The 57,671-nt window shown below is 40.9% G+C and carries 55 protein-coding genes (2 of these 55 running past the window's edge); 26 read left to right on the forward strand and 29 right to left on the reverse strand.

Annotation, left to right across the window (positions count from 1 at the left end; all coding sequences use genetic code 11):
* Together FN809_RS07420 and FN809_RS07425 are read right to left on the reverse strand one after the other, a co-directional pair.
* Nucleotides 1-608: the 5' portion of an ATP-dependent 6-phosphofructokinase gene (locus FN809_RS07420; protein ID WP_142532871.1), read on the reverse strand. The gene continues 415 nt to the left of window position 1, outside the view; only the first 608 of its 1,023 coding nucleotides appear in the window; its start codon is at nucleotides 606-608; its stop codon lies off the left edge, out of view.
* Between the two features lie 208 nt (nucleotides 609-816).
* Entirely contained in the window at nucleotides 817-1,650 is an 834-nt protein-coding gene (locus tag FN809_RS07425) for a universal stress protein (RefSeq protein ID WP_142532872.1), read from the reverse strand.
* 142 nt (nucleotides 1,651-1,792) lie between these two features.
* Between FN809_RS07425 and FN809_RS07430 the strand changes: the two genes are divergently transcribed.
* Nucleotides 1,793-3,103: a cryptochrome/photolyase family protein gene (locus FN809_RS07430; RefSeq protein ID WP_142532873.1), complete on the forward strand. Its 1,311-nt coding sequence runs from the start codon at nucleotides 1,793-1,795 to the stop codon at nucleotides 3,101-3,103.
* Between the two features lie 301 nt (nucleotides 3,104-3,404).
* Here the strand turns inward: FN809_RS07430 and queA are convergent, their stop codons facing one another.
* The 8 genes from queA to FN809_RS07470 form a co-directional block, all read right to left on the reverse strand.
* A complete protein-coding gene (gene queA / locus FN809_RS07435) occupies nucleotides 3,405-4,454 on the reverse strand; it encodes a tRNA preQ1(34) S-adenosylmethionine ribosyltransferase-isomerase QueA (RefSeq protein WP_142532874.1) in 1,050 nt (349 codons plus the stop codon).
* A gap of 94 nt (nucleotides 4,455-4,548) precedes the next feature.
* Nucleotides 4,549-5,253, reverse strand: coding sequence for a tRNA pseudouridine(55) synthase TruB (truB, locus tag FN809_RS07440; protein ID WP_142532875.1), 705 nt, complete (start codon nucleotides 5,251-5,253; stop codon nucleotides 4,549-4,551).
* Between the two features lie 82 nt (nucleotides 5,254-5,335).
* On the reverse strand, nucleotides 5,336-6,124 hold the full coding sequence (locus FN809_RS07445) for an undecaprenyl-diphosphate phosphatase (protein ID WP_142532876.1): 789 nt from the start codon (nucleotides 6,122-6,124) through the stop codon (nucleotides 5,336-5,338).
* Between the two features lie 107 nt (nucleotides 6,125-6,231).
* A complete protein-coding gene (locus tag FN809_RS07450; RefSeq protein ID WP_142532877.1) occupies nucleotides 6,232-6,480 on the reverse strand; it encodes a DUF3098 domain-containing protein in 249 nt (82 codons plus the stop codon).
* Nucleotides 6,481-6,492: 12 nt separating this feature from the next.
* Entirely contained in the window at nucleotides 6,493-7,371 is an 879-nt protein-coding gene (locus tag FN809_RS07455; RefSeq protein ID WP_142532878.1) for a cell division protein FtsX, read from the reverse strand.
* Nucleotides 7,372-7,432: 61 nt separating this feature from the next.
* The gene (locus FN809_RS07460) at nucleotides 7,433-8,299 is read right to left on the reverse strand and encodes a patatin-like phospholipase family protein (RefSeq protein ID WP_142532879.1); all 867 of its coding nucleotides are present in this window, start codon (nucleotides 8,297-8,299) and stop codon (nucleotides 7,433-7,435) included.
* A gap of 19 nt (nucleotides 8,300-8,318) precedes the next feature.
* Nucleotides 8,319-8,978 (reverse strand): PAQR family membrane homeostasis protein TrhA, encoded by a 660-nt coding sequence (gene trhA / locus FN809_RS07465; protein WP_142532880.1) that lies wholly within the window; start codon nucleotides 8,976-8,978, stop codon nucleotides 8,319-8,321.
* Nucleotides 8,979-9,032: 54 nt separating this feature from the next.
* Complete coding sequence (locus tag FN809_RS07470; protein WP_142532881.1) at nucleotides 9,033-9,923, reverse strand: class I SAM-dependent methyltransferase; 891 nt, start codon at nucleotides 9,921-9,923, stop codon at nucleotides 9,033-9,035.
* A 265-nt stretch (nucleotides 9,924-10,188) separates the two neighbouring features.
* On the opposite strand from FN809_RS07470, the gene FN809_RS07475 reads away from it, so the two are divergent.
* Both FN809_RS07475 and FN809_RS07480 read left to right on the forward strand, forming a co-directional pair.
* On the forward strand, nucleotides 10,189-10,512 hold the full coding sequence (locus tag FN809_RS07475; protein WP_246095519.1) for an ArsR/SmtB family transcription factor: 324 nt from the start codon (nucleotides 10,189-10,191) through the stop codon (nucleotides 10,510-10,512).
* Nucleotides 10,513-10,597: 85 nt separating this feature from the next.
* On the forward strand, nucleotides 10,598-11,050 hold the full coding sequence (locus tag FN809_RS07480; protein WP_142532882.1) for a 6-pyruvoyl trahydropterin synthase family protein: 453 nt from the start codon (nucleotides 10,598-10,600) through the stop codon (nucleotides 11,048-11,050).
* A 192-nt stretch (nucleotides 11,051-11,242) separates the two neighbouring features.
* Here FN809_RS07480 and FN809_RS07485 read toward each other — a convergent pair whose 3' ends face one another.
* The gene (locus tag FN809_RS07485; protein ID WP_142532883.1) at nucleotides 11,243-12,802 is read right to left on the reverse strand and encodes an endonuclease; all 1,560 of its coding nucleotides are present in this window, start codon (nucleotides 12,800-12,802) and stop codon (nucleotides 11,243-11,245) included.
* A gap of 173 nt (nucleotides 12,803-12,975) precedes the next feature.
* On the opposite strand from FN809_RS07485, the gene FN809_RS07490 reads away from it, so the two are divergent.
* The 6 genes from FN809_RS07490 (at nucleotide 12,976) to FN809_RS07515 (ending at nucleotide 21,154) form a co-directional block, all read left to right on the forward strand.
* Nucleotides 12,976-13,296: a nucleotide pyrophosphohydrolase gene (locus tag FN809_RS07490; RefSeq protein ID WP_142532884.1), complete on the forward strand. Its 321-nt coding sequence runs from the start codon at nucleotides 12,976-12,978 to the stop codon at nucleotides 13,294-13,296.
* A 2-nt stretch (nucleotides 13,297-13,298) separates the two neighbouring features.
* On the forward strand, nucleotides 13,299-14,198 hold the full coding sequence (gene deoC, locus FN809_RS07495) for a deoxyribose-phosphate aldolase (RefSeq protein ID WP_246095521.1): 900 nt from the start codon (nucleotides 13,299-13,301) through the stop codon (nucleotides 14,196-14,198).
* Between the two features lie 425 nt (nucleotides 14,199-14,623).
* Complete coding sequence (locus FN809_RS07500) at nucleotides 14,624-15,241, forward strand: TetR/AcrR family transcriptional regulator (RefSeq protein ID WP_142532885.1); 618 nt, start codon at nucleotides 14,624-14,626, stop codon at nucleotides 15,239-15,241.
* 21 nt (nucleotides 15,242-15,262) lie between these two features.
* Nucleotides 15,263-16,573, forward strand: a complete 1,311-nt coding sequence (locus FN809_RS07505) for a TolC family protein (RefSeq protein ID WP_142532886.1) — start codon at nucleotides 15,263-15,265, stop codon at nucleotides 16,571-16,573.
* Between the two features lie 16 nt (nucleotides 16,574-16,589).
* Nucleotides 16,590-17,726 (forward strand): efflux RND transporter periplasmic adaptor subunit, encoded by a 1,137-nt coding sequence (locus tag FN809_RS07510; protein ID WP_142532887.1) that lies wholly within the window; start codon nucleotides 16,590-16,592, stop codon nucleotides 17,724-17,726.
* A gap of 11 nt (nucleotides 17,727-17,737) precedes the next feature.
* Nucleotides 17,738-21,154: an efflux RND transporter permease subunit gene (locus FN809_RS07515; protein WP_142532888.1), complete on the forward strand. Its 3,417-nt coding sequence runs from the start codon at nucleotides 17,738-17,740 to the stop codon at nucleotides 21,152-21,154.
* A 338-nt stretch (nucleotides 21,155-21,492) separates the two neighbouring features.
* Here FN809_RS07515 and FN809_RS07520 read toward each other — a convergent pair whose 3' ends face one another.
* The 3 genes from FN809_RS07520 to FN809_RS07530 form a co-directional block, all read right to left on the reverse strand.
* Complete coding sequence (locus FN809_RS07520; RefSeq protein ID WP_142532889.1) at nucleotides 21,493-21,891, reverse strand: hypothetical protein; 399 nt, start codon at nucleotides 21,889-21,891, stop codon at nucleotides 21,493-21,495.
* A 74-nt stretch (nucleotides 21,892-21,965) separates the two neighbouring features.
* Nucleotides 21,966-23,603, reverse strand: a complete 1,638-nt coding sequence (locus FN809_RS07525) for an AMP-binding protein (RefSeq protein WP_142532890.1) — start codon at nucleotides 23,601-23,603, stop codon at nucleotides 21,966-21,968.
* A 643-nt stretch (nucleotides 23,604-24,246) separates the two neighbouring features.
* On the reverse strand, nucleotides 24,247-24,669 hold the full coding sequence (locus tag FN809_RS07530) for an OsmC family protein (protein WP_142532891.1): 423 nt from the start codon (nucleotides 24,667-24,669) through the stop codon (nucleotides 24,247-24,249).
* Nucleotides 24,670-24,891: 222 nt separating this feature from the next.
* Between FN809_RS07530 and FN809_RS07535 the strand changes: the two genes are divergently transcribed.
* Entirely contained in the window at nucleotides 24,892-25,599 is a 708-nt protein-coding gene (locus FN809_RS07535; protein WP_142532892.1) for a Crp/Fnr family transcriptional regulator, read from the forward strand.
* A 195-nt stretch (nucleotides 25,600-25,794) separates the two neighbouring features.
* Here FN809_RS07535 and larC read toward each other — a convergent pair whose 3' ends face one another.
* Both larC and rluF read right to left on the reverse strand, forming a co-directional pair.
* A complete protein-coding gene (gene larC, locus FN809_RS07540) occupies nucleotides 25,795-26,610 on the reverse strand; it encodes a nickel insertion protein (RefSeq protein WP_142532893.1) in 816 nt (271 codons plus the stop codon).
* A gap of 123 nt (nucleotides 26,611-26,733) precedes the next feature.
* Nucleotides 26,734-27,465 carry a 23S rRNA pseudouridine(2604) synthase RluF gene (gene rluF, locus FN809_RS07545; protein ID WP_142532894.1) on the reverse strand — a complete coding sequence of 244 codons (732 nt, stop codon included), beginning with the start codon at nucleotides 27,463-27,465 and terminating at the stop codon, nucleotides 26,734-26,736.
* Between the two features lie 56 nt (nucleotides 27,466-27,521).
* Here rluF and FN809_RS07550 point away from each other — a divergent pair, with 56 nt between their 5' ends.
* Nucleotides 27,522-27,854, forward strand: coding sequence for a TraR/DksA family transcriptional regulator (locus FN809_RS07550; protein WP_142532895.1), 333 nt, complete (start codon nucleotides 27,522-27,524; stop codon nucleotides 27,852-27,854).
* Nucleotides 27,855-28,280: 426 nt separating this feature from the next.
* Here the strand turns inward: FN809_RS07550 and FN809_RS07555 are convergent, their stop codons facing one another.
* A complete protein-coding gene (locus FN809_RS07555; protein ID WP_221929383.1) occupies nucleotides 28,281-29,003 on the reverse strand; it encodes a DsbA family oxidoreductase in 723 nt (240 codons plus the stop codon).
* 285 nt (nucleotides 29,004-29,288) lie between these two features.
* Here FN809_RS07555 and FN809_RS07560 point away from each other — a divergent pair, with 285 nt between their 5' ends.
* Nucleotides 29,289-30,596 (forward strand): acetyl-CoA hydrolase/transferase family protein, encoded by a 1,308-nt coding sequence (locus FN809_RS07560; protein ID WP_142532896.1) that lies wholly within the window; start codon nucleotides 29,289-29,291, stop codon nucleotides 30,594-30,596.
* Between the two features lie 81 nt (nucleotides 30,597-30,677).
* Here the strand turns inward: FN809_RS07560 and FN809_RS07565 are convergent, their stop codons facing one another.
* The gene (locus FN809_RS07565) at nucleotides 30,678-30,929 is read right to left on the reverse strand and encodes a hypothetical protein (protein ID WP_142532897.1); all 252 of its coding nucleotides are present in this window, start codon (nucleotides 30,927-30,929) and stop codon (nucleotides 30,678-30,680) included.
* A gap of 159 nt (nucleotides 30,930-31,088) precedes the next feature.
* Nucleotides 31,089-31,586: a gamma-glutamylcyclotransferase family protein gene (locus FN809_RS07570; protein ID WP_142532898.1), complete on the reverse strand. Its 498-nt coding sequence runs from the start codon at nucleotides 31,584-31,586 to the stop codon at nucleotides 31,089-31,091.
* 547 nt (nucleotides 31,587-32,133) lie between these two features.
* On the opposite strand from FN809_RS07570, the gene FN809_RS07575 reads away from it, so the two are divergent.
* Nucleotides 32,134-33,594 carry a sodium:solute symporter gene (locus FN809_RS07575; RefSeq protein WP_142532899.1) on the forward strand — a complete coding sequence of 487 codons (1,461 nt, stop codon included), beginning with the start codon at nucleotides 32,134-32,136 and terminating at the stop codon, nucleotides 33,592-33,594.
* Between the two features lies 1 nt (nucleotide 33,595).
* On the opposite strand, the gene FN809_RS07580 is transcribed toward FN809_RS07575, so the two are convergent.
* Nucleotides 33,596-34,393, reverse strand: a complete 798-nt coding sequence (locus tag FN809_RS07580; protein WP_142532900.1) for an ion transporter — start codon at nucleotides 34,391-34,393, stop codon at nucleotides 33,596-33,598.
* Between the two features lie 89 nt (nucleotides 34,394-34,482).
* Here FN809_RS07580 and lpcA point away from each other — a divergent pair, with 89 nt between their 5' ends.
* The 3 genes from lpcA (at nucleotide 34,483) to FN809_RS07595 (ending at nucleotide 37,286) form a co-directional block, all read left to right on the forward strand.
* Entirely contained in the window at nucleotides 34,483-35,061 is a 579-nt protein-coding gene (lpcA, locus tag FN809_RS07585) for a D-sedoheptulose 7-phosphate isomerase (RefSeq protein WP_142532901.1), read from the forward strand.
* 162 nt (nucleotides 35,062-35,223) lie between these two features.
* Nucleotides 35,224-35,835: a hypothetical protein gene (locus tag FN809_RS07590; RefSeq protein ID WP_142532902.1), complete on the forward strand. Its 612-nt coding sequence runs from the start codon at nucleotides 35,224-35,226 to the stop codon at nucleotides 35,833-35,835.
* Nucleotides 35,836-35,843: 8 nt separating this feature from the next.
* Nucleotides 35,844-37,286 (forward strand): DUF5723 family protein, encoded by a 1,443-nt coding sequence (locus tag FN809_RS07595; RefSeq protein WP_142532903.1) that lies wholly within the window; start codon nucleotides 35,844-35,846, stop codon nucleotides 37,284-37,286.
* 104 nt (nucleotides 37,287-37,390) lie between these two features.
* Here the strand turns inward: FN809_RS07595 and FN809_RS07600 are convergent, their stop codons facing one another.
* Nucleotides 37,391-38,716, reverse strand: coding sequence for a cyclic 2,3-diphosphoglycerate synthase (locus FN809_RS07600; RefSeq protein WP_142532904.1), 1,326 nt, complete (start codon nucleotides 38,714-38,716; stop codon nucleotides 37,391-37,393).
* Between the two features lie 443 nt (nucleotides 38,717-39,159).
* Here FN809_RS07600 and FN809_RS07605 point away from each other — a divergent pair, with 443 nt between their 5' ends.
* Nucleotides 39,160-39,741, forward strand: a complete 582-nt coding sequence (locus FN809_RS07605; protein WP_142532905.1) for an acyl carrier protein phosphodiesterase — start codon at nucleotides 39,160-39,162, stop codon at nucleotides 39,739-39,741.
* Nucleotides 39,742-39,865: 124 nt separating this feature from the next.
* Here FN809_RS07605 and prmC read toward each other — a convergent pair whose 3' ends face one another.
* Nucleotides 39,866-40,723 (reverse strand): peptide chain release factor N(5)-glutamine methyltransferase, encoded by an 858-nt coding sequence (prmC, locus tag FN809_RS07610; protein ID WP_246095523.1) that lies wholly within the window; start codon nucleotides 40,721-40,723, stop codon nucleotides 39,866-39,868.
* A gap of 96 nt (nucleotides 40,724-40,819) precedes the next feature.
* Here prmC and ribD point away from each other — a divergent pair, with 96 nt between their 5' ends.
* Entirely contained in the window at nucleotides 40,820-41,911 is a 1,092-nt protein-coding gene (gene ribD, locus FN809_RS07615; RefSeq protein ID WP_246095525.1) for a bifunctional diaminohydroxyphosphoribosylaminopyrimidine deaminase/5-amino-6-(5-phosphoribosylamino)uracil reductase RibD, read from the forward strand.
* 46 nt (nucleotides 41,912-41,957) lie between these two features.
* Nucleotides 41,958-43,421, forward strand: a complete 1,464-nt coding sequence (cls, locus tag FN809_RS07620; protein WP_142532906.1) for a cardiolipin synthase — start codon at nucleotides 41,958-41,960, stop codon at nucleotides 43,419-43,421.
* A 105-nt stretch (nucleotides 43,422-43,526) separates the two neighbouring features.
* On the opposite strand, the gene FN809_RS07625 is transcribed toward cls, so the two are convergent.
* From FN809_RS07625 to FN809_RS07635, 3 genes are all read right to left on the reverse strand, one after another.
* Nucleotides 43,527-44,660, reverse strand: coding sequence for an aminotransferase class I/II-fold pyridoxal phosphate-dependent enzyme (locus FN809_RS07625; protein WP_142532907.1), 1,134 nt, complete (start codon nucleotides 44,658-44,660; stop codon nucleotides 43,527-43,529).
* 171 nt (nucleotides 44,661-44,831) lie between these two features.
* On the reverse strand, nucleotides 44,832-45,560 hold the full coding sequence (recO, locus tag FN809_RS07630; protein ID WP_142532908.1) for a DNA repair protein RecO: 729 nt from the start codon (nucleotides 45,558-45,560) through the stop codon (nucleotides 44,832-44,834).
* 8 nt (nucleotides 45,561-45,568) lie between these two features.
* Nucleotides 45,569-46,234 carry a CBS domain-containing protein gene (locus tag FN809_RS07635; RefSeq protein WP_142532909.1) on the reverse strand — a complete coding sequence of 222 codons (666 nt, stop codon included), beginning with the start codon at nucleotides 46,232-46,234 and terminating at the stop codon, nucleotides 45,569-45,571.
* Nucleotides 46,235-46,419: 185 nt separating this feature from the next.
* Between FN809_RS07635 and FN809_RS07640 the strand changes: the two genes are divergently transcribed.
* On the forward strand, nucleotides 46,420-47,136 hold the full coding sequence (locus FN809_RS07640; protein WP_142532910.1) for a pyridoxine 5'-phosphate synthase: 717 nt from the start codon (nucleotides 46,420-46,422) through the stop codon (nucleotides 47,134-47,136).
* 1 nt (nucleotide 47,137) lies between these two features.
* On the forward strand, nucleotides 47,138-47,944 hold the full coding sequence (locus FN809_RS07645) for an alpha/beta fold hydrolase (protein ID WP_142532911.1): 807 nt from the start codon (nucleotides 47,138-47,140) through the stop codon (nucleotides 47,942-47,944).
* Nucleotides 47,945-48,130: 186 nt separating this feature from the next.
* Here the strand turns inward: FN809_RS07645 and FN809_RS07650 are convergent, their stop codons facing one another.
* Nucleotides 48,131-48,886 (reverse strand): arylamine N-acetyltransferase family protein, encoded by a 756-nt coding sequence (locus FN809_RS07650; protein WP_142532912.1) that lies wholly within the window; start codon nucleotides 48,884-48,886, stop codon nucleotides 48,131-48,133.
* 373 nt (nucleotides 48,887-49,259) lie between these two features.
* On the opposite strand from FN809_RS07650, the gene FN809_RS07655 reads away from it, so the two are divergent.
* A complete protein-coding gene (locus FN809_RS07655; RefSeq protein ID WP_185957491.1) occupies nucleotides 49,260-51,698 on the forward strand; it encodes a TonB-dependent receptor domain-containing protein in 2,439 nt (812 codons plus the stop codon).
* A 1,163-nt stretch (nucleotides 51,699-52,861) separates the two neighbouring features.
* Here the strand turns inward: FN809_RS07655 and FN809_RS07660 are convergent.
* From FN809_RS07660 to FN809_RS07670, 3 genes are all read right to left on the reverse strand, one after another.
* Entirely contained in the window at nucleotides 52,862-53,161 is a 300-nt protein-coding gene (locus FN809_RS07660) for a hypothetical protein (RefSeq protein ID WP_142532914.1), read from the reverse strand.
* Nucleotides 53,162-53,385: 224 nt separating this feature from the next.
* Nucleotides 53,386-53,568 (reverse strand): hypothetical protein, encoded by a 183-nt coding sequence (locus FN809_RS07665; protein WP_142532915.1) that lies wholly within the window; start codon nucleotides 53,566-53,568, stop codon nucleotides 53,386-53,388.
* A gap of 409 nt (nucleotides 53,569-53,977) precedes the next feature.
* Complete coding sequence (locus tag FN809_RS07670) at nucleotides 53,978-54,367, reverse strand: phospholipase (RefSeq protein ID WP_142532916.1); 390 nt, start codon at nucleotides 54,365-54,367, stop codon at nucleotides 53,978-53,980.
* An 83-nt stretch (nucleotides 54,368-54,450) separates the two neighbouring features.
* On the opposite strand from FN809_RS07670, the gene FN809_RS07675 reads away from it, so the two are divergent.
* The 4 genes from FN809_RS07675 to FN809_RS07690 form a co-directional block, all read left to right on the forward strand.
* Entirely contained in the window at nucleotides 54,451-55,158 is a 708-nt protein-coding gene (locus FN809_RS07675) for an SOS response-associated peptidase (protein ID WP_142532917.1), read from the forward strand.
* 132 nt (nucleotides 55,159-55,290) lie between these two features.
* Nucleotides 55,291-56,067, forward strand: coding sequence for an AMP nucleosidase (locus tag FN809_RS07680; RefSeq protein WP_142532918.1), 777 nt, complete (start codon nucleotides 55,291-55,293; stop codon nucleotides 56,065-56,067).
* 29 nt (nucleotides 56,068-56,096) lie between these two features.
* A complete protein-coding gene (holA, locus tag FN809_RS07685; protein WP_142532919.1) occupies nucleotides 56,097-57,101 on the forward strand; it encodes a DNA polymerase III subunit delta in 1,005 nt (334 codons plus the stop codon).
* A gap of 161 nt (nucleotides 57,102-57,262) precedes the next feature.
* Nucleotides 57,263-57,671, forward strand: partial view of a rhomboid family intramembrane serine protease gene (locus tag FN809_RS07690; RefSeq protein WP_142532920.1) — the 5' portion only. The gene runs 206 nt beyond the window's last position; 409 of the gene's 615 nt are visible here — the first part of the coding sequence; it begins with the start codon at nucleotides 57,263-57,265; the stop codon falls past the right edge of the window.

Below are 57,671 nucleotides of genomic sequence, written 5' to 3' on the forward strand. Positions count from 1 at the left end.
TCAAACTTAATTTCGGGCAGCAAAATAATGTCTCCACCGCCGGCAACACCTGAGTGCAAGGCAATCCATCCGGCGTTATGTCCCATTACTTCTATCACCATCACACGTTTGTGAGAGTTGGCGGTGGTATGCAGCCTGTCGATGGCATCGGTGGCAATATGTACGGCCGAATCAAAACCAAAGGTAACATCGGTTCCCCAAACATCATTATCGATGGTCTTTGGCAGTCCTACCACATTTAGGCCTTCTCTGGCCAATAGGTTGGCCGTACGTTGTGTTCCGTTGCCTCCAATACAAACCAAGGCATCCAGACCCAGGTTATGATAATTTTCTTTTATCACTTGTGGTTTGTCGTCCACCGTATCACCTTCCTGATGTTTAAAGGGCTTCATACGGGAAGTACCTAAAATAGTACCGCCCAGGGTAAGGATACCGGACAATTTACTCTCGGGCAGTGCCTGTGTGTTCATATCAATTAAACCATCGAAACCATTGGATATTCCTATTACTTCCATTCCATATTCTACAATGGCTGTTTTACCAACCCCTCTAATTGCGGCATTAATTCCGGGGCAGTCGCCACCGGCCGATACTATTCCTATTTTCATCGATATAAAGTTTTAGTGTTCAGGTATATTTATTTTTAATTAAATATCCTTCGGCCGTTTTTATTGGCCACTATGATAGTTGTTGTAAGTAACAACCCTTAAATTTAAGTTAAAAATCTTTTAGCACGAACTATATGCGAATAAAAAACGTAAAAAAAGCACTGGATTGATGTGTAATTGTACATGACGTGCTATTCCACGATTAAAACTACTGATGAAAAAACAGGGTTGGAATTTCGGCGTTGAACAATATTTTTTTTGTACGACTGGGCTGTAGTATTTGTGAAATAATGTTCCTTTTTCGTCGTGTAATAGCCATTAAATCAATATTATGCGCATCAATATACTCTTGCGTACTTACAATTAAATCATCATCACAAATGTAATCGCAAATCATATTTTGGTTACGATAGGTCGAATGCATATACTCCGTGTACTCCTTCATTAATTTAGGATCTATTTTGTCTTTTCCGTGAGGGCAGTGTTGCACGTTATGGATTTTGGTGTCGAAAGCACCTACCAATCGAACCAATTTGTGCAAGGAAGTATATTCGCAATTTTCAAAGTCGTTTATAAATAGTATGTTGGTAAGTTTATCGATATTTAATTTATAATCGTTGGGCACGGCCATTACCGGAAAGCTTACTTTTTTAATTACATCAAAAGTCACGCTTCCTAACAATTCCTTTATGGTTTCCCCTTTGCTTTTGGTCCCCATCACAATTAAATCAGGACGGTATTCTTCGCTGAATTTAACGATAACATCTTCCGGATAACCGTCTATAACGCGCATATTCACGCTAATGTTATCTTTTTCAGGTAGGCTGTCAAGAATGTGTTTTTTTAATTTTTGTAGCTCCGCTAAGGCATCCTCGCGCGAATTGATTTTGTTTACTCTTGCTTCGCTATTCTCACCTACCACCTTGGTGTAGCAATAAAGCAAGGTAATTTCGCCTTTAACCCGATTGACCAATGCCCGGCAATAGTTAACGGCATTAATGGTGTATGGTGCAAAATTTATCGGTATCAAAAATTTAATCATAACTTTTTTTAATAAAATTGTTACTACACCTTTATGAAAAAGCTTTTAAGGCATTTTGTTATTATATGTGCATCCCGTATTTTGTACTGCATTAAAGATATTAAAATTTGAGGATATTTAAACCTTTGATTTCTAAAGATACATGAAAATACAAAACAACATCAATATCGTTTGGCTTCGACGCGATTTAAGGCTCAACGACAATACAGCTTTAATAAAAGCCGGCAGTAACAATTTACCCGTTCTGCTACTGTTTATTTTTGATGAGGATATTCTTGATAAACTGGAGCCCAACGACAGTCGGGTTACTTTTATCTATGATAGGCTGCATGAGCTGAATAAGAGCCTGAAGAAACACAACAGCTCTATACGTATAATCAAAGGCAAAGTGCTACATGTATGGGAATCAATTTTTAAGGAGTATCAAATAAACGCAGTGTATGCCAATGAAGATTATGAACCGTATGCAATAAAACGCGACACGGAGATTATGCTTTTGTGCCGAAACCATGATGTAAACTTTAACTTGTATAAAGATCATGTAATATTTGCCAGAGACGAAGTGCTTAAAAAGGATGGTAAACCATATACTGTTTATACACCGTATAAAAATCAGTGGTTAAAGCAGTTTAAAGAGTTAAGTGAAGAGATAGATGAGGTGCAGGGTGAAAAGCAATCCGTGTATTATGCGCCCTTAAATTATGAATTTCCCTCGTTACAATCATTAGGTTTTGAGCGGGGCAAAATGAAAACCCGAAATTTCAGCATAGAGCATTTAGAAGATTATGCAAGTGAGCGCGATTTACCTTTTAAGGACGCGGGGAGTTATTTGGGGCCGCACCTTCGGTTTGGGACGGTAAGTATCAGGGAAATAGTGGCTAAGGTAAAGCAAGCCAGCCATACTTTTTTGTTGGAGTTGATATGGCGCGAGTTTTTTATGCAGATAATGTATCATTTTCCGCAGTCGACCGGACGTAATTTTAAAAGTAAATACGATTGGATAAAGTGGCGCAATAACGAGGATGACTTTGCGCGTTGGTGTAATGGAACTACAGGCTATCCAATGGTGGATGCCGGCATGCGGGAACTCAACCAAACCGGCTATATGCACAATAGGGTGCGTATGGTTACCGCATCTTTCCTGTGCAAACATTTGCTTATCGACTGGCAATGGGGCGAGGCCTATTTTGCCGAAAAGCTACTGGATTTTGAGTTGTCGTCCAATGTGGGTAATTGGCAATGGGCTGCCGGCACGGGCTGCGATGCAGCACCGTATTTTAGGGTATTCAATCCCATACTCCAGCAAAAAAAATTCGACCCGGATTATAATTATATCCGAAAGTGGATTCCGGAATTGGGCACGGTGGCCTATCCTCAAGCTATGGTAGAGCATTCCATGGCGCGCAAAAGGGCATTGGAAGCCTACAAAAAGGGGATTGAAAGCTATGGCTGAATGGAATGGCTCTTTAAGTCGCTTTTTTTAGGGAACGGTTCTGATTGGCAGCTTGCTTATACAGAACCGTTCCAGTGCTCCAATGCTTTAGGATATTACCTAGTGTCAAGTCATGTGTAGGATGTCGGTTAAGCCGTCGCTTTATCTTGCCTTGTGCAAATCAATAAAAAAGTAAGCATAGCCTCAGCTACGTGAGCCTTTTTTTTGAGAAGCTCAAGGTAGAAAGAGCAAGGCTTGGGCCGTCAGGTTACGCCTGACTTGACACTAATGATTTAACTGCCTAATGGCCTAAATACCTAAACTAAATTATCAGCATCGCATCGCCATAGGTGCCGAAACGATATTTTTCTTTGATAGCCACCTCGTAAGCATTCATCAGATGATCGTAACCGGCAAAAGCGGCGGTCATCATCATTAAGGTAGATAGGGGCAGGTGTAAGTTAGAAACCATGCTATTGGCTACTTTAAAGTCGTACGGTGGAAAGATAAATTTGTTGGTCCATCCTTCAAAAGGCTTTACGTGGCCATAAGTAGAAACGGAACTTTCAATGGTTCTCATTACGGTGGTTCCTACGGCACATATTCGCTGGCGATTTTCTTTACCTTTGTTAATAATGTTGCAAGCTTCTTTGGTAATAAAAATCTGCTCCGAGTCCATTTTATGCTTGGTCAGGTCTTCTACATCTACCGATCGGAAATTACCCAAACCCACATGCAGGGTTACTTCGGCAAAGTCAACACCTAATATTTCCAACCGTTTCATCAGCTCGCGACTAAAGTGCATACCGGCTGTGGGTGCGGCAACGGCACCTTCGTGCTTGGCAAATATGGTTTGGTAACGTTCTTTATCCTCAGGCACTACCTCTCGATTTATATTTTTTGGCAGTGGTGTTTCACCCAAGCCAAAAAGTGTTTTCTTAAATTCGTCGTAGGGTCCGTCGTATAAAAAGCGCAGGGTTCGTCCTCTCGATGTGGTGTTGTCTATTACCTCGGCTACCATTTCGTCGTTCTCACCAAAATAAAGCTTGTTGCCAATTCTTATTTTCCGGGCAGGATCAACCAGTACATCCCAAAGTTTTTGTTCTTTGTTCAGTTCGCGTAACAAAAATACTTCTATTTCGGCACCGGTTTTTTCCTTGTTGCCATGCAGGCGTGCCGGGAATACTTTGGTGTTGTTAAATATCATTACGTCCTGGTCGTTGAAATAACCCACCAAATCTTTAAAGACTTTATGGTCAATCTTACCCGTATTCCTATCTAAAACCATCATTCTGGCTTCGTCGCGGTTAGGGGATGGGTGTAAGGCAATTAATTCTTCAGGGAGGTTGTACTTAAACTTTGATAGCTTCATACTGTATATGATTTATGTATTTATTACTATGTTTCTTACGGTGATGTACGCACAAGAGCCACCTTATACGTACGAATTGGGCAAAGGTTACAAATTATTTTAATTTATTTTCAAAAGTTTCGATATCTGTACAATTATCTATGATGAATTGACCAATACGTGTTCTTTTTAAAGCACTTAGGTGCGCTCCACTTTGCAATGCCTCGCCTATATCACGAGCCAATCCACGTATATAGGTTCCTTTACTGCAAACAATCCGAAGCTCCAATTGGTTGTCGTGGAAACGAAGAAGTTCTATCTCCCGAATTATTAACTTCTTTGCTTTTAAGCCGGGGTCTTTACCTTCACGTGCAAACTCGTAAGCGCGTTTGCCTTTTATTTTAACGGCAGAATAGGAGGGGGGTATCTGCTCCAGCTCACCGATAAAATTTTTCAAAGTTTTTTCCACCAGTTCGCGTGTAATGTGTTCGGTGGGATATTGCGCATCTATCTCAGTTTCCAAATCAAAGGATGGGGTGGTAGCCCCCAAGTGTAAGGTGGCCACATATTCCTTTTCTTCTGCCTGATAACTATCGATGGTTTTGGTTGCTTTTCCGGTGCATACAATTAGCAACCCGGTTGCCAACGGATCCAGCGTACCGGCATGACCTACCTTAATTTTTTTAACACCAAGGTTATTGCATATCAGTTTACGCACTTTGTTTACCAGGTCAAAAGAGGTCCATTGATAGGGCTTATCGAACAATAAAACTTCGCCTGTTTTAAAATCGTATGCTGTATTTTTACTTTCAATATCCATGGTATGTATTTATAAAACAATGCAATTGCCCGAAATATATTTTCGGCAATTATTTGTTAATATTAGTTGTAGATGAATGCCTTTATGCAAAAATGATTGTTATCAATCCTGCTGCGGCACAGTATATGGCAAAGTAAATGAGCTTTCCTTTTTTTACCAGTTGAATCATTGCCTTACATGCCAGCAGACCCGATACAAATGCGGCTACAAAACCAATAAGCAAGGGCAGTGCTCCGATGGAGCCGGAAGCAGAAAAATCATCTTTGAAAAGGCTTAAAACGTTTTCACCTAAAATAGGTACGAGCACCATTAAAAACGAAAAGCGTGCTACAGCTTCTTTTTTTACGCCTAATAATAAACCAACTGCAATGGTGGAACCGGAGCGCGAAATACCCGGCATTACAGCAATGGTCTGCGCTATCCCGATGATAAATGCATCTTTAAAAGTTACCTCTTTATTTTTTGATTTGGCATAATAAGTAAAGCCCAATAAGGTTGCGGTAATGAGCAGCATAAACCCAACAAGTAGCATTATTTTGGGGGTATTAAAAAGTTCTTCAACGTAATCTTTAAAAAATAAGCCCACAAGAGCTATGGGTAGCATGCTGACGGCTATTTTAAAAAGATACTGCGTTTCATCGTTCCATTTAAAGGCAAACAAGCCCGCAATTAAACGGGCTATATCTTTGCGGAAAACGATCAGGGTACTTAGTACGGTTGCTCCGTGCACCACAACGGTAAAGGTAAGGTTATCGGAGGCTTCTACACCCAACAGATGTTTGCCTATTTCGAGATGTCCACTGCTACTTACGGGCAAAAACTCCGTAAGGCCTTGAACAAGACCCAAAATCAATGCTTCAATCCAACTCATGTTGTAAAAAGGATGAAAATATTAAACAAAGGTGCCAATTGCGTATTGACAAATCATTACGGATGGCGATATAAATAGTCGATTGGTGAGATTTGACTGGTGTGGTTTTATTTTTTGCCTGGTTTTTTCATGATAGCATAAATTTCGAAAACGAAACCAGCCAAAACCAGCATGGGAGCCAAAGTGATACGCTGAAAACCGTATATCTCCTCGTTAAATACATTGGGATCTTCACTTCTTCCCCCAATCATTAAAATAAAGCCCAAAATAATAATGCCAAAACCAATTGCCATCAACAGGTAGTTTTGCTTGTCCAGGGCAAACTCAAATTTTTTATCGTGTTTATTACTCCACATAGTAGTTGTAAGTTAAAAATATAATTGGTCTGTTTTTAGTCGAAGGTATTTATTTACGGCAAAAAATGTAGAGATAAGAGACAATAATACACCTACCCCAATAACCAGTATAAATAAAATACCAATGAGCTCAATGTTATCGAAGCCGATAAAGCCACCCAGTTCTTTATGTAATATGTAAATACTTCCGCCCAGCATTATATTGGCTACCACTCCTCCAACAAATCCATGTAAAATACTTGTTGTTATAAAAGGCTGTCGTATAAACCCTTTGGTGGCGCCAACTAACTTCATAGTGTTTATTAAAAAGCGCTTGGCATACACCGACAAACGGATGGTGTTGTTGATGAGTGCAATGGCTATGAGCAGTAGCAGAGCGCTAAATATGAGCAGTACCAAGCTTATTTTATTTATATTTTCGTTGACCTTTTGCACCAGATTTTTTTGATAAAAAACTTCCTTTACCTGTGTAAATGAACTAAATATGGCTTCCACGTTTTTAATGCTGTCGGGGTTGGCGTACTCGGCAAACAGTTTAACCTCAATAGACGAAAGCAGGGGGTTGTAACCCAAAAAATCGACAAAGTCCTCACCTAATTGTGCTTGCAGCTCCCTGGCCGCTCTTTCCTTGTCGATGTACTCAGTTGATTTTACGTAGCGCGAAGCATCCAGATATTTTTGCAGTCTCCGCACTTCTACCTCCCTAACATTATCTTTAATGACAATGTTAAAACCAATGTTTTCTTTTACGTAATTGGAGAGGCGTTGTGCATTGAGCATTAAATACCCTACCGAACCCAATAAAAACAGTACCAGCGCAATGCTGATTACGGTTGTAAAATAGGAGTTACGGAGCTGTCGCTGTGTATGTTGTTTATCTCTTCTTTTCATCGCAAAACAAGGGGTAAAGATATAAAAAAGAACAATGGATAGTAAGGTTTTATGATATGTTTTAGATTTTAAGATGATTATCGTCTATAAATTTCATTAAATCCTCCATTGTCTCCATACAATGTCGATGACCGCTGTCAAAAGTTTCTTTTAATTTTTGTTTGTTTTTTTCGGTTCGGCTGATGGGAAGCTGGTGTGCCGGACGAAATACGTAGGCGCTGCCTTGTGCCTCCAACTGCTCCACTAAAGCTAACTGCTTATTGTACAGCAAGTGGCGCTTAAGTAGGGCTTTGGTCAGTAGGGGGAATCTTCTGTACCTGGCTTTCGCAAGATTTTTAAACGGGATGCTTGCTTTACGATATCCTTTGGGCTGGGTAAGAATGATCACCAGTTTTTTACATCCATCGGCCAAAGCTTTTTTAACGGGTATGGGATCTGCTATGCCTCCATCCAACAATAATCTATTGTGCAGTTTCACCATTTTTGAGGCAAAGGGCAAGCTGGTAGAGGCTTCCAGTGCCTTAAAGGCATCATCCGTGTTGCTGTTGTCTACATAATAGGGTTCTCCTGTAAGGCAATCGGTACATACATAAACCAACTTCTGGGACGAAGATACAAAGGTTTTAAAATCGAAAGGGATAAGGGTGTTGGGTACCTCGTTAAAGATAAAGTTCATCCCGAACAGCTCCCCTTTGGTAAGTAAACGAGCATAGCTCAGATAGCGTGAATCGTTGATAAGCGTATAGGGCACCTGGAGGTTGCGTTTGGTTTGTTCGGCCAAATAGTTGGTGGCATTGCTGGCTCCCATGGATACGGCTACTGTATATGGAAATACGATCCGGTGCGCCAACATACAATCCAGGATACCTGCTGTATATAATCCACGAAAACCACCACCCTCTAAAACCAAACCTATGTTATTATTCATGGTATTAAAACGAATTTATTTAAACGAGGACATATTTATAAATGGATATAAAATGGCTTGCACTGCCCATTAATACGAATACGTGAAAAATAGCATGATTAAAAGGTATATTTTTAAGGGCATACAAAACTGCTCCCAGGGTATAGGCTAAACCGCCGACCATCAGCCATATAAAGCCAGCAAAATCCAGATTGTTATATAAGGGCTTAATGGCAAATACTACCACCCAGCCCATAGCTACATACATTATGGTAGAAAGGAGACGGTATTTACCCGTAAAAAAAAATTTTAGTATAATTCCGATAAGGGCAATCGTCCAAATAACAGCCATTACAATCCATCCCGTTTCTCCATTTAGTGTTATTAAGGCATACGGTGTATAGGTTCCGGCTATAAGAAAATAAATAGCTGCATGGTCGAATATATTTAGTCTATGTCGGAGTTGGGCTTGGGTTGCCTTATGGAACAAGGTGGAGGCGATGTAGAGCGTAATAAGGCTGAACCCGTATATGGTTACTGAGAAAACAAGACTTACATTATTACTGGGCCAAATTTTTATCAGCATTAAAATAAAGGCCGGCACAGCACAAATAACTCCTATAGCATGTGTAATAATGTTCAGCTTTTCTTCGCGCTTACTATAGGTATTAAGTGGATAGGACTTGGTGGTATCGGACATGAGGAGCTTTTTTAATTGCTACAAAGATAAGCATAACATATTAGTTCCATCATCTTATTCATTCAAATACGGATTAATGGCCATCTCAACAAACTTATATCCCTGTGCTTTCATTTTAATCTTTTCCTCCTCCGTTGGTGATGATTTAAAAATAACACATGTTTTTAATTGATAGGGAATTAAGCCTAATCTACATAAGTTATTCTTTAATTTTATTTTTCGCTTAACCTTGTTAAAAACTTTGCGGTTCGAGCTTGGCTGTGATAAATCTACGGTAGTGGAGTAGTAATCGTTGATGCCCTTAAAAGCAATGCAGGGCAGGTTGATGCCCATGGCTACCTTCTCAATTTCCCGTTCCGAAATTTTATATACGTAGTTGCCCACCTCTTCAAACGAAAAACGGTTTTTCCATATCCGGTTTATCCATTGCGGCGAAAACCGATCTAAAATATTTTTTACAAATATTATTAAAGGCATTTGTATGCCTATATCCTCCGGTTCTATTAATACTACTGCTTTTTGTGCCACCCGTATCATTTCGTAAAGTGCAATGTACGGACGTGGGAAGTGATGAAAAGCTTCCTTGCAAAATACATAGTCAAATGAATTGTTGGTGTAAGTTAATTGCTCGGCATTCTGCTTGCTGTAATTGTTGATATAACCAAGCTCAAATGCTTGTTTTAAAATGATATCTGAAATGTCACTGGCCATAACATCCACCCCTTGGCTCTGTAGCCAGTTGGCATCGGTGCCAACCCCATCACCCACGGTTAGCCATTTGTTTTTTTTATCACCTAAAAAGGGCATTAAGGTGAGGAACATGCGTTCATGCCGCCAATAGTCAATGCTTCCTTTATTTTGGAGGCGGTGGAATACCTTGCTGTTATCCTTGTAATGTTGCTCGTGCGCAGTATAGCTTTGCGAGGTGAATTCGGTCTTTGTCATCCACGGAGAATATTAAACACCAAATATATGTATTCGATGTAAAAGCACCAAAAAGACTTGCTTTTAGGGATTGGCGCAAATCTTTATTTATGTTTTTTTTAATAGATGAATAATTCAGGTTAATAAGCGAAAAAATTTAATAAAGAACATAAAAACGAATCTAAATATATAAATATAATCAATATGTTGAGGTTGTTCCCGAACATAGTTATATATTTGCATTTGTTATTATTTTGCTGCCAACGGTTTATATATAAGGTCAGCTATGAAAGAACATGTTATGGAAATGAAAATTCAGGATTTAGATGCGGCTCAGTTGGAGCGTGCCGCCAGCATGCTTAAGGCGATTGCCCACCCTATGCGCATAGCTATATTAAGCTACCTTGAGGACGGTAAAAAACTTACCGTGACCGAGATACATCGCTTGTTGGATATTGAACAGTCCACCACCTCGCACCATTTAGGTATTTTAAAGGACAAAGGGGTATTGGTTTCGCAACGCGATGGGAAAAACACCTATTACTCCCTTAAGCATGATAGCTTACAGACTATTGTTAACTGTGTAAGCAAATGTTCTGTTAACTTATAGTTGGATATAAATGCATTATTTACTTAAACTTTTCTGTGCTTAGTGGGTTTAAAGTGTTTTTGCAATGTATGTTTAGATTTTAAAAATGGGTAAAAAGATAAGACTCACCAAGGAATTTCGATTTGAAATGGCGCACGCGCTATGGAATTATGATGGCCTATGCAAACATTTTCATGGGCACTCCTATATTTTGCGGGTGACCGTTATAGGCGAGCCTAACGCGAACCGGGAAAGCCCCAAGTGTGGCATGGTAATGGATTTTGGTGTGTTAAAGGAAATAGTGAATCAAGAGGTGGTGGACAGATTGGATCATGCACTGGTTCTGAATAAAAATGCCGAACACAAAGACTTACTGGCCTTGCCCCAAATGGGCGAAAGGCTTATTCTTACCGATTATCAGCCCACGTGCGAAAATATGTTGATAGAAATGGCGGAACGTATCAGTGGCAGATTACCCCAAAACGTTAAACTGCATAACCTGCGCTTGCACGAAACAGCCAACTCCTATGCCGAATGGTTTGCAGAGGATAATGGGTGAACCGGATACAACACTGCTTGCTTTGTTAAATGAATCATTTTTGCTTAATTACAATCTGCATCCATCGCGTGCGTTGTATCCACTAACGCAGGACTTAATATTATACACCTTGTGCATAATTGTATGCCGTGGTTTCAATACTTTCAATTAGCTAGGTGCTTTTTGTTATTTACTCCCAATCCGGCGACTTACCTAATTCACAACCAGCTTTTTAACTACGCAGCTGCCATCTTTACCCTTTATTTGCACAAGGTATACCCCCTTGGCTACACCACTTAAATTAATGGCGCTATTGTTCTGATAGGAGCTGACTGTTTTTTGCAACAAGCCGGAAAGGTTAAATATGCGAACTTGCTCAATAGCCATTGCGCCATCGTATAATACGGAAAACCTACTTTTTGCCGGGTTGGGATATAGACAAACATCATGCAGGGCATTGTTTGTAAGTGATGAGCTGATTGCTTTGCCCATTATCTTTATGTCGTCCACTTGCCAGGTGTTGCTTCCGTTGGCTGTATTCACAAACTTAAAACCTACATACACCGATTCGTTGGCCCAGGGCATTAAATCAATAGCTCCCGAAGGAACTCTATCATAATTGTCTGTTGAAAGAGTGGCCTGAGAAGTAACATCGGTCCATGTAAAACCGTTGGGGTTGGATGTGCCATCATAATCGGATGAAATATGGATTGTAAAACTGGTGTTACCACCAAAAATATTCATACTACTAATAAAGGATAAGAATAAATCTTCATATCCATTTAAATTAACGGCTGTTTGGTTTATGAGCCAATCTTCGTTGGCTACATTACCCGAACCTGTAAAACCACTCATCTTGGCAAACCAATTATTGCTATAACTATCGGCATACCAGGTATAGGCTTCATCAACAACACTGAACTGGGTCATTTTTCCCAATGTTCTTGTCTCAAAATCTTCCTTGAACAATTCGGTATAATCGTTGCCTCCATGGTTACCGCTGCCGTCCCAAATCAGGGCCACAAATTCCGGATGGTTGATAAATGGGTTGCGGTTGCCCTGACTGACGAATACCCTTTCGTTGCGATCCAACTCCCATTGATCTACCGGGTCGTCAATGTGCCATTGCAATAAGGTTGATAGTTTACCGTGCCTGCCTGTGGAGGAGGAGTATTCATCCAATATAAGATCTATTTCACCGCCTCCTTCGTATCGCACATCCATGTAAAACATCATGCGGGCAACGTCGCCTTTAACGGCATCGCGGGGCTCCCAGCTGTCGCTATCGTAAAAACAGCCCGTAGCACCACTCCCACCACCATAACGAGTGCCGTCCCTGTACGGATTACCTCCATCGTCGAAGTATAAATTCCCTCGTGCGCTGTTCACAGATACGTCTGTGGGGCGCAGATGATGTATGTCGGTTCCGGGACCTGGTTCAGTGCCAAAACCGCCCATCGATTTGGCCCAGGTATGTTCACGGTTCCATTCCGTTACAGCAGGACCAAAGTTATTTTTGGGATAAGACCAACCCGAATACAACAGAAGCACATTCTCGGAATTGTTGGGGTCTTCATCGCTAACCTTTAGGCTATCCCTGGCCTGGCTATAAGTTAATTGGGTATTGTTGCTTATAATGGCATGGAGCACCTGGCGCAGTTCAGTCCCCGTTTTGCCCTGTGCAGGGGCATAGTATTGTTCAATATCTGTTTGACTGCTAAGGTTTAGGCCCGGCATTAAAAACAAAAAAATTAGGAGGTAGATATTTTTCATAACTGATGTGTTTAGTTGGCGTACGTTTCTTAAATAGTTGCACTAATAATACCGAGGTATCAATAAGCAGCAGTATTACAATATTAACAAATTTTAAATTTTCCCCCCGAATAATTGATTGATATTTCAGGTTAAGCAATAAAACAAATGTATTTTAGCCCAATAAATATATTATGGAGATAAAAGAAGCGCAGCAAAAGGTAGATGAATGGATTAAAACCTATGGGGTTCGGTATTTTAACGAGCTCACCAACATGGCTATCCTGAGTGAAGAGGTGGGCGAACTGGCGCGTGTGATGGCACGTAAATATGGGGAGCAATCGTTTAAGCCCGGCGAAAACGACAATCTGGCCGATGAAATGGCCGATGTGCTTTGGGTATTGATTTGCCTGGCCAACCAAACAGGGGTGGACCTGAATCAGGCACTGATAGAAAACATGGCCAAAAAAACCGGAAGAGACAAAGACAGACATATCAACAATAAAAAATTATAAGGATGATGGAATCAGGAAACCTATTAGACGGGTACAAAATGAATTTTAAAACGGATGAACTCAGTTCTGAGGTTGAACGAATTACCGCGACCTGCCAGCATCTGGAACAAGATGTCGAAGTGCTCAAAACCATATTTAGCTGCATTGATCTCACCACCCTAAAAGAGAGTGATTCGACTGAATCTGTGACCGCCTTTGTACAAAAAGTAAACGATTTTAAGACCCAATACCCCGATATGCCCTCTGTTGGTGCCGTATGTGTTTTTCCGGTGTTTGCGCCTATTATAAATCAATACCTGAAAGTAAACGAGGTGCAAAAAGCGGTGGTTGCCGGAGGTTTTCCTTCTTCACAAACATTTTTGGATATAAAGGTATTAGAAGTAAAAAAAGCCGTAAGCTATGGTGCCAACGAAATTGATGTGGTGATTTCGGTAGGAGAGTTTTTAGAGGGTAACTACGAGTTTGTTTATGAGGAGATACGTCAGCTTAAAGAGGCGTGTGGGGATGCACACCTGAAAGTAATATTGGAAACGGGTGCCATAGGCGATGCGCAACTCATTTGGAACGCTTCCATCATTGCTATGGATGCCGGTGCCGACTTTATTAAAACCAGCACCGGAAAAATACCCACGGCTGCCACACTGGATGCCGCCTATGTAATGTGTAAGGCTATTAAAGCCTATCACAGCAAAACAGGTAAAAAGATAGGGTTTAAACCAGCCGGCGGAATTGCCGAAACCATAGAGGCCGTAAATTATTATGCGATTGTAAACGAAGTGCTGGGGCAGAAATGGCTAAGCAATACTTTATTCAGGATTGGTGCCAGTAGATTGGCGAACAATTTATTGAGCGATATTTTAAGCTTAGAGGATAGCAGTATGGATAAGGTAAAGTTTTTTTAAGCTTCTTTTTTTATCTAACCTGAATTAATAAAACAGACCAGTAACATTTTGTATTACAGGATTAAACGCACAAAATTTTCAAATACGCACGGAGCCAATTCGTATATTCAATTTTTGAATTAATAGTCAATTGTCACAGACGAATTGGATAGCGTAGCAACAACCAAGCTCAGGCAATGCAAGCATTGATATCCACATGCGGTAGGTCACTTTGTAATTTCAGCTCGATCTTAAGCTTTGACAAATAATATTCTAGCGTATTCTTTCCATTTTTAATTGGCTGTAGCCATATGCCGTAATAATTGGTTCAAACTTTTAAATTATATCATTAAAAACCGGTAAAAAACTACCGGTTACAGAAAACTTTAAAAACTTTTTGCATATAAATAGTTTCCGACTGACATTTGTTTATTACTTTTGTCGGTATGAGTGAAAAAGATCCATATATAGATAAAATAACGCCTCTTTTTTTGCAGTATGGCATAAAGAGCGTAAGCATGGACGATATTGCCGGAAAACTGGGAGTTTCAAAAAAAACACTGTACCAGATTTATACCGATAAAACCGAATTGGTGAAAAAAACCATGGCAAACATTAAGGCTTCCATGCAGCACATTATTAACGATTACAATAAATCGGATTTAAATGTGATTGAGAAAGAAATTGAGCAGCGGAAAAAGTATCTCAAAACCTACCGTGCGTTAAAACCCGGCTTTATCTACGATTTAAAAAAGTTTTATCCGGATCTATATAACGATTTCCACGCTTTTAAATCGGATTTTATAGGCCTATCAACCCAAAAATTTATTTCGGACGGACAAAAGCAGGGACTTTTGCGTGAGGATTTAGATACGGAGTTTATCAGCAAACTATCTATAACTTTATTTTCTGCGATGTTTTACCCCGAGATACAGGCATTTACCGAAGACGATTTAGTATCGAAAAAGTATTCCGACCAATTTTTTATCTATCATATGAATGGAGTCTGTTCAGAAAAGGGACGCCGTTTATTCAATGAACTTTTTAATAAAAAACACCTTTAAAGATTAATAAACCAAAAACATATGACAACTAAAATTAAGCGGCTACTTGTGCCCTTATCCCTGTGCTTCTGCTCACTTAATTACGCCCAGTCCGATACGCTCGAAGTTACTTTAAATCAGGCCATGGCTTATGCTACCGAGTTTGGCTACCAGAGCATAAATGCCGAGCACGACATTGCCATTGCCCGTAAAAAGGTTAACGAAACCCTGGCTATCGGTCTGCCACAAATAAGCGGTAACGGCACCTTTAATAAAAATTTACTCATACAGGAAATAGTGGCCCAAATAGGTGGACAGACGCAGCGTTTTAAAATGGGAACGGATTACAGCAGTACCCTTAGCGCCCGTGCCGATCAGCTTTTATTCGACGGTTCTTATCTGGTTGGCTTAAAGGCCAGTAAAGTGTATGTACGTTTATCGGAAAATGCAAAGGAAAAAACCGACATAGAAATAAAACAGGCGGTGGCCGAGGTGTATTTTTTGGCCGCAATTGCTCAGGAAAATATCCGCGATTTTAAAACTAGTCTCGAAGCCAATAAGCAAATCTACGAAGAAACAAAAGCATACTTTGAAAACGGATTGAAGGAAGACACCGATGTAGATCAGATAAAGCTGATGATAAACGAATCAAACCGTTTGTACCTCGAAGCCAAAAGACAACAAACGCTTACCATGGCCATTTTAAAATTTTCGATGGGATACGATATCGACAAGCCACTTAAAGTAAGTGATAATATTACCGAATTACTGTCGCGCATTCCGGTAAACCCTTCGCCCGGTGAGAACGTTTTTAGCCATATCGATTACCGCAGCTTACTTACCCAAATGGATATACAAGGTCTGGATATTAAAAACCAGAAAGCACTCGCTCTACCCAAATTAAGCGCTTTTGCCAGTTACGATTACACCATGCTGGGCGACGACCTGAGCGAGTTGATTAGCACTGATGGAGCCGTTATAGGTTTGAGTCTGAGTGTTCCCATTTTTTCGAGCGGACAACGGTCGGCACAATTAAAGCAAAAAAAGTTAGGACTTACCAAGCTTAATATAGAAAGAAAAATGTTGGAGCAAAGTCTCGAAAGAGATAGGCTTATTGCCACAACCAACCTGGCCAATGCTAAGGAGCAGTATAACAATGCTGAGGAAGCACTCGAAATAGCCACACGCATTTACGATAAGGCATTGCTTAAATTTAAAAATGGTTTGGCATCGAGCCTTGAACTTTCGCAGAATGAAAATACGATGGTGGAGGCCATAATCGCCTTTAGGTCGGCTGCCACCAATTACTTTAACATGCACTTGAACTATCAAAAAGCTACAGCCCAATTATAATATTAACAATTTTATTATGAACTATCCAAAACAACTGATACTAACACCTGTTTTTTTCGTATTTATTTTATTGGCTACAAGCTGTGGCAACGAAGAAAATAAAACGGAAAAACTGGCCGAGCACAAAAAAGAGTTGCTGGAATTAAAGAAGGAAATATCGGCACTCGAAGACGAGATAGAAGCGGAAAACGGAACCTCCGGAAGCATCGTTAATGTTACTACCCGGATTGTAAGGCCCCAAACCTACAATCATTTTATTGAGGTAACCGGTAAAGTAAAAACCGACCAAAATACGATGGTCAGCCCTGAAGGTGGGGGTAAAATAACCCGCATTGTTGTTACGGAGGGAGAACGGGTAAGCAAAGGTCAGGTGTTGGCTCATCTGAATAACGATGCCATTGAAAGCCAAATTGAGCAGGTAAAAGCCGGGCTTCAGCTGGCTGTAACGACCTTTGAACGCCGTAAAAAGCTATGGGATCGTAACATTGGGTCGGAGATTGAATACCTGCAGGCAAAAGCCGAAATGGAAGCGCAGGAACAAAACCTAAAATCCTTACAGGCGCAGCAAGCCATGTCAACGGTTAAATCGCAAATCAATGGTATTGTGGACGAGATATTCCAACGTAAAGGAGAAATAGCCGGTCCCAGTATTCCTTTTGCGCGTGTGGTAAATATAGATGAGGTGTATGTGAACGCCGAAGTGGGCGAACGTTTTGTGGGTATGATAAACGATGGCGACTCTGCCTCGGTGTTTTTTCCGGCTTTAGATAAAAACGTGCAGGCTACTATTTTCCGATCATCAACGGTTATTAACGATATATCCCGAACCTTTAGGGTACGCATCAACCTTAAAAACTCCGGTAATAAAATAAAACCCAACCTTATTTCGGTGGTAAAGTTAAAAGTTTATTCAGCCGATAACTTATTAATTGTACCTTCCATTTTAGTGAAACAGGATTTTGACGGGGAGTTTTTGTTTGTAACAGAACAAAAAGAGGGTAAAACCTATGCCAAAAAGCAATATGTTAAATCTGTTTTTAACACAGATAATAAGTCTATCATCTCCGAAGGATTAAAGGACGGCGATACCATTGTTACCCAGGGTTACAACCAGATTGTGAACGGAACCGAAATTAAAATTGTTAATTCGTAAGTAATACTTTTATGTCCAACGAAAACGAAAAAGTGGCAAAGGTTGAAGAAAGGGAATACCGGAAATTTAAACCCACGTTTGTTGCTTTAAAAAATAAAAACACCATATATCTCCTTACTTTCTTTCTGTTTGTGGCGGGTATCTTATCCTACCAGAGCATGGATCGCGAGCTTTTCCCCGAAATAGTGGTGCCTTTTATTATGGTGCGCACCCTGCATCCGGGTAACAGCCCTGCCGACATGGAGAACCTTATCACCCGTCCTATCGAGAAGGAACTAAAGGGGCTCAATGGGGTTAAAAAAATGTCTTCTTCATCGTATCAGGATTACAGTTTAATTGCCATTGAATTTGAAACTGATGTGGAGGTAAAGCAGGCCTTGCAAGATGTTAAGGATCAGGTGGACAAAGCCAAATCTGAGCTCCCCGACGATTTGGATCAGGAACCCATTGTGGATGATGTGGATTTTAATGAGTTCCCCATTCTCAATATCAACCTTTCGGGCGATTACTCTATCTATGAACTTAAAAAGTTTGCCGAGGACTTGCAGGATGAGTTTGAAGCACTACGCTCGGTACGAGAGGCCGACATTATTGGGGTAGATGAACGAGAGATACAGATAAATGTGGATCCTTTTCGTTTGGAGGCCATGGATCTTACTTTTTACGATGTAGAGCAAGCCCTGATTGCCGAAAACATAAACATAGGCGCCGGGGAGCTACGCGTAGATGGTACCCGCCGATCCATCACCACCCAGGCCGATTACAAAACCATGGAGGAGATTGAGAATACTATTGTAAGCGCCAAGGATGGCCATATCAGATATTTGAAAGACGTGGCCGAAGTGGTAGATGGCTTTGAGGAAAAAACCTCAATCTCGGTATTGAACCGTCAGCCTGTGGTTAAATTATCCATTGTAAAACGTAGTGGCGAAAACCTGTTGGAAGCTACCGATGAGATATATAAAATTATAGAACAAAAGCAGGCCGACGGCTTATTGCCAAAAGACATTAAGATTGTAATTACCGACGACCAAAGTACCAGCATAAAAGAGCAGATTAGTAATCTGGAAAACAGCATTATAATGGGTATGCTGCTGGTAATTCTGGTGCTTTATATTTTTATGGGGATACGAAACGCCATGTTTTCGGGTCTGGCTATTCCCATGTCGATGTTTATTTCCTTTTGGCTGCTATCGCAATTTGGCTACACCATCAATACCATGATATTGTTTGGCTTGCTGCTGGCACTGGGTATGCTGGTTGATAATGCCATTGTGGTGGTCGAAAACGTGTATCGGCTGCACGAGGGAGGCATGAGTAAGATGGAGGCGGTAAAACGAGGGGTGAGTGAAATTGCCATCCCCATCATTTCCTCTACTGCAACTACTTTAGCGGCCTTTGTACCGCTACTGTTCTGGCCCGGTATTGTGGGCGACTTTATGGGTTATTTACCCATCACCCTTATCATTGTTCTGGCTTCGTCGCTATTTGTGGCACTGGTATTGAATCCGGTTTTTGCAGCTGCTTTTATGAAAGTGGAGAATATCCGTGCCCAGGGGAACCGCAAACGTACACTCACTTTTTTGGGGGCAATGGCTTTTATCGGCGTGTTATGCTATTTATTTGGGAATATACTTTGGGGTAACCTCTTGTTTATCCCATTTCTTATTACCCTTATTAATATTTTCGCCGTAAAACCTTTTGCCATCTGGTTTCAGGAAAAAGGTATTCCTTTTATGGAAACACAATATGAGCGTACTTTACGCAAGGCGCTGGGCAATAATACTTCCGTGATGCTGCTCGTTTTGTCGGTTCTTTTGTTTGTGATGTCCATCGTATTTTTTGGAGCCAGCAACCCCAATGTCATCTTTTTCCCGGAGAATGAACCCAAAACAATTTACGTAACCGCCGAACTACCCTTAGGTACCGATTTGGAGGTAACAGACTCGATAACGCATAAAGTAGAGGATAAAATTTACGATACCATCGATAAGTATGAGAATATTATTAAATCGGTGGGCATAACCATAGGTGCAGGTAAAGGTGGTATGTTCGAGGGCGACAGATCGCCCAACAAATCGCTTACCACTATTACGTTTGTTGAATATATCGACCGAGATGGCGTGAGTACGGCCCAGGTAATGAAGGAAATAACGGATTCGTTTGTGGGCTTTGTGGGAGCTAAAATTTTTGTAGAAAAGGAGGATAACGGACCTCCGGTAGGCAAGCCTATCAATATTGAAGTGTCGGGTAACGATTTTGAAAGGCTGATTGCCACTGTGCAGGATATGGTGCGCGTGATAAATGAGGACAGGATTCCCGGCATTGAGGAGTTGCAAATGGACATCAACCCCAACAAACCCGAAATGGTGTTACAAATAGACCGCGAAAAAGCTCGTCGCTTTGGCTTATCTACCCAAATGATTGCAGGAACGATACGCACAGCCGTTTTTGGCAGCAATGTGGATAAATACAAAGAAAAAGAAGATGAGTATGAGATAATGGTGCGCCTGGATAAAAAATACCGCAACAGCACCTCGCAGCTTCTTAATCTGAAATTAAGAATAGAGCACGACGGAATACCCTATTATGTGCCTATTTCGTCGGTGGCCGATTACAAATATTCCTCAACCTACGAGCAAATAAACCGCATCGATAATTCCAGAGTTATAACGGTTTATTCTAATGTTAATGCAGGTTACAATGCCAATGCGATAAACGCACGTATAAAAGAACTGCTGGCCGATTATACAATGCCCGCCGGATATAAATGGAAAATGACCGGAGAGCAAGAACAACAAAACGAAACATCCGACTTTTTGATGGGTGCCCTGTTGCTGGCCATCGCACTTATTTCGATGATACTGATAACGCAATTTAACTCTGCCGTAAAGCCTTTGATTATTCTTGGAACAGTACTGCTGAGCACCATAGGTGTGTTTTTAGGGCTGGGTGTTTTTAGGATGGACTTTGTAATACTAATGACGGGCGTGGGCATTGTATCCCTGGCCGGTATTGTGGTAAATAACGGCATTGTGCTTATTGATTATATCGATATTATCCGTAAGCAAAAGAGGGCGGAATTGGGGCTTGGCGAGAATGGCAGGCTATCCTTGCAGGATGAGGTGGAGTGTATTATTTTAGGGGGTAAAACCAGATTGCGACCGGTGTTGCTCACGGCCATTACCACCGTGCTCGGACTGATACCCCTGGCGATAGGTTTTAACTTCGATTTTTATGGCCTGCTAACCGATTTAAACCCACATATTTATTTTGGCGGCGATAACGCTGATTTTTGGTCGCCCATGTCGTGGACTGTAATCTTTGGATTGACCACCTCAACGGTTCTGACACTTATTATGTCGCCCGTTATGTTTTTAGTGGCTGTGCGGGCACGAAACAAGTTTATAAAAGAAAGTAAAGCGTAGTTTGAATTAAAGAAGAATAAAAAAGCCCGGACGCGAGATGCATTACTCGTCCGGGCTTTTTTTATATATACTTTATAAGCTGTTGTACCCTGGCATTCTTTTCAATGTTATTATCTAAAATGAGAATCATATAAGCCACAAATATCATAAAGTGCTCCTTATTAGCAAGTTATTCAAGGCTTAGTGATTAGAGCATTTTAAGCCGTTGTGGTATCAAATCCCTCACTTCATTAATAAAGAACATATGTGTAGTTCAGTCAATTGTGCGCTTACTTAATAAACACAGCATAGCGTTAAAACTAAATTTATTATTCAGCCCTGCCAAACTACCCAAAACACTAATCTTGATTCTCTTTTAGAATCACTTCTTTAGCAATTTTAAAACCTATTCCAGCAAATATCAGTATTATACCAAAAGTCAGATAATCCCAATCGCCTTTTAAATTCATTAACGCTTTATTTCCACTATTTCTGGTGATTTGAGACAATATGATTTGTAATATATTCGCAATTACAAATCCAAAGCCAGATAGGTAAAATAACTTATTTAAAATACTCAACAAATCAACTATTTTGGGGTCTTTGCTAATGTTTTCCTTATTAAGGAATTTGTCACGAAAGAAATTTAATAACAAGATGAATCCATAAAATAAGATAACTGCAAAAACAATTTTGATGAAAATTCCTGTGTACCCACCCCAAAAGTCAGCATTTAAATTGAATGATTGTTTGTCCATAATTTTAAAAATAATTATTGAATATAAATGTCTGTTGAATTAGTGTCTTTATTTTTACAGTATCGTTCATATACCTACTTAAGGTACTTGTACTTTTTAATGCTCTTTTTAGGCGTTTTTTCGAATTCCTCGGGGAAAACTGTTACTTTAGAAAGGTTCATGTATGCAGGCAGTTGGGCGTTTACGATGGTCTTTAGCCCTTCGATAAGGTCTGTTATTTCTATTTCGCTTAAATTTTCGGCGTCGGCACGTTCGTAATCCGGATATACCAGGGCTTCCAGTTTGCCATCGCCCATGTCGCGCACCAGGCTTTCTTGCACATATTCCGTATTGTTAAGATGGGCTTCAATTTCTTCGGGATAAATATTCTGACCGGATGCACTCAGAATCATGTTTTTGCGGCGGCCTTTTATATAAATAAAATTTTCGCGGTCAATTACACCCAAATCGCCTGTATGCAGCCATCCGTCGGCATCAAATACAGCATCGGTAGCTTCTTTATTTTTGTAGTAGCCCAACATGGTTTTGGTGCCTTTAACCAATATCTCGCCTACCACATTGTAGGGGTCTTCGGAATCAATTTTCACTTCCATGCGATCTACCAATCTACCTGCCGAACGCAATTGGGTGGTCGCAGGTGGCTCGTAGCTTATCAGCGGGCCACACTCCGTCATACCGTATCCAATGGTAAAGGGGAAACCAATTTTGCGTAAAAAATCCTCTACGTCTTTGTTAAGGGCCGCACCACCTATCACTATCTGCTGAAACTCGCCCCCGAAAACTTCGGTGAGTTGTTTTTTCACCTTTTGATACACCACCTGGTTTAAGATGGGTATTTTACTCAATGTTTTAACCGGGTTCTTCTCCAGAACAGGCAAAATACGTTTCTTAAATATTTTTTCGAGGATGAGCGGAACCGACAGTATTAAATGCGGACGTATAGCCTGAAAGGCTTCCGTTATAATTTGGGGCGAAGGGGTACGGCTCAGAAAAGTAATATGGCATCCTACCGTAAAAGGCCATAAAAACTCAAAAAGACAACCGTAGGCATGAGCCAGGGGCAAAAAGGAAACGATTCGGTTGCCCGGTTTCAACTCTAAATGTTCCCGGGCATAGCGTACGTTGGACCATATGCTGCGATGTGGCAACATCACTCCTTTCGAAAAACCCGAAGTGCCGGAGGTATAGGACAATACCATCAAGCTGTCTTTATCCACCTGAGCAAACTTAATCTGTTCTACCGTAAAATTGTCGGCGACTTTTATGGAGGCAATAACTTTTTCTAAATTCAGTTTGCAACTTACCAGGGGTTTAAAATCGTCGATGCTCACAATGCCTTTTATAGCAGGCATTTTACTTTCGTCAACCATACTAAAAATACGGTCGGTACTAAAAAGCAACCTGGATTCGGAATGGCAAACGATATGGTGTATCTCGTTACTGCCAAAATCGGGCAAAATGGGCACGATAACCGCACCGTACGAAACGGTGGCTAAATAGGTAATAGCAAAGTTACTTAAGTTTCGGCCTATCAGGGCAACCTTGTCGCCTTTTTTTATGTCGCACTTTTTAAGTAGCTCGTGAATCCAGAATATCCTTTCGCCAACTTGATGATAAGTATATGTTTGACCCTTATAATCGCTAAAGGACGATTGGTTTTCGTGTGTTTTTAGGGCATGCTCAATCATGCCGATGAATCCGTTGTTATCCATAAGTTTAAATTTTACAGGCGGATTTGGTATGGTAAAAAAACAATTTCAGCCGCGCAAGATAGTACTTTTTTTATTATCGCTTTTTGGATTTGCTTTATACCGCAATTCCTTTGGCTATACTCAAGTACAAAAAAATAATCTTGAGTTACTCTCATTGTTCAATCAACATCATTTTACTGTCCGTATGTTAACCTCCAATGTTCAATATTACTTCGTCGGGTATCGCTTCGTCGCGCACTGTCTGCCAAAAAAATTTACGGATGCTCTTTGGAACAGATAAAGGCTGCTCGTCCTACTCGTCTGCTTTATCGGCCTGTTAGCACAAAACAAGGGTTATTGTAAACTTGCGGTTAATTCCTGCTCTTATTTCGGATACTTATTGCAGTAAAAGTGTTTGTGTTACAACTACAAATGCTGTAATACATATCCTTGCAGACTTTAAAAAAGTGGTTAAAGTTGTGCTCCTTGGTGTTTTACTAGTTAGCTGAACTAGCTACAACCACAAAATCAGCTTCGATAAAATTTAAAAGGTTATTAAAATCGCGGTATCTTGGCTCTCCTGTCCCGTCATTATAACGAAAAGGAAACCCTCCTAAGCTTTCCGAAGAAGAGGAGCTATAGATAGCAAAATATAAATAAAAGGCTATTTCTGCTCATTTATCTTTATCTCAAAGCTAACCGGAATTGCCATTTTGTAGAGGGCCGACACACCACAATATTGTTCTTCGGAAAGCTGAACCGCCCTTTTAAGCTTTTCCATGGGTAGCTTTTTTCCTTTAAAGTGGTAAATTATCTTCATCGAATCGTAATATTTGGGGTGTTCTTCTCTCATATTGGCCTCTACGGATATATTAAGGCTATCGTATTCCACCCTCATTTTATTTAAAATATTAACCACATCTATACCTGTGCATCCTGCCAATGCAACAAGCATCAGTGGTTTTGGGCGAATGCCGGAGTCATCCCCTCCGTTTTCTTTGCCGGCATCTATGGTGATGTCATGCCCATTTACTTTTCCTTTAAAGCTTATGTTCTTTATCCACTCTAAATTGATTGTTGTTTTCATATCTCACTATAATTATTGATTTATATTTGGTTTCGATGTGATGGAAGAACCTGCCAATAATACTTTCTTTATGGAAGAGGATACGCACAACGCCTGCCCCGACTTTTCGGAGCTTCGTTTCATATTCCTTAATTATTTAGACTGATGATTTTAACAAATAAACATCTTTATTTATATCTTTGGTGTGTAATTTAACAAATAAACACCAAAAAAATGTAAGGAATGAAGAATGTTCAAAGTGTTCCATACAACGAGCCTGTCAATCTTCGTGATTTTAAGATATTTAAAGGTCTTTCGGACGAGGAGTTAGAAATGGTGGATCAGTCGATGATTAGCACCGTGCATAAACGGGGCAGTACCATTTACCACGAAGGGAGCCGCATAAACGGTACCTTTTTGATTGTTGACGGTGTTTTAAAAATTTTTAAAACGGGTTTCGATGGTAAAGAACAGATTATACGATTTGCCAAGCGAGGCGACCTGATAGGTTTCCGATCCGTAATCAGCGATGAGTTGGCTTGCAGCACCAGCAAGGTTATTCAAGATACGGTGATTTGTTATTTCCCGGGCGAAGTGCTTGGTTCGCTGCTGAAATCGAACCCGATCTTTTCGATGGCATTGATGAAGCTCACTTGCAAAGAACTGGGCGAATCGAATAAGTTTTTAACCGATATAGCCCAAAAAACAGTACGCGAAAGATTGGCCGAAGTATTGTTGCTTCTTATGGATACTTTTGAGCTGGATCAGGATCATACTTTACAAATTTCGTTAACCCGCGAAGAGCTGGCCAATATGGTAGGAACGGCTACAGAATCTGTAATTCGTCTGTTGTCGGAGTTTAAAAATGATAAAATGATAGAATTAAACGGCAGAAAAATTAAACTGCTTAACATACCTAAACTGATAAAAATAGGAAACGTTTATGTATGATTTAGGTTACATAAGTAGCAAGTACAAAGTAGCAAGCACAAAGTATCTTATCCGGTCGACTGTGTAAATGCAGGTGCATGTTTACTAAGGGAAAGGTTTCTATGCGGAGCAATATTCTTCCAAAAATACGACAGAGTTGCCCGATAGCTTACTACAAAATTTAAATGGAGGCTGCCCGATGAAAGGCAGCTTTTTTTATTTATTTAAATACAAACGCAAGGGGGGGATATCCAAATCTTTTCCTCCCCGCGCAGTTCCGTAATGCAACGGATTTTGCACATCAATATTTTGATTTAGGCTGGAGCCAAGGGCAGCCAAAATAGCCGAACCGGTTGGTGTGCATAGCTCAACATCCAACGGGCCCATTGAATGGGCGATGGCATATTTATCTATAATTATTTTTGTGGCCGGTGCCGGTACCGTCATTTCGCCATGGGAAAACCGGATTGTGCCTCCTCCGAGCGAAACCGGTTCCAATAGTGCAGCTACAGTAGGTGCCTGCAACAATTGCAAGCCCATAGCTGCCCCCATTATGTCAATTAAAATATCCTGGGCTTCGTGCAACCATGCCTCCTCCTCCTTATCTTGAGAAGGAAGATGATTATGATGACTCTTATGATGGTGATGCGTATCCTTGTGACCATGGCCATGATGATGGTCGCTTAAAAAAGAATTTTCGGCATGGGCTTGTTTTTCGGCAGAAATTAATATTTCCAATACTTCAGTTGCGAAATGGGCATAAATGCCGGATATTTTTAAATCACTGCACAATTGTTTTAAAAGCACACGGGCTTTTGATGCGGCCAGATGGCCGTGATTGTGCTTTATATTCATGATTAAGCGGGTTGCTCCATCCCGGGTTTTTTGCGTGCTGATGGTAGATTGTCCAATTTTATTAGCGGCCTGTAGCATCGCACGCAGCATCTTTTGTTCATGGGCTCCCATTGAAATCAATGCGGCTGCAAACATATCGCCGGCAACACCTCCCTTGGGATTTAATAGTAATTGCATATTTGAATAAGTTGTTAACTTACGTGAATATAGAAAAAATGATTTAACGAGCAGCAGCCCGCCATTCAATTAACAGTAATCAGTAGGCCGATAGTAAAATCGGCTACACCAATCGCAGCGTTTTTACTGATGTGTTTTACCAGAATCTGACACCAAACGATTTATCTCGTTCATTTCTTTTTGGCTTAGGTAGCGCCATTTTCCGATGGGTACATCCAGTTGAATATTCATAATGCGCACACGTTTAAGTTTCTTTACCCTGTAACCCAGATATTCGCTCATTCGCCTAATCTGGCGGTTGAGGCCTTGGGTGAGGATGATCCTAAACTCAAACTGACTTATACCTTCTACCAGGCATTTGTGGGTAATGGTGCCCAGGATAGGGAGGCCATTGCCCATTTTATGTATAAAATCGTCGCTTATGGGTTTGTTAACCCGCACGATATACTCTTTTTCGTGATTGTTGCGTGCACGTAATATTTTATTGACAATATCGCCATCGCTGGTTAAAAAGATCAAACCTTCGCTCGGTTTGTCCAATCGGCCAATGGGGAAAATGCGCTTGGGATAATTGATGTAATCAATAATGTTATTTTTTTCTCGACGTGTATCAGTGGTACAAACAATACCCACTGGTTTGTTGAAGGCCAGATAAACGTGCTTTTCCCTGGGCTCTGAAATGAGTTGGCCTTTTACACGCACCGTATCACCATACGCGATTTTGGTTCCCATCTCGGGCACCTTTCCGTTTATGGTTACTAACCCCGCCTCAATCAGTTTGTCAGCTTCCCTGCGCGAACAATAGCCCACTTCGCTAAGGTATTTATTTATACGGACCGATTCCTTATTTACCATATTGTTTACGTATTTTGTAATCCGGATACAAAAATAACAAAACCAGATTCATTCAAATGAAAATAGACAAGGAGGAAATAAAACAACTCATCGAAAAACAGCTAAGCATTGTGGAGCGAAAGATGTACAGCTTAAAAGAGCTGACCGGAGCCATTGCTCCCGACGATGCCATTGGCAGGGTAAGCCGGATGGATGCGATTAACAATAAAAGCGTAAACGAAGCTGCGCTTAGGCAAAGCGAAGCAAAGCTTAAAAAACTGCATTATGCACTGGATCACCTCAACGACGCTGATTTTGGTTTGTGCATTGATTGTAAAGCACCCATACCCCCCGGGCGATTGGTGCTTATGCCCGAAAGTAGAAAGTGCGTACGCTGCGCACAGAAATAACAAGGCACCATGTTATGCTAAATTATTAACTACGCCGAAGGTTATTTCCTAAGTCATTTTTGTTTTCGGTAACAACGGCGTTTTTCATCCCGTAAGAATATAGCGGGCCGGCTGTCGATTTTTAATTCACGTATATTTTTTTCAAACATTAAAGTTCAGCACCGTATGGCTTAATCCCGAAAAAAAACGAGGTGCTGAGCTTTATTCTTATTTTCTATGTTTTAACGATATGCTTTTACAGTCCATTATCCCTTTACCCGACAATGAAAAAGATATTATATAATGGGGTTTTATTTTTAAAAAGCATCATATAGCCATTTTGTTGTGGCTATACATATGCTTATCTAATCCTATGATTGCGCTGTTTTACAAAAGCTACGGTAAAAACGAACCCTTTAACTGCTTTGCAGTTTGGTTTACTATTTTTTAGTCACAGTTACCATCCATGGAGCAACTTTCGCCATTAGTAACTTCGAAGTTAGACGGACTAGTGGCTTGTTGATCTTCGTTATAAGCCTTGGTTAGTATGTCGGTAAAGGTTTGGCTGTCATAGCTGCCCGATACAACATACTTACGGTTAACCAGAAAATGTGGAATCATCCTGATGTCTAATTCTTTTGCTTCCTGTATGTCTGCCTTTACATCAGCCAAATAGCTTTGCTTATCTAACGCGGTCTTGAACTCATCAGTACTTAAGCCCAGTTCGGTAACCAGTTGTAAAAGAGTGGAAGTGTTATCTATATTTTTACCATCAATAAAATAGGAGCGGAAGAGGAGTTCCTCTGCCTCGCTCTGCAGACTGTGCTTTTTAGCAAAATGGGCGAATTGATGGGCCTTTAAGGTGTTGGCCGGAATTACTTTATCCATGTTATAATGCAATCCTACCGTGGTTGCCTTTTTTACGGCACCCGTATTCATTTCTGCAGCTTCCTCTATGCTTACCCCTTTACGTTTGGCCATATACGCGTTCAGGCTTAATGTTTCATCGGTTTGTAGATTGGGATTGAGCTGAAAGCTCTTCCATACAACCTGTACTTTATCCTTATGGGCAAATTGTTCCAGACCCGCTTCAAACTTCTTTTTGCCAATGTAACAGAAGGGACACATAACATCTGTCCATATCTCAACCTTTATCTTATTGTTATTCATAGCTAATCTTTTTCCTTATATAATACGATATTTTTTGCCCACCGGCACTATACGAACAACAGCCATTAGGGTGATATGTTTTATAGATTTCTCAAGAGAGTAAGTTAAAAATAAATTTCTTCTCCTAATTAAATAATATTCAAAGCTTAAGCTGTGGTTGAAATATTTTAATAAGTGATCTGTATATGTTGTACAATAGGAAAGTGAAGTCTAACAATATCATTAAAAAGTTATACTTTTGCGCTTAAATTTTAATTAAAGAAAAATATCTCTAAATAAAATAACATGCAGTATAAAAGTGTAAGTGCCGAAGAAGCTGTAAAAGTAATTAAGTCGGGCGATAGGGTACACCTCAGTAGTGTAGCCGTAACACCGCACAAATTAATTAAGGCCATGGTAAACCGCGGTCGAAACAAAGAGTTTTACGATGTGAAAATTCAACATATCCACATCGAGAACAAAGTAGATTTTGCCGACCCTGAGTTTGAAGGCATATTTGTTTCGGAGCAGTTTTTTGTTGGTGGCAATTTGCGCAAGCAAACGCAAGCCGGATATGCCGATTATATTCCTGCTTTTTTGAGCGAGACACAGAAACTGATTCGCGAAGGCTATTTAAAAGTCAATGTAGCTTTGGTAATGGTATCTAAACCCGATAAGCATGGTTTTGTGTCCTTGGGAACTTCAGTTGACGCCACCAAAGCGGCCATTGAATGTGCTGATGTAGTTATTGCCCTGGTTAACTCTAATGTGCCACGTGCATGGGGCGATGCTATTTTTCACATGAACGAAATTGATTATTTTGTTGAGGACGATAGTCCACTTTATGTCCACGAAATGGGCGAACTTACCGAAACAGATATCGCCATTGGTAAAAATGTAGCCGAACTTATTGAGGATGGCGCGTGTTTGCAGATGGGAATTGGTGGTATACCCAATGCTGTTTTGGCTCAGTTGGGTAACCATAAGGACTTGGGTGTGCACACAGAAATGTTTGCCGACGGTATATTACCCTTGGTAGAATCAGGTGTTGTAACCGGAAAACGCAAGCAGATAGATCAAGGTAAGATGGTGGCTTCCTTTTTAATGGGCTCCAAGAAGCTTTATGATTTTATCGACGACAACCCTATGGTGGCCATGATGGACGTTAAGCATACCAACAGTGTGAATATTATCCGACAGAATGATAAAGTAACTGCCATAAACTCTGCATTGGCTATCGATATTACCGGGCAAGTTTGCGCCGATTCTATTGGAACCACACATTACTCCGGAGTAGGTGGACAGATTGACTTTATACGTGGAGCCGGTTATTCAAAGGGTGGTCTGCCCATTATTGCCATGCCTTCGGTAACCGCAAAGGGTCTATCAAAAATATCGCCCACCTTATTGCCCGGTTCAGGTGTTGTAACTACTCGTGCCAACATGCATTGGTTTGTTACAGAGTTTGGCGCCGTTAACCTTTACGGAAAAACAATGCAAGAAAGAGCAAAGCAGATTATATCTGTTGCCCACCCTGATCACCAGGAAGAGCTGGACAAAGCAGCCTTTGAGCGTTTTGGCCCTCATTATCGCTTTGTTAACAAGAACGTATAGTAGATAATACAATGCAATAATAAAGGCCGTCCAGTTATGGGCGGCCTTTTTTGAATATTTTCATCCCAAAGGCTACATCTCTCACAAAGGTTTGAGATCATCCAGATCGGGAGAGGCATGGACAACCGTAGAATAATTGATGAAGCCTTTTGATTTAACTTTTTTAAAAATGGCAATTCCGCTGCCAATAGCCAAGGCTACCAATACAATAAAAACAGATATTCCCCAAAAATTGGGCAGTTCGTTATAAACCAGCAATCCAATAATAAGGGCAAGCAAAAGTGGGCAGAGGCTGTAAAAAATGCCGGCCGCTATTCTAAATGCTTTTCTCATGATAGAAGTATTTAGTGGGTTAATAAAATAAGCAAAATAACAAACTCCCTATCACATAGTACTACAACCGGAACCTGAACAACAATTTACGTATTTCACCAAAATAAACCTAATCGGGTCTGGTGTAAAAATCACCCACTTGATAAATAGATGAATCGTTCAGATTAGATTTTTTTCCCTTCTCTGCTCATCCCTATCAACATCACAGCCAACAGCCTCAATGGCTTTTAGGTATTCAGTAGGCAGGTTGTTTTCTTTGGCGCCCTTGAGCACGTAACGATGGTACCAGCAATAAGGTTTCAGATGGGCTTTTATCCTGTTTTTACTAGCCACATACACCCATGCCGTGGTTTGTAATCCTTCCCTAAGCCAAACGGTAACTTGTTTTTCGTTGTAGGCGGAGCCCAACTCCTCATGGCCGTCCAAAATTATTTTATCTGCTTTGCTTATACCGATAAGGGTTCCCCAAACTACATCTTCGGTATGGTCCGTTTGGTAAGCATCGGCTTTGCCCGAGCCGTCGGTGCTTTGCATATGGAATTTTAATGCATGTCCGTTAATATAACCCACACCCATAAGGTGAACACTGGGGCATCGGGCTTTTATACGGCTCAAAAGCAGGTTGGAGCCGTAGCAAAATACATATATCGTAGTCATGGAATCTTAAATAAAATGTTGCGTTAATTTTAGGGGTATTTATTACTTAGTAAGGGGCAGCGTGTATAGCCATGGTTAAAGGTGCTACCTGGCATTATTTTCATTGCTTTAATAATCATCATCAAAAGTAGTACTATCAACGCAACAAAAGTAAGTGATGTGTGCCTACTTTTTGCTCTCGGGATTGTATTTTTCAATCTTTATAAAGGCCCGTAATTTTTGGATAATTATTCAGGCTTAGGATAATACCCATTTTTCGATACAATCAGCAAAAAAGCAGTGCGAAAAAAAGATATTATCATTAATATTGTTCACTTCTGCACTTTAAGCCATACTTAAGATGCGTTAAAATGATAGCTATGAAATAAAAATTGCAGAGATAGGCTGTGGTGTTTTTTTATCGGATTGTAAAAATGTGCTTTCGGTGCATTGTTATAATTTAGACCGAAGGTTTGTGGAGGCAGAGCATAACTCGTTACAAGCTATGTCCTTTTTTTTATCTTTGTCCTAACACTTAAAAGTTTCTTATTTTGTAACTCCATATTTTATGACCCCATTATTCACCGGACTGCTGGTAGCCCTGTATTTTATTATCTTAATGGTTATTTCGTATGTAACCGGACGTAAATCCGATAACGAAGATTTTTTTGTGGGAGGCAGGCAGTCGCCCTGGTACATCGTTTCAATTGGGATGATAGGTGCCAGTCTGTCGGGGGTAACATTTATATCGGTACCGGGGTGGGTTAATGCCACGCAGTTTAGTTACCTGCAAATGGTGGCAGGATACTTTTTGGGCTATCTCACCATTGCCCACGTGCTGCTTCCGGTCTACTATCGTTTAAACCTCACTTCTATATACTCGTATTTGCAAGGTCGCTTTGGCAACAACAGCTATAAAACCGGAGCCTGGCTATTCCTGATTTCGCGTACCATTGGGGCATCGGCCCGCCTATATCTTATGGCCAATGTGTTGCAGATTAGCTTATTTAATGCACTGGGTATTCCCTTTGCCATTACGGTATTTATCACCATCGCACTTATTTGGCTCTACACTTTCAGAGGAGGTATAAAAACCATTATCTGGACAGATACTTTGCAGACCGTATTTATGCTCACCTCGGTTATAATTACCATGGTGTACATTGCCAAATCAATGGATTTGTCGGCAGTAGGTGTGATTGACCTAATAGGTAAAAGTGAACTTTCAAAGGTATTTGTTTTTAACGATTGGAGCTCGAAACAACACTTTGTAAAGCAGTTTTTTAGCGGCGCCTTTATTACCATAGTAATGACGGGTTTAGATCAGGATATGATGCAAAAAAACCTATCGTGTAAAAACCTGAAAGAGGCCCAAAAAAATATGAAATGGTATGGTTTTGCCTTCGTGCCTACTAATGTTTTGTTTTTATCCTTGGGGGTGTTGTTGTATACTTTTGCCAGTCAACAAGGTATGGCCTTGCCCGAGCGTTCCGACGACTTGTTTCCCATGATAGTTAATAGTGGAGCCCTGCCTGCAGTAGTAGGTGTTTTTTTTATCATAGGTTTGGTGGCAGCGGCCTACAGCAGCGCCGATTCAGCACTCACCTCGCTTACTACCTCTTTTGCCGTAGACATATTAGGTACTTCGCGCAAAGGACGCACCTTATCCCGGAAAACACGCATAATCGTACACCTTACGTTTTCAATTTTGCTGATGGTGGTTATTATCCTGTTCAGGGTATTTAAAGCCGACAGCATTATCAGTACCATATTTACTCTGGCAGGATACACCTATGGCCCCCTCCTGGGTTTGTATGCATTTGGACTTTTCTTAAAAATTAAGCTGCGCGATAGTCTTGTACCGGTAATAGCTTTAATAGCCCCTGTGGTAACCGGCATATTAGATTTTAACGCTTTAAACTGGTTTGGTTTTGAGCTGGGTTTCGAGAAGTTGATGTTAAACGGGGCACTCACTTTTGTGGGTTTGTTGCTTATTGCAAAGCCTCTGAAAAACGGAGTAAATCGCTAAGCTAACCCAATTTCTTCCCACAATATTTACAAAACACAGCATCCTTATCATGCCCTTTTTTTCCACAAAAGGAGCACGCCGGATGGATTATTTCAGCGCAGGGCTTTCGACCAAGTTCCACGGTAACAATGCCGGTGGGCACCGCTATTATAGCATAACCCATTATCATTACAATGCTGGCCAGGGTTTGACCCAGGGCGGTTACCGGGGCAATGTCGCCATAACCTACCGTGGTTAAGGTTACTACCGACCAGTATATACTTATGGGGATGCTGGTAAAGCCACTTTCCTGATTGGATTCTATAATGTACATCATCGTGCCCATTATAATAATCAGTACCACAACGGTAAAAATAAAAACTCCAATTTTTTTTCTACTGGCCACAAGTGCCCTCCAAAGCTGCGATCCTTCATCCATGTAGCGGGTAAGCTTTAATATCCTGAATATGCGGAGCAATCGGAGCGCGCGCAATACCACCAACATGTGTGTTCCGGAAAAAGCAAGACCTAAAAAAGAAGGGATAATAGCCAACAGGTCGATGATGCCGAGTGCACTGAAAATATAGCGCCATGGCTTACGTACAATCCAAATGCGAACTATATACTCAACAAGAAATATGGATGTAACCACCCACTCCAGCACGTTTAAACGATAATAAAAAACATCTGATTTATCAGGAAGACTTTCCAGCATAACGATGGTAATACTGAAAATAATTAAAACAATCAAAATCAAATCAAAGGCTTTACCCGGCTTTGTGTCTGCCCCAAATATAATCACAAATAATTTTTCGCGCATAATTCAATTAGATGGATAAAACGATTGGTTAGAAATATATGATATAAGAACAAAATCACTTTGTATATTTGTCAAAAATAGCAACAATAATGAGTATAAACAGCATAAAGCAGAATTTTAACGATGCACAACGTTTGTTAGCGGCCTTTATCGACGACCAAAACAATTGGATTCAGATGGAGGCGGGTGGTAAGCTGATGGTGGATTGTTTAAAAAATGGGGGTAAAATTATTTCATGCGGAAATGGGGGATCCATGAGTGATGCCATGCACTTTGCCGAAGAGCTAAGCGGTCGTTTCCGCGACGATAGAAAAGGTCTGGCAGCTATTGCTATCTCCGACCCGACCCACATCACCTGTGTGGGTAACGATTATGGATTTGATTATATTTTTTCGAGATACGTTCAGGCTGTAGGCAAACCCGGCGATGTTTTATTGGCCATAAGCACAAGTGGTAACTCTGCCAACGTGTTAAAAGCAGCGCAGGAAGCACAGGGCAACGGAATCAAGGTGATTGCATTGACCGGCAAAAGCGGAGGCAAATTAAAGGACCATTGCGATGTAGAGATAAGAATCCCACACTACGAGTATTCTGATCGTATTCAGGAACTGCATATTCAAATAATTCACTCATTAATTCAATATATCGAATTGGAATATTTTAAATGATTTTTTCGTTGATTTGATATACTTTTTTATCATTTTGTTTGTTGTGTACATAGTAAACTTCCGTTACTGTGAATTAAATTCCGGAATAGTAACGGAAAGGTATGCATCGTTTTTCCTTGCTTGTAATAATTACCTGTTACATTAGCATCTAACTACAAACAAATGATTAATAAACATATACAACTCATAGGAGCCATTTGCATTATGCTGGTTACAGCGGCTTGTTTAAAAGAGGATATCAGTAAAATATCGCATCATTACCAGTGGAAGCCTACCTTATCTTTGCCCTTAAAATCGATTACATTTAACGCTGAAAATTATAATGGCTCAACTCCTATTCTGGATACGATGAGTACACCCGTTTTTAGTGAAAGTGTTGAATTTATATTCCCCGAAATATACACAACAAGCGAATATGTGGACAGCATGATGTTACGCTTGGAGATTAAAAATAATTTTCCGGCCCGTATTAAAGTATATGCTTACTTTATGAACCAGGAGGGCAGCATAATTGAAAGTATCCTAACTGACTCCATACCAAAACCTGCTATCAGCGCGGATGGTTTTGTTACTCAAGCAGAAAAACTGCTTTACGATAAAACATTCTCTAAAGAAGATATACCTGCCCTGGAGCAAACCACAAGCATATTGCTAAGAGTACTGATAAAGGATTTGGAATACAGACCCGAGGTATTGGATAAGCTGAATGAGGGAAGTATTGATGTTACCATTGGCTTACGCTCAGCGGTAAATGTACCTATTGACGAAATTTAAACGACCCGATGAGAAAGATATTTCTACTCCTTCTAACCATTTGGTTCTCATCGCACTTAAAAGGGCAACAAAACAATACCTTGTTTTTGATGCACGACCTCCCGCAGGCAAATATTGTAAATCCGGCAGTAGCTATTGACTGTAAGTTGTTTATTGGGATTCCAGGCGTGGGATCTACTCACGTAAATGGGTATTCAACCGCATTTTCACACAACGATTTATTAGTGCCCGCCAATGGAGATTCCTTACGTTACGAATTAAACGGTGCTTTAAACAAATTTGGTAACAATGAAATGGTGGCCACACAAACGCACCTTTCGCTTTTATCGGTAGGCTATAAAACCGGTCGTAATTATTTCACTTTTGGCCTTAACGAAAAGGTGCATTCGCATACTATTTTAAATAAAAACGCCGCTTTACTGGTGCATGGTGGCAATAGCCAGTTCGAAGGTCGGAACATTAAAATGAATGGCACACGACCCAATGCAATGCACTACCGCGAGTATGCATTGGGGATGGCCAGGCAGATAGACGAAAGAGTGCGCATTGGATTCAGAGTTAAACTTTTGTTTGGCAAGGCAAATATTTATACCAAGTCCATTGACATGAGTCTGTATACCGACCCCATTACCTTTAATACCTTTGTAAGTGGTTCGGGCAATGCTTACACGTCGCTTCCGGTAGATGTGCTTATTGCACCCGATGGAACATTGGATCGGATGGACTGGCAAGAGAATATTACCGCACGTAATTATTTAATGAACACAAAAAATATGGGCATAGGTACCGACTTTGGCTTTATTTATCAGCTAAACGAAAAAACCACTTTATCCGGAAGCTTGCTCGACATAGGTTTTATCAATTGGAAAAACGATGCCTATCGTTTAAGTGTAAATGGCTCCATGGATATTACTGCACAAGCCATTGAAGATGGTTTAAGCAACCTGGGCGATGTAACAGATTCACTTAAAAATGTGTTTATGCCCCAAATTGAAAACCAGAGCTACCTCTCGCCATTAGTGCCTGCTTTGTATCTGGGCTTGTCGCGCAGAGCAAACGAATGGTTAAATGTAGGTGCTGTTTTTCATTCCGAAGTGTACCGCAACCGTATTCATCCCTCCTTAACTTTTTCGGGCAATGCAGTACTTACCCGGAATATTTATGGTAGCGTATCCTACACCCTGCAAAATGGTGAATTGAATAATCTGGGCGCCGGAATAGGAGCAAAATTTGGCATACTCCATCTTCATGCCATCAGCGACAATGTACCTGCTTTTTTTGATTTGGGATCTGCCCAAAGCGTTAATTTACGATTTGGTGTGAGCCTGTTGTTTGGGTGTGGACGCGAAAAAAAGAAAAAAATAAGCGATGACAATGGCATCAGGGCTTTACCTTGTTTTACCGATCCTTATAAATCAAAGGCTGGCAGGCAACGGAAAAAAAGGCGATAAGCCGTACTTTGCTATAATCCGGCGTAACAAACCACTTGAAAACACAGCTATTCACAACTCAACTGGAATAATATAAGATTAGAGCCAGCTCACTATTTTTCACTTTACAGCTTAGTCAAAAAATTATCTAAGATATCGGCTAAATCGGGTTTGCCAATTTCTTGCAGGCTGTAATGCACACGGGTATGCGGCTTTTCAATGTTCAGTACCCGCCCTAAATCGATGGGTGTGGCAATAACTACTCCGTCGCACGGGGTATTGGCAATGGTAGCTTCTAAGTCCTTTATTTGCTGTCGGCTATAACCCATGGCGGGCAATACTTGTCCTGTGTCCGGATATTTTAGGTAGGTATCTTTTATGCTACCAACGGCATACTCCCTTGGATCAACCAACTCGGCAGCACCAAATTTTTGGCAGGCAATAACACCTGCACCTATTTTCATTTCGCCGTGGGTAAGGCTTGGACCATCTTCCACAACCAATATGCTTTTATCTGTAATAATATCCGGATTGTCTACCTCAATGGGCGATGCGGCATCCACGATACTTGCATTGGGGTTGATTTGCATAATGTTTTTGCGTAGTTGATGGATGTCACGGGCATTGGCACTATCCATTTTATTAATAATTACCACATCCGACATGCGCACGTTCACCTCACTGGGGTAATAAGTCAATTCATGTCCCACCCTATGCGGATCGGCCACTGTAATCATTAAGTCGGGACGGTAAAAAGGCATGTCGTTATTTCCACCATCCCAAACAATTATATCACAACCATTATCGTCATCTTCGGCTGCGCGCAAAATATCGTGGTAATCTATTCCGGAGTAAATCACGTTACCGTTTACGATATGTGGTTCGTATTCCTCCATCTCTTCAATGGTGCATTGGTGTGTGCTAAGATCGGCCAAAGTAGAGAACCGCTGTACAATTTGCTTTTTTAAATTTCCGTAGGGCATAGGATGGCGGATAGCCACCACTTTTTTACCCTGGTGCATCAGGTAATCGATAACTTTGCGCGATGTTTGGCTTTTGCCGCATCCTGTGCGGGTAGCACAAACGGCAATAATGGGTTTTAGGCTTTTTAGCATGCTGTTGTTGGGGCCTAAAATCCTAAAATCGGCTCCGGCAGCCTGAACAACGGAAGCCAGGCTCATCATATGCTGGTAGGATATGTCGCTATACGAAAAAACGCACACATCTACGTTCAGTTTTTTAATCAAATAAGGTAAATCTGCTTGCTCCTTGATGGGTATACCATATGGATATTGCCTGCCGGTTAACTCAATGGGATAGATACGATTTTCGATATGGGGGATTTGCGTAGCCGTAAATGCCACCACCTTATAATCGGGGTTGTTTTTAAAATACACATTAAAGTTATGGAAATCGCGCCCGGCGGCACCCAAAATAATTACGTTTTTCATATACTCATTATAAATATTTGTCCTTTACTAGTATTCCCTGGAACTCGCCAAAAATCACCTCCCCTCCCGCTTTGGCGAGACAGGTAGTGTGTGTGTGAAAACTTTCATGGCTTGCCTCGTCCCTTCGGGAGCTCGTTTTACGTGTTTTAGTTTAGTATTAAGATATGAGCATCATCTATACCCACCGCTGCAACAGAAAAAGATATCCAATTGGGAATAGCCCATTTTTGCTATTCCGGATTAAATTCTGATTCCCCGAAACATTTTATCATCCGCTTGTTACTTTATATCTTATACCGATTTTAACAATTAAAGTTAGCCTTAACGATTAAATAAATTCATAAAAACAGGAATAAAGTTCACATTAGTCCCCGCTTAGCCAAAGTTAAGCTTTTAATGGCATCTGCATGTGAATTAATTAGCTATAATGATAACTTTGTATTATGAACTTTTTGGCACATATTTATTTATCGGGCAATCCCGGACCGCTGATGATTGGCAATTTTATAGCCGACTTTGTAAAAGGGAAGCAGGTGGAACGCTTTGCTCCTGAAATACAGGACGGCATACGCCTTCACCGTAAAATAGATGCCTTCACGGATAGCCATCCTGTTGTAAAGCAAAGTTCGGTCCGGTTTAAACCCTGCTATCAGCGCTATTCTTCTGTTGTTGTGGATGTGATTTACGATCATTTTTTAGCCAAAAACTGGCAGCAATACTCGCCTGTGCCTCTACACACCTATGTGAGCCAAGTGCACACCTATTTACTGAAAAATTACTTTGTGCTCCCTAACCGGGTAAAAGGCTTTTTGCCATTTTTAATTAAAAGCCGGCGTTTAGAGAACTATCAGCATATGTGGGGCATTCAAAAATCCTTGTCCCTTATGGCCAATCATAGCTCCTTGCCTGCAGAATCGGAATGCGGTATGAAAATAATGTCTGAACAATATGCAGCCTTAGAAAAAGAATTCAAATTCTTTTTTACGGAGTTGAGGCAGATGGTGGAAAAAGAGCTAGCTAAATAGCTACGAAAGTTCATGCCATCTGCAATAGCCTTTTAATGTTTATGGCTGGGATCTGAGATTAGATTTAAAGCAGTATTTTTTGTTTTTCGTGAATTTATAAATAGTTAGAATTAAAATTTATGATTTACAGACTACCCTTTACCATTCTGTTTTTGCCAAAAATATCATTACCTAACTCCACCTCTTTAAAACCCATGTTGCGCATCAAGTGGCTCGTTTGTTTTCCCAGGGCTTCATTTATCTCAAAATAGAGCCTACCGTTTGCATTAAGCGCTTGGGTAGCAAGTTTACTTATGGCACGGTAAAATAGTAAGGGGTCGTTGTCCTTTACAAAAAGAGCCAGGTGGGGTTCATGTTTCAACACGTTATCCTGCATTATTTTTTTTTCGAGCTCCCGCACATAAGGTGGGTTGCTCACAATAATATCGTATTTTCTGCTGATTTCGATGTTAGGAGCAAGAACGTCCTGTAAATTAAAGTCTATTTCCACATTATTGGCTTTGGCATTCCTTTTGGCAAGGGTAATAGCTTTTGGCGAAATATCCCACGCGGTAACTTTTGCCTGGGGCATATGTTTTTTTAAGGCAATAGGAATACAGCCCGAGCCGGTGCCAATATCTAATATTGCCGGTGCGGTAAATTCAGTATCCTGGATAATCCATTGCACCAGCTCTTCGGTTTCGGGGCGGGGTATTAACACATTTTTATCTACATAAAAGGTTAAGCCATAAAACAGGGTATGTCCCACAATATATTGGATGGGTACCTGCTGTTTTAGTTTAAGTAAGGCATCCATGCAAAAGCGCCTATCGGCCTCTCCCAACTCATAGTCCGTTTTTATCAACATATCGGTACGCGAAAAACCCAGCAAATGGGCTAAAATGATACCGGTAAAATTTCTTATCTCTTCTTTGGGATAAAAGGATTCAAGTTCCTGATTAAAGCTATTGATAAGCTGTTTAACGGTGCGGCAGTTCATCATTTACAATTAATAATTTTTGTGGTGCCGCAAAAATAACCATTTTTGTATAGCTAAGGGCTAATATGGAGTAGATGTGTTGGCTGCACGCCCTAAAAAATGATTATATTTAAGAACCCATGGGTACGCATTTTATTTATTAATATGGATGAAAAATATATGCAGCGTTGCCTGCAATTGGCAAAAATAGGATTAGGCAATACCTACCCCAACCCCATGGTAGGTTCCGTTATTGTGCATGGGGGTAAAATTATTGGTGAGGGGTTCCATCATAAGGCAGGGGAGGCACACGCAGAGGTAAATGCAATTAGGTCGGTGCACAACAAAGAGTTACTTAAAGAGTCTACCTTGTATGTCAATCTGGAACCTTGTGCACATTACGGAAAAACACCACCTTGTGCCTTGCTTATTCAGCAGAGCGGCATACCCAGAGTAGTTATTGGCTGTACCGATAGTTTTTCACAGGTGGCAGGAAAGGGAATAAGCCTATTAAGAGATGCCGGGGTGGATGTGACGGTGGGCCTTTTGGAAAAAGAAAGCAGGGAACTCAACAAGCGTTTTTTTACATTTCACGAAAAAAGAAGACCTTATATTATTTTAAAATGGGCACAAACGCTCGATGGCTTTATCGATGTAAACCGAAGCAGGGACAATTATGGTCAGCCTACATGGATTACTAATAATATAAGTAAAAAACTGGTGCATAAATGGCGTAGCCAGGAGCAGGCCATTTTGGTGGGCGTAAAAACAGCATTAAAGGATAATCCATCGCTCACCACGCGCGAATGGGCCGGCCAAAGTCCGGTGAGGATATTGATAGACCGACATGGAATAATTCCGAAATCATTTCGTATTTTAAACGGCGAAGTGCCAAGCATTGTTTTTACCGCCAAAAAGCGGACAGACGAAAAAAACATTCGCTATGTGCCTATTTCCTTAACACAGGATTTAGTTCCTCAGATTTTGAATGCTTTGTATGAATTTAACCTGCAATCGCTTATTGTAGAGGGTGGGCGGCAAGTGTTGCAAAGTTTTATCGATGCCAATTATTGGGACGAAGCCCATTTGTTTGTTGGCCATAAAATGTTTGTATCAGGCGTTAAGGCGCCCAAAATTAGTGGTTCTATTATGTTGGAAGAAAAACTGGACGACACACGACTTTTTTATTACAGAAACTATATGGCCAGGTAGGCCATCGGCAACACAGTACTATAGTTATGCTCTAAATATTTTGCCTATGTGGTTTATAGATAATCTATCTTTTATCATCTATACCTTTGTAATCGTATCCTATGCCATATCGATACTGGTGATTATTAGCATTATGATTCTGGAAAACCGAAATCCCTTAAAATCACTTTCATGGATACTGGTGCTGCTGCTATTACCCATGATAGGTATTGCATTGTACATTTTTTTTGGCCAGAATCTGCGTAAGCAAAAAATAATAAATCGCAAAGGACTCGAAAACCATGATTACCTGCTTTCTGTTGCCAGCGAGCAAACCAAAGACCTATCGCAATTTTATGGCTTAAACAACCATTTGCTGGCAGAGAAAGAACGAATTATGCAGCTCCAACTATTTAACAGTAATTCCGTGCTAACGGCGGGTAATAAGGTGCAGCTGCTCCATAACGGGCGCGACAAGTTTAATGTAATGTTTGAAGCACTCCGTGGCGCCAAAAAATTTATCCATCTGCAATATTACATCATCGAAAAAGATGAGATAGGCAAAAGTTTGATGGAGCTGCTGGTTCAAAAAGTTCGTGAAGGAGTAGAGGTAAGGGTTATTGTAGATGACGTGGGCTCGTGGGAATTTAAAGACAAAGATTTTAAAAAGCTAAGAGCCGAAGGAATAGAGATTTATTCGTTTTTAACCGTTCGCTTTCCCTCTTTCACCAGTAAGCTCAACTATCGCAATCATCGTAAAATAGTAATTGTTGACGGACTGATAGGCTTTCTGGGCGGCGTAAACGTGGCCGATCGCTACATTCATGGTAGTCCGGTTTATGGCATCTGGCGCGATACACATTTAAAAATTGAAGGCGATGCCGTAAACACCCTCCAGACCATTTTTTCGATCGACTGGTATTTTGTGAGCCAGGTAGAATTGCTCGACAAAAAATATTATCCCGCAAGGGAACCGATAGGTGATAAGTTGGTGCAGATTTCGTCCAGCGGTCCCGATACCGATTGGCCCGGTATAATGATGGGCTTTTTTAAGCTGATCACCACCGCAAAAAAATATGTTTATATCACTACGCCTTATTTTATGCCCAACGATAGCATATCTATGGCCTTAAAAACTGCGGCAATGGCGGGTGTGGATGTACGTATAATCATACCCGGAAAATCGGACGCTTACCTCACCAGGCTTTCCTCACTATCCTATTTAAAAGAGATGATGCTGGCCAATGTTAAAATTTATTTCTACCAAAAAGGTTTTATGCACAGCAAGGTAATGGTATCCGACGATATGGTGTCTTCGGTAGGTTCGGCCAATATGGACTTCAGAAGTTTTGAGCAAAATTTTGAGGTCACCGCCTTTGTTTATAATACTGCCTTTGCCCTGGAATTAAAAGAACAATTTAATCAGGATTTTGCCGACAGCAAAAGGCTTGTGCTGAGCGAATGGAAGAAACGCCCCTTGCGGCAAAAAGCCAAGGAGTCGCTGGCACGTTTATTTAGTCCCTTGCTGTAGATAGAGGTGTGCTCGGATATTTTTAGCAAAAAAAATCATGTTTGACTTCTTTTTTTACCGATTCACTTGATTGGAATATACGGTGTAGTAATATCAAAAAGTACCCTACCAATTCTTCAGCCGTGTTGCGGCATCAATAAGTGTTTCGTCCGATAGTGATAAATTCACCCTCAGATATCTCTTTTTGCTTTTTTCGTGATAGTAAAAACGGATGGGCACGGTAGCCAAATTTAATTCGTACATCAGGGTATGTGCCAATTCTATATCCGATTTATCGCCCTGTGGCTCCATACAAATTAGCTGAAAATAAGTACCCTTACTGGGTATGGCCTTAAACCTTGAATCATTGAGGATGTTTAAAAACAAATCGCGTTTGCCCTGATAAAAGGAAGCCAGGTGGTTAAAATGATTGTTTTCGTTAATAAAATCGGCTATGGCCATTTGGTAGGGACAATTGACCCCTTCGCCAAGGGTGGTGAATACTTCCCGTATCCCTTTCATCAAATGAGCCGGAGCCATGCAATAGCCCACATGCCAATTGGGAATATGTAAGGTTTCGTTGAAGGAGGAAACAATAACACTGCGTTCCCTTAAAAAAGGATACAGGGCAACACTTTGATGCATTTCGCCATCGAACACCACATGCTCAAACGACTCGTCGCTCAGTACCATGATATTGGTGCCGTTCAGTAATTTTTGAAGCCGGATCATGTCGAGCTCCGACAAGGATGTGCCCGTAGGGAAATGTGGTGAATTAATAATCACCATCCTGGTTTTGTTGGTGACCTGCATATGTACTTGTTCCCATTCAATACCAAAATCGGGAGCTTTTAAGGTAACGTAAACCGGCCGTGCACCGGCCATCTTTATGGCGGCATCGTAACTTTTATGGGCCGGCTCAAAAATTAATACTTCGTCGCCTTCCTTTAGTAAGGACATTACGGTTGCAGATATACCCTGCTTTACCCCGGTGGCGATGGTAACTTCCGTATCAGGATCATAAGTATGATCGTATAGCCTGGCCGTTTTTTTCGAAATAGCCGATCTGAGTTCGGGTAAGCCAAATTGAGGAGCGGCAACATTTGCGTTCAGAAGTATGTAGTGATGTAACTTTTGCTCTAACCTGGCATCAACTTGCAGTGCCGAATAATTTTCGGCCAGGTTAATGAGCCCATTATCCCGGGCATACTCTGCTATGGCCTTGGGTGTTGTTAGCATATCGGTGTTGTGTGTAGTCATGGCAAACAATAGTTCAGATAACAAATTTGGCGGCTTTAACTTTGTGCTTTACTCAGCCATTCCATATGGGGTCTATAATATTACCCCTTCAATTTACGAAACATTTTCTTATATATCCTTTCATTCGGGCATATGTGCCCATATTTTACGTTAACGCTCTATATTCTTATACTATCGGAATATTTCCTTTAATACCTCAAAGGACTTAATCTTAGAAAATCCACTTATGTGCCAATGAAAATAGAGCAATATTTTTTGTATAAGGCCATTTCTTTGTGCACTATTCATTTTTATCGTATCCAATTGTTCTATACCCGTGTTTTGTAATTGCAACAATATAGCCGTTTCAAACGTATTTAAATAATCGGGATAGGCAGGTTCTGTATGGCAGAACATACCTGTGCGTAAGTCAAAATATTTAAGCCCCTCATTACTTGTAAAATGAGGATAGAATCCCAAGGGACGAGTGAGCCTGAACAACATAAAAAGATGAAAGTTTTGCAAGCCGGGCAGCTCATTGTCTAAAACACAAATGGATTGGTGCAAAAAATCAAATAATGCATCGTCCCTTTTATCTTCGAGCCTCAGTGCTTTGCTCAAAACCTCGGCAATAAAAAAAGCAAGGCTTCTGCGCACCGGTTCAAATGGTATTTGAGTAAGCGGAGGGTTTGCCCTAAAATCCTTTATACGGTGTACGCTCTTCTTCTCAGAGTGGTACACCTCTAAATCAAGCAGCGCCAAAGGCTGCATAAAAATGCCTTTTCCTCTACTTTTGCGACTGCGCGCTCCATTCACTATATACGATTGCAGCCCTAGTTTTTCGGTATAAACCTGCGAAATAACACTGGTTTCGGCATATCGTGTGTTAGTGAGCACGATACCTCGGGTGGACTCTATCATGCGGGTTTTTAAATGTTCAGGTATCGTATAAGTGCGTCGTAATTTTTCTTTACCACTTCATCAACGGCACTGTACTCCGAGTAGGATGCCGTTACATTATATTCGTATCGGTCAAAGGCACGCAACACCGGGGTGATGTCTTCGCGGTTTAACTTAATGGTAATGTTGAGCATATTACTGTTCTCGTGCTGCGACACATAAAAACTTAAAACTTTCGTATCCGAATCCTCAATGATCCTTGTTATGGCAGAAATAGAATAGTCGTAGGAAGGCACCTCAATTTCCACAATGCCACCCGGTGTGTGGGCAGCTATCAATTCTGCAAAGTTTTTCAGCAGGTCGGTTTGTGTTATTAAGCCCAAATACTCCTTATTTTCCTTTAGTACCGGAACCACGCTTAACTTAAGCCGCGATGCAAGCTCTATAATCGAATAAATGTGCTGGTTGTAATACACATAAGGCGACATCAACGATAACTGATGATTTCCTAATGGCTCTTCGGGCGCGTTGAGATCATAAATATCTGTATCGCTCACCAATCCTAAAAAACTATTGTTGTTTACTATAGGTAGATGCGAAACCCTAAAAGCCTCCATCCAATTCAAAGCCTCGGAGCCTGTATTGGAGGTGCGCAATGCCGGAACTGTTTCTGATATCAAATCTTTGGCTATCATAGGTCACTTTAGATAAATACTTTTAACTTTGTGGACGGTTCGGTTGTTCCTTTGTCCACGTTTAATTTGCTTGCTATTAACAACACTATTAAAGATAGTGGCTTATGCTGAAACAACCAAACGATTGATTGGTTTATTGTATGCCCTATAGTAAACACACACCTGATTTAACAAATTAATATCCTATGGCTAAACTAAGTGTAAATATTAATAAAATTGCCACCTTGCGAAATGCTCGTGGTGGTAATGAGCCCAACGTACTAAAGGCAGCTATCGATGTGCAGGAGTTTGGAGCCGACGGCGTTACCGTACATCCGCGCCCCGATGGCAGACACATCCGCTATCAGGATGTGTGGGACATTAAACCCATCATAAAAACCGAGTTTAACATTGAAGGATATCCGTCAAAGGAATTTATGGATTTAGTAAAAAAGGTGAAGCCGCATCAGGTTACCCTGGTTCCGGATCCGCCGGAAGCCCTTACCTCCAATGCCGGCTGGGACACCATCAAAAATAAATCGTTTTTACAGGAAATTATTGCTGATTTAAGCGATGCAGGTATCCGCACTTCCATTTTTATCGACACAGATTTAAATAATATTGCCCATGCCGTAAAAACAAATACCGACCGTATTGAGCTGTACACTGAACCCTATGCTGTAATGTATGCAAAAAATAAAGAAACAGCTATTGCACCATTTATAGCCGCTGCCGAAGTAGCTCGAAAAGTAGGATTGAAAATTAATGCCGGTCACGACCTGAGCCTCGAAAACCTGAAATATTTCTCCGATAATATATCTTTTCTATCAGAAGTATCAATTGGGCATGCCCTAATTAGCGATGCACTTTATTTTGGGCTGGAAAAAACCATCAAGTTATACAAACAACAATTGATAAAATAGTATGGAACTCTTCTTTCGCGAATTGGGTAAAGGGGATAAAAATCTGATTATAATACATGGTTTATATGGCTCGTCGGACAATTGGCTGAGCGTGGCGCGTATGCTCGAAGATAAGTTCAGGATTTTTATTGTGGATCAGCGAAACCATGGACAAAGCCCCCATAGCAATGAGATGGATTACAACAGCATGGCCGAAGACATTAAAACATTTATGCAGCAGCGGCAGTTAAAAAAAGCCAACATAATGGGTCATTCAATGGGGGGTAAGACAGCTATGCTTTTTGCGCTTAAAAATCCCTTAATGGTGGATAAATTAGTGGTGTTGGATATTGCACCCAAGTATTATAATCAGGAGACCAACTATGGCCGGATTACCAGCGACCATCGAGCCATTGTAGATGCCCTGCTCGCTGTTGATCCTTCGGAACATAGCTCGCGCAATGCCATTGGCAAAGTGCTGAAACAAAGCATCCCCAACAATATGGTGCGTAGTTTCCTGCTTAAAAATGTTGAGCGTGGCAAGGATAAACAATATTACTGGAAGCTTAATGTTCAGGCCATATCGGATAACTTAGATAAGATAATGAATGGTGTGCCGGAGTTTGAAGATACAGAGGAATTTCCATCCCAAAAAACAGTAGTGATGATAAGAGGCGCCAAATCACCGTATGTGCAGGACGAGGACATGCAACTTGTACGCAAATATTTCCCCTCGGCCCAACTGGCCGACATTCCTGATGCCGGACATTGGCTTCATACAGATCAGCCTGATCTGTTTATTAAAACACTAGATTATTTTTTATCGTGAGATAGTAAGCTAGGCCAGGCAAAGAGATCTTAAATCAATTTTACCTTTTGACATTTCTGTATACGTATTTGCGGGTTTTAATAGCAATACTACCCGGTTTAATTATGCTGTATTGTATGGTTAATGTGGTTTTTTCCCCTGCCTTCAGTTTATTTTAAAAATGCGGAATGATGCAGTATCTGCACATTATAGCTTTGGAATGTCAAATAAACTCCTCAAATACTGTTTGAATTCTACTTCATCTTTTATTTCGTGCTCCGTTGTTGAGTCTGACGCATTTATTTTCAAATTATTTCCGCTAATGGTAATTCTTCCATTCGTTGTTGGTAATGAGATTAATCTATTCCGCGTAAAATTTGACTCGGGACTGGTTTGGTGGTAAGCGCACATTTCTTGAAACTCCTTAAAATTTCTCCCGCTCGTCTGGAAAATATATTTGGGAGTGGTTTTTCCTTTTTCCGTTTTATTTACGCTAAAATAAGTATCGTTATACTTATCCACAAGGTAAGTGCCGCGTTCGTCATATTGAATTTTACCAATATCTATTTTGAGGGGCTCAAAAGTAAAATCGCCAAATCCAACATCTGTTAAATATTCATTATCGTCAATTCTAACTATAATTGCCATATGGTCAAACTCTTTCCCATACCCTTTTTCTTTGTTATAAACACGAGCAGAGATTTGTCTGGCCTCAAAGTTTAGTGCAATCAACAGTTTAAAAAACAGCCCGTTTAATTCATAACAAAATCCTCCACGCTTGTTGAGTACGATCTTTTTGTAAATTCGGTCAATATCCAATTTAATCGGAACATTATAATGTATATCCAGATTCTCAAACGGCACATGCAAAAGATGCTGTTTTTGTAGTTTTTTTAATAAATCCAAATTGGGTGTTGACTTTCCTCTATGTTTAATTCTATCGAGATATTTTTCTATGTTCATTTCTATGTGTCCTTAGTTTGTTTCTTATTCTGTACAGGGCATGAGTAGCCGTAAGTACGGCTGTAAGTTGTTTATAAAGTTCAAAAATACAAACTATCTTCAACAAACTATGGCTGTAGTCTGTTATAACCGGAAGACGTCAATTATGCACGCCGCTTGTTACGTTACAAGCATGTTTAAAAGGCAGTTCTGCATCTTTTAACTGAGCGCATCCTTTAACCCAATTATATGTGTGGCTAAAATGTATGCGGCTAACTTCCTATTTCCATTACGTATCTCTTTTTTGATTTAGTTTATTTAAACCGAGGGGATGATCGTTTTATGACGTCAAAATACAGAGAACAAAAAAATGAGGACAGAAAAGAAATTTTTTATGAATGCGACAAAGAAAAAATGGGGCTTGATATGTTGGGCTCTTCTTATGGTTTTTGGCCCGGCCTTGGCCAACCCAACAAACGAAATAAGTGAAAAAGGAGTATTGAAAGGGCATGTTTATGATAGTAAAACCGGGCAGGCTGTTGAGTATGCAACCATAGCCGTTTACAAGAGCCGGGATAACTCGTTGGTTACCGGAGAAATTAGCGATGCGGATGGAGCATTTGCCATAAAAGGGCTGGAGGCCGGAGAGTTTTATGTTACCATATCCTTTTTGGGCTACGATGCCGTACGGTACGACAAAATAACGGTGGAACCGGGCAGGGACGTGGTAAATCTGGGCGACATCATGCTCGACGGCTCATCCCGTTCCCTCGACGAAGTGGAGGTGGTAGCGGACCGCCAATCCATCGAGTTTAAAATTGATAAGAAAGTAGTGTCCGTAGGGGAGCAAATGACTTCTGCATCCCTGTCGGCCGTGGAAGTGTTGGAGAATGTACCTTCCATACGGGTGGATATCGAAGGTAATGTATCGTTGCGTGGGAGTACCGGTTTTACGGTGCTCATCGATGGTAAACCAACGGTGCTTGATCCGTCCGATGCTTTGCGCCAGACACCGGCTTCCACCATCGAAAATATCGAAATTATCACCAATCCTTCGGCCAAGTACCAACCCGACGGTACGGGCGGCATCATCAATATCATCTCCAAAAAAAACAGGATGCAAGGTATTCAGGGGCTGGTAAATGTTAAGGGTGGCTCTTTTAGTCAATACGGGGGCGATATATTGCTTAATTGGCGCCAAAAAAACACTAATTTTTATGTGGGCGGCGATTACAACAACCGTCCTTTTCCGGGAGAATCATTTAGCGAACGCCGTACAGTGAACAATGGTATTACCACCACAAAAATATCCGAGGGAGAAAACGAACGAAGTTTCAATGGGGGATCTTTTAGAGCCGGTTTTGATTGGGATATCACCGAAAAGGATTTCTTTTCAATCGGGATTCGTACCGGTAAATATAACATGGACAGCGAGTCGGATCTGTATTACACAACAAGGCAAACACCCGGAAATACCATCCTGAGTGAGTTCAATAGGAGCGACGCATATAGGGGCGGTTCGTATTATTCACTTACCGGAAACTACCAAAGAAAGTTTGCACAAGAGGGTCACGAACTTTCGGCCCAGCTCAACTATCGTTCCCGCGAGGGTGAAGAATGGAGCGAGAACAGGTTATATTCAGAAAATAAGAACCAGATAAATTCCGGAACACGAACGACGGAAGACGGTCCTTCCGCGCGCTGGGAGATGCGTTTGGACTATACTAAACCCATAGGCGAGAAGGATCGTTTCGAGGCCGGTTTTCAGGGGCGCAGCAGCGAGAGCGACGACATCACTACCCTGTCGGTTTATGACCAGACCATTGGCGAGATGCTTTTGCAAGAAGATAAAAGCAATGAAATCAATTATTCGCGCAATATATATGCCTTGTATTCTACTTATAACGGACAATTGGGCGATTTTGGCTATCAACTGGGCTTGCGCGGTGAATATACGCTGCGCGACATCCTCAATATAGCGGGGGACGAGAAATATACCCTGGATAGGTGGGATTACTTTCCCACCCTTCATCTCTCGTACCAACTACCCAAGGACCATCAGCTTATGGCCAGTTATTCCCGACGTATCGATAGGCCCAGGGGATATTATTTAGAGCCATTTATTACCTGGCAAGATATGTACAATGTGAGGCAGGGGAACCCTAATATGGATCCTGAATATATCGATGCTATGGAATTGGGCTACCTTAAAAAGTGGGAATTGGCTCAGCTGTCGTTGGAGGGCTATTATAGGGTAACGCACAACAAAGTAGAAAGGATACAGAGCGTTTACGAAGAGGGTATATTGTTGACAGCGTTTGCCAACGTGGGCACCGATTATTCCTTTGGGCTGGATGCGACCTACAGCGTGCCGTTGTTTAAATGGTGGGAAGTAAACCTAATGGGGAACATGTACGATTATAGGGTAGAGGGATCGCTGAACGAAAAGAGTTTTGAGCGTAGTTCTTTTAACTGGAGCTCCCGCCTTAACAGCACTTTCCGCGTGATGAAAACTGTACAGTTGCAACTGGATGGCAACTACAACAGCCCTACCGTGACCTCGCAAGGCGAAACCGAGGGCTATTACACTATGAATGGTGCGCTGCGGATGGACTTTTTGGATAGAAAACTCTCGGCAGTGGTGCAGGTAAGGGATATTTTTGCTACTGCCCGCCGCGTATCCGAAACCCAGGATGCCGACTTTTATAATTACCAAAAATGGGAAAGAAAGGCTCCCCTTGTTTCGTTTACCTTGAGCTATCGTATCAATAATTTTATGCCCAAGCGCAATAACAGAGGTAACGGTGAAGATATGGGTGACGAAGAGTTTTAGTGTTATTTTATAAAGGCCGCCTACATACCTGCTCAACGGTGTAAAAAATTTAAAGGTAGATAGTTAGGCTCTTAAAAAGCAGCTAACGCCAACATATTAACGATAATTTTCTTCATATTTTTGTTGCATACGCGAACCTTTACGGTATCCTCCAAATACGGGCACCGACATCAGCAACGCAGCTTGGGACCCACTTGTTGAAGAGGATGGAAGGACAGAAAGCTGTTTGAGCGCAGTGAGTTCCTTCTGGCCCATCGTCGAGACATTAGTGGGTAAGCGAGTGGTGCAGTCGGCGGGCTTTTTTTGTTTACTTTTTTTGGCTGTAGAAAAAAAGTAAAAGCCACTCCGGCTTGAGGAGAGTAGAGAGGTTTAAAGTAATAGAGTTGTAATTATCTGTGCGGAATCCCCCGAAGGGCTTTTGCCGCTTTGGGAAACCTAAATGCTTACTAATTTTAACTTTAGGGTTCCACAACAATCATAAATTTCATGACGATAATTTCGGGGCTAATTACGGTGTACCAAAAAAACACGTTTTTATAACTATGCACGGCATTTGCTCCTCCGCTAAAGCTATGGCGGCACGCGGAATGCCGTGCTTTAATTCGTCCTGAGATTGGCGACCACATAATAATATAGGCCTAAAGTAAAAATGGAATAAAACACAAGATTGGTAGCTCCCGGAAAATTTAATATTACGCTCAACCCAAAGCATAGCATTACAAAAGTTATAATGGTTATATAAATTGCCAGTATTAGGTAAAAGGGATACTTTTTTAAACTGAATTCACTTTTTATTAAACTGACAACCAGTAGGATGGGAACTGATAATTCCATTAGCCCTAAAAAATAGATAAAGGGATTGATACCTCCGGGAAGTTTTGATAGAAAGGAGTTACTGAAAAGATTTATATACCTTCCCATTACTTGCGCACTGTTCATTATTTTTTCCCAGCCCGGAAAACCCATGGTGTAAAACAACATAAAGTACAAGGGCAATATTCTGATATGATTAAAAAGCTTTAAGCTGTTGTTGCTGGATTGTCTTTCAAGCCACCACAGTAAAAAATACAATAGGGAAACGAAGAAAAACAAGTTGGCGCTTCCACCATGATTGGAAAGTAGCCGCAGCATAAATCCGTAAATGGTAATTGATGTGATGGAAATTAAAACCCCCCACTTAAAATATGTGAAGCCTTATTTTTTAAAAACTCTTTTTTGAGCAACGAATACATAAGAAGAACAGGAACCAATAACTGCAGTACTGCGGTAAGGGTTAATAGCAGGTTGTAATAATCGGGATAGCTACCTATGGTGGCTTTGTTGTATATATTGAGATATTGCAGGTGGATATCATTACTACCTGCAAGCAGGTTCCAACCGTTGATGGACATGGAAAAAATAAGGACTACATAAATTGGCAGTAGTATTACAGCGTTAAAATTTAAAGGCTTCAATCGACTCATAAGTATATAGTTTTAAACGAAAACACACAAAGCAAAACAATCAATTGTTTATTGGGTTCAGCAAGCCGCGCCATTTGCCCGGAACAAATAGGGTATCAATTTATGATATCCACCCATTGACCTTACCACCTATCAATCTATATACCTGCTATGCAAAGCTCCCCGCACAGCATTAAATCTCCTCAAGCGCTTCGCATTTAAAAATGTCACTTTGGCGCTTATCGTTACGATACCTGATGCAAGGTATGTTTTCGTCCCAATCGTCCAGATGAATTTTTTTGGCAGATGATGCACAGCCCCGGAGAGGGCACTGAACCGGAATCCATTTTTGTTTTATCGCCGATAAGTTGTTGTATGTAGCGTTTTGTAAGGGACGGTATAAAGCGTTTTTTTAATGCTATTTTCATCTAAAATTAAGATTCGGCTGGGAAGGAGCTAGCTGAAGTGGCCGTATCTGCGGATGCCGTTTTTATTGAAATGGTGGTTTACGGTTTGAACTGCGGTTGCTCGCAGGCGGTAGCCAAAGCGGTAGAATAATTAACAATGTGCAACGGGTAAAAGCCAGCCATAGCGAAGCCAGCCGAATGTTGCGCTTAACAGGTATCAATCTTATACTGCTGCGCTTGGGAAGATAATTGTTGACACCCGATATGGTGTTGGCGTTATAGCTTTACAAATAGATAGGGATGAGTAGTATATGCCTAAAATGCTAAGAATCATTTTACCAACCCGGTAGCGATGGGGCTATCTTGCTGCTTACCATTTATACGAATGTGCTTGCAGCCTTTTACCTGCCTCCTATTGTACGGTGCTACACTACCCTTGAACTGTTCTTCTTTCTTCCACAATCATCAAGGCTTCTTCACGGATAACCATGGGCAGTTCTATACCCCGCAGTTGTATGCTCTTTAGCCAGCCGGTTACTTCGTGTTCCTTCAAAGTATATAATACATCGCGAAACTCTTCAATGTGTATGGATGAATAGTCACTGGCTTCCGTTCCTTTAAAACGATCCAACTCTTCGTCGTTATAATATTCTATTGCATCGCTGACGCTCAGCAGGCTGTCGGCCTCACATACTTCATGCGCTCCACAGCAATCATCGGGTACCTCTTTCGTTTGTGCAGAATCTGCCTCATCTCCTCCCCGCGAAGTAAACCATGCCACAATTAATGCGGCTACAATAAGTAATACAATATAAATCATAATGCAAAATTATAAAAAAAGTAGTGTTAATGTGCTTTTGCTCACTTAATAAACCTTAACTTTTGGATTTTAAAAAATGAGCAATGTGCTTTACAGTAAAATATATTACCCAAAAAAAGCTTATATACGCAAAGCGCCGAAGCGATTCGATTGGTGAAATAAACCGGATCGAAAGCGAACTCAAGGAATTAACCATCGGTATGAAGCCGCAGTTTTCTGCTTCGGGTTTTGCCCATCCGCCATTACTTGTATTTAGGAACGTACATCCCCTGCGTCCTGAAATGTTTCAATGGGGGCTTGTGCCTCATTGGGTTAAGGATCAGAAAGAAGCCGGCCGGATACGTAAAAAAACCCTTAACGCCCGAGGCGAAAGCATTTTTGAAAAACCTTCGTTTAAAAAAGCTGCAAGCCATCAGCGTTGTTTAGTAATGGTAGATGGCTTTTACGATTATCACTATAGTAACAATAAAGCCTTTCCCTGCCTTTTTCAACACAGAAATAAAACACCTATGGTGCTGGCCGGATTATGGGATCAGTGCCGTACCAACAACCATAATGTTTGGAACACGGTTACCATTGTTACAACTCCGGCCCATGGATTGATTAAAGAAATGCAAAATAATCCGAAAAAAAAGGAGCAACGTTCGCCCCTTATTCTCAATAAGCATACCGAAAATATTTGGCTTGGCAACACCCCTCGGAAGCAATTGGATGAACTCGTGTACAGTAAAGCTAATCCCGACCTTGAGGTTTCGTGTAAAATTGATAGGATGCCGGGTTTATGGGATTGATTCAAACATAATTAATCCGGATATCTGTATAAATTTGCATTAAACCTTACCCGACCGCCCGGTCGGATTTTAATCTTCTGTTTTTTTGTTTTAATTTTAAAAAAAATAAAATCAAATGGATAAAGTATCGCTATGAAAACAAAAAAAGATATTGTGGACAACTGGTTGCCACGCTACACCCACCGTAAGTTAGCGGATTTTACTTCGTATATTTTACTTACTAACTTTCAACATTATGTCGATTTATTTGCGGAGTGGCACCAGGTGCCCGTAGTAGGCGAAGATAGTAATATGCCCAATGCAAGTGCCGATGGAGTAACCATAATTAATTTTGGGATGGGGAGTCCCAATGCGGCTACCATCATGGATTTGCTAAGTGCCATTGATCCTAAAGCGGTTTTGTTTTTGGGTAAATGCGGCGGACTGAAAAAGAAAAACCAGCTGGGCGATTTAATCCTTCCTATCGCTGCCATCCGTAACGAGGGAACTTCTAACGATTATTTACCTGCCGAGGTGCCTGCGCTACCTGCTTTTAGCCTTCAGCGTGCTGTTTCTACCACTATACGCGATTATGGACGCGATTATTGGACGGGCACGGTTTTTACTACCAACAAAAGAGTATGGGAATACGACGAACGCTTTAAAAAATATTTGGTAAAAACCCGCACCATGGCCATCGATATGGAAACCGCCACCATATTTACTGTAGGTTTTGCCAACGAGATACCCGTAGGTGCCTTGTTGCTTGTGTCTGATCAGCCCATGATTAGTGCCGGTATAAAAACCGATGCCAGCGACAAAAAGGTGACGGCCGAATACGTAGAACAACATCTGCAAATCGGTATCGATTCGCTCAAGGAAATCATCAACGGTGGAAAATCGGTGAAGCACCTGTTGTTTGATAATTAATCGTATTTTTGGGGCAAAGTAATTTTTGTATGACCGAATTTAAGCAGATAATGACGGATTTGAAAAACCGTCGTTTTAAACCCATTTATTTTTTGATGGGCGAAGAGACTTACTATATAGATGCCATCACCAATTATATTGTGGACAATGTTTTAACCGAGGAGGAGAAAGGATTTAATCAAACCGTGTATTATGGTAAGGATGTGGATGCGGCTACCGTTGTAATGGCTTCGCGCCGCTATCCAATGATGTCGAAATACCAGGTAGTGGTGGTAAAAGAAGCACAGGATATTGAGAATATCGACGAATTACAACATTATGCGAGTGCCCCTTTAAACTCTACCATTCTGGTTGTCAACTACAAATATAAAACCCTTGACCGACGCAAGAAATTAGGATCGATCTTAAAAAAGAACAATGCTATTTTTGAGTTCAAAAAATTGTACGACAATCAGGTAGGTGCATGGCTTACACAGTATTTGAAAGATCAGGGCCTTACCATTGATGTAAAGGCCGGGGCGTTAATGACGGATTATCTGGGCACAAATCTGTCAAAGATGGTTAAAGAAATTGATAAGTTAAAGGTGGCTGTAGGCCCGGGCCTTAAGCATATTACGCCCGATCATATCGAGAAAAATATCGGTATGAGCAAAGATTATAATAGTTTTGAGCTCCAAAAAGCACTAATTACCAAAGATGTGCTTAAAGCCAACCGTATTATAAAGGTCTTTGGAAAAGACCCCAAGAGTCACCCCATTCAGGCGGTTATTTCAGTGCTGTTCAATTACTTTTCAAAACTGATGGTGTATTATTACTTACCCGATAAAGCAAAGGGAAATGTAGCCCGCGAACTGGGTATCCGTGAGTTTTTTGTGCAGGACTACAGCATGGGGGCACGTAACTATCCGGCACGTAAGGTGGTAAGCATCATTTCGGTGCTTCGCGAATACGACATGAAAAGTAAAGGCTTTGGAAATGTATCGGCCAACAACGGCGAATTACTCAAAGAAATGGTTTTTAAAATATTGCATTAATTTAGTTCGGTAGATATTGAGATAATTAGCAATTGATAAAAAATCAACTCCCAGTTCCCCATGAGTGATGATTTAAGAATTTCTCATATCAAGATCTTTGATCTATAAACAGATTGTATAAATATCTCTTATCTATCAGTCTCTTATCTAATTTTAAACACATGAATGCACTAGTAATATTGATAGGCGCAATAGTAATTGTAAGCGCAACGGCTTTCAGTCAGCCACAAATTTTTGACAAATATAAGTTTAATGCCTATCAGATAGTGCACCGCAAAGAATATATCCGTTTACTCTCGCATGGCTTTTTGCACGGTTCGTGGACGCATCTTTTGGTTAATATGTTTGTGCTCTACTCATTCGGAAGGGCGGTTATATACTATTTCGATAGCGTATTTCCGGGCAGGGGGCAACTTATGTTTTTGCTGTTGTTTTTTTCGTCACTGATATTTTCGAGTCTGTATTCGCTATTTAAAGAAAAGGACAATGTTTATTACAGTGCGGTAGGTGCTTCAGGAGCGGTTTCGGCAGTGCTTTTTACCAGTATATTTTTTGCCCCTTATAACTTAC

Source organism: Saccharicrinis carchari (assembly GCF_900182605.1).
Lineage (GTDB): Bacteria > Bacteroidota > Bacteroidia > Bacteroidales > Marinilabiliaceae > Saccharicrinis > Saccharicrinis carchari.

What these genes read in the sequence shown, in the direction of transcription:
- FN809_RS07425 (WP_142532872.1), bottom strand. Translation starts at nt 1,650, where the DNA reads ATGATTAAATTTTTGATACCGATAAATTTTGCACCATACACCATTAAT.
- FN809_RS07430 (WP_142532873.1), top strand. Translation starts at nt 1,793, where the DNA reads ATGAAAATACAAAACAACATCAATATCGTTTGGCTTCGACGCGATTTA.
- queA (WP_142532874.1), bottom strand. Translation starts at nt 4,454, where the DNA reads ATGAAGCTATCAAAGTTTAAGTACAACCTCCCTGAAGAATTAATTGCC.
- truB (WP_142532875.1), bottom strand. Translation starts at nt 5,253, where the DNA reads ATGGATATTGAAAGTAAAAATACAGCATACGATTTTAAAACAGGCGAA.
- FN809_RS07445 (WP_142532876.1), bottom strand. Translation starts at nt 6,124, where the DNA reads ATGAGTTGGATTGAAGCATTGATTTTGGGTCTTGTTCAAGGCCTTACG.
- FN809_RS07450 (WP_142532877.1), bottom strand. Translation starts at nt 6,480, where the DNA reads ATGTGGAGTAATAAACACGATAAAAAATTTGAGTTTGCCCTGGACAAG.
- FN809_RS07455 (WP_142532878.1), bottom strand. Translation starts at nt 7,371, where the DNA reads ATGAAAAGAAGAGATAAACAACATACACAGCGACAGCTCCGTAACTCC.
- FN809_RS07460 (WP_142532879.1), bottom strand. Translation starts at nt 8,299, where the DNA reads ATGAATAATAACATAGGTTTGGTTTTAGAGGGTGGTGGTTTTCGTGGA.
- trhA (WP_142532880.1), bottom strand. Translation starts at nt 8,978, where the DNA reads ATGTCCGATACCACCAAGTCCTATCCACTTAATACCTATAGTAAGCGC.
- FN809_RS07470 (WP_142532881.1), bottom strand. Translation starts at nt 9,923, where the DNA reads ATGACAAAGACCGAATTCACCTCGCAAAGCTATACTGCGCACGAGCAA.
- FN809_RS07475 (WP_246095519.1), top strand. Translation starts at nt 10,189, where the DNA reads ATGAAAGAACATGTTATGGAAATGAAAATTCAGGATTTAGATGCGGCT.
- FN809_RS07480 (WP_142532882.1), top strand. Translation starts at nt 10,598, where the DNA reads ATGGGTAAAAAGATAAGACTCACCAAGGAATTTCGATTTGAAATGGCG.
- FN809_RS07485 (WP_142532883.1), bottom strand. Translation starts at nt 12,802, where the DNA reads ATGAAAAATATCTACCTCCTAATTTTTTTGTTTTTAATGCCGGGCCTA.
- FN809_RS07490 (WP_142532884.1), top strand. Translation starts at nt 12,976, where the DNA reads ATGGAGATAAAAGAAGCGCAGCAAAAGGTAGATGAATGGATTAAAACC.
- deoC (WP_246095521.1), top strand. Translation starts at nt 13,299, where the DNA reads ATGATGGAATCAGGAAACCTATTAGACGGGTACAAAATGAATTTTAAA.
- FN809_RS07500 (WP_142532885.1), top strand. Translation starts at nt 14,624, where the DNA reads ATGAGTGAAAAAGATCCATATATAGATAAAATAACGCCTCTTTTTTTG.
- FN809_RS07505 (WP_142532886.1), top strand. Translation starts at nt 15,263, where the DNA reads ATGACAACTAAAATTAAGCGGCTACTTGTGCCCTTATCCCTGTGCTTC.
- FN809_RS07510 (WP_142532887.1), top strand. Translation starts at nt 16,590, where the DNA reads ATGAACTATCCAAAACAACTGATACTAACACCTGTTTTTTTCGTATTT.
- FN809_RS07515 (WP_142532888.1), top strand. Translation starts at nt 17,738, where the DNA reads ATGTCCAACGAAAACGAAAAAGTGGCAAAGGTTGAAGAAAGGGAATAC.
- FN809_RS07520 (WP_142532889.1), bottom strand. Translation starts at nt 21,891, where the DNA reads ATGGACAAACAATCATTCAATTTAAATGCTGACTTTTGGGGTGGGTAC.
- FN809_RS07525 (WP_142532890.1), bottom strand. Translation starts at nt 23,603, where the DNA reads ATGGATAACAACGGATTCATCGGCATGATTGAGCATGCCCTAAAAACA.
- FN809_RS07530 (WP_142532891.1), bottom strand. Translation starts at nt 24,669, where the DNA reads ATGAAAACAACAATCAATTTAGAGTGGATAAAGAACATAAGCTTTAAA.
- FN809_RS07535 (WP_142532892.1), top strand. Translation starts at nt 24,892, where the DNA reads ATGAAGAATGTTCAAAGTGTTCCATACAACGAGCCTGTCAATCTTCGT.
- larC (WP_142532893.1), bottom strand. Translation starts at nt 26,610, where the DNA reads ATGCAATTACTATTAAATCCCAAGGGAGGTGTTGCCGGCGATATGTTT.
- rluF (WP_142532894.1), bottom strand. Translation starts at nt 27,465, where the DNA reads ATGGTAAATAAGGAATCGGTCCGTATAAATAAATACCTTAGCGAAGTG.
- FN809_RS07550 (WP_142532895.1), top strand. Translation starts at nt 27,522, where the DNA reads ATGAAAATAGACAAGGAGGAAATAAAACAACTCATCGAAAAACAGCTA.
- FN809_RS07555 (WP_221929383.1), bottom strand. Translation starts at nt 29,003, where the DNA reads ATGAATAACAATAAGATAAAGGTTGAGATATGGACAGATGTTATGTGT.
- FN809_RS07560 (WP_142532896.1), top strand. Translation starts at nt 29,289, where the DNA reads ATGCAGTATAAAAGTGTAAGTGCCGAAGAAGCTGTAAAAGTAATTAAG.
- FN809_RS07565 (WP_142532897.1), bottom strand. Translation starts at nt 30,929, where the DNA reads ATGAGAAAAGCATTTAGAATAGCGGCCGGCATTTTTTACAGCCTCTGC.
- FN809_RS07570 (WP_142532898.1), bottom strand. Translation starts at nt 31,586, where the DNA reads ATGACTACGATATATGTATTTTGCTACGGCTCCAACCTGCTTTTGAGC.
- FN809_RS07575 (WP_142532899.1), top strand. Translation starts at nt 32,134, where the DNA reads ATGACCCCATTATTCACCGGACTGCTGGTAGCCCTGTATTTTATTATC.
- FN809_RS07580 (WP_142532900.1), bottom strand. Translation starts at nt 34,393, where the DNA reads ATGCGCGAAAAATTATTTGTGATTATATTTGGGGCAGACACAAAGCCG.
- lpcA (WP_142532901.1), top strand. Translation starts at nt 34,483, where the DNA reads ATGAGTATAAACAGCATAAAGCAGAATTTTAACGATGCACAACGTTTG.
- FN809_RS07590 (WP_142532902.1), top strand. Translation starts at nt 35,224, where the DNA reads ATGATTAATAAACATATACAACTCATAGGAGCCATTTGCATTATGCTG.
- FN809_RS07595 (WP_142532903.1), top strand. Translation starts at nt 35,844, where the DNA reads ATGAGAAAGATATTTCTACTCCTTCTAACCATTTGGTTCTCATCGCAC.
- FN809_RS07600 (WP_142532904.1), bottom strand. Translation starts at nt 38,716, where the DNA reads ATGAAAAACGTAATTATTTTGGGTGCCGCCGGGCGCGATTTCCATAAC.
- FN809_RS07605 (WP_142532905.1), top strand. Translation starts at nt 39,160, where the DNA reads ATGAACTTTTTGGCACATATTTATTTATCGGGCAATCCCGGACCGCTG.
- prmC (WP_246095523.1), bottom strand. Translation starts at nt 40,723, where the DNA reads ATGATGAACTGCCGCACCGTTAAACAGCTTATCAATAGCTTTAATCAG.
- ribD (WP_246095525.1), top strand. Translation starts at nt 40,820, where the DNA reads ATGATTATATTTAAGAACCCATGGGTACGCATTTTATTTATTAATATG.
- cls (WP_142532906.1), top strand. Translation starts at nt 41,958, where the DNA reads ATGTGGTTTATAGATAATCTATCTTTTATCATCTATACCTTTGTAATC.
- FN809_RS07625 (WP_142532907.1), bottom strand. Translation starts at nt 44,660, where the DNA reads ATGACTACACACAACACCGATATGCTAACAACACCCAAGGCCATAGCA.
- recO (WP_142532908.1), bottom strand. Translation starts at nt 45,560, where the DNA reads ATGATAGAGTCCACCCGAGGTATCGTGCTCACTAACACACGATATGCC.
- FN809_RS07635 (WP_142532909.1), bottom strand. Translation starts at nt 46,234, where the DNA reads ATGATAGCCAAAGATTTGATATCAGAAACAGTTCCGGCATTGCGCACC.
- FN809_RS07640 (WP_142532910.1), top strand. Translation starts at nt 46,420, where the DNA reads ATGGCTAAACTAAGTGTAAATATTAATAAAATTGCCACCTTGCGAAAT.
- FN809_RS07645 (WP_142532911.1), top strand. Translation starts at nt 47,138, where the DNA reads ATGGAACTCTTCTTTCGCGAATTGGGTAAAGGGGATAAAAATCTGATT.
- FN809_RS07650 (WP_142532912.1), bottom strand. Translation starts at nt 48,886, where the DNA reads ATGAACATAGAAAAATATCTCGATAGAATTAAACATAGAGGAAAGTCA.
- FN809_RS07655 (WP_185957491.1), top strand. Translation starts at nt 49,260, where the DNA reads ATGAATGCGACAAAGAAAAAATGGGGCTTGATATGTTGGGCTCTTCTT.
- FN809_RS07660 (WP_142532914.1), bottom strand. Translation starts at nt 53,161, where the DNA reads ATGAGTCGATTGAAGCCTTTAAATTTTAACGCTGTAATACTACTGCCA.
- FN809_RS07665 (WP_142532915.1), bottom strand. Translation starts at nt 53,568, where the DNA reads ATGAAAATAGCATTAAAAAAACGCTTTATACCGTCCCTTACAAAACGC.
- FN809_RS07670 (WP_142532916.1), bottom strand. Translation starts at nt 54,367, where the DNA reads ATGATTTATATTGTATTACTTATTGTAGCCGCATTAATTGTGGCATGG.
- FN809_RS07675 (WP_142532917.1), top strand. Translation starts at nt 54,451, where the DNA reads ATGTGCTTTACAGTAAAATATATTACCCAAAAAAAGCTTATATACGCA.
- FN809_RS07680 (WP_142532918.1), top strand. Translation starts at nt 55,291, where the DNA reads ATGAAAACAAAAAAAGATATTGTGGACAACTGGTTGCCACGCTACACC.
- holA (WP_142532919.1), top strand. Translation starts at nt 56,097, where the DNA reads ATGACCGAATTTAAGCAGATAATGACGGATTTGAAAAACCGTCGTTTT.